This is a genomic window from Acinetobacter sp. 1124_18A, from assembly GCF_052824995.1.
This window is the reverse complement of sequence record NZ_VTDF01000002.1, coordinates 346,027-403,697: the sequence shown is the minus strand read 5'-3', so window position 1 is coordinate 403,697 and position 57,671 is coordinate 346,027. Positions and strand designations below refer to the sequence as shown.

At 38.1% G+C, this 57,671-nt stretch carries 55 protein-coding genes and 2 pseudogenes (1 of these 57 running past the window's edge); 42 read left to right on the top strand and 15 right to left on the bottom strand.

The genetic code is table 11. The features are described 5' to 3' along the window. Window position 1: 1 nt before the first annotated feature. The 5 genes from FY048_RS06370 to FY048_RS06350 all read right to left on the bottom strand — a co-directional run bounded on the left by FY048_RS06370 (window position 2) and on the right by FY048_RS06350 (window position 3,885). Window positions 2-313: an ArsR/SmtB family transcription factor gene (locus tag FY048_RS06370; RefSeq protein ID WP_016138325.1), complete on the bottom strand. Its 312-nt coding sequence runs from the start codon at window positions 311-313 to the stop codon at window positions 2-4. A 466-nt stretch (window positions 314-779) separates the two neighbouring features. Then, entirely contained in the window at window positions 780-1,343 is a 564-nt protein-coding gene (locus FY048_RS06365; RefSeq protein ID WP_016138324.1) for a TetR/AcrR family transcriptional regulator, read from the bottom strand. 370 nt (window positions 1,344-1,713) lie between these two features. Then, window positions 1,714-2,877, bottom strand: a complete 1,164-nt coding sequence (locus tag FY048_RS06360) for a ribosomal protein uL16 3-hydroxylase (protein ID WP_446090558.1) — start codon at window positions 2,875-2,877, stop codon at window positions 1,714-1,716. 31 nt (window positions 2,878-2,908) lie between these two features. Next, a complete protein-coding gene (locus tag FY048_RS06355) occupies window positions 2,909-3,502 on the bottom strand; it encodes a Maf family protein (protein ID WP_446090557.1) in 594 nt (197 codons plus the stop codon). After that, a complete protein-coding gene (locus FY048_RS06350; protein WP_003651438.1) occupies window positions 3,502-3,885 on the bottom strand; it encodes a DUF2237 family protein in 384 nt (127 codons plus the stop codon). Before FY048_RS06350 ends, FY048_RS06355 begins: the two co-directional genes overlap by 1 nt. Before the next feature lie 138 nt (window positions 3,886-4,023). Here FY048_RS06350 and FY048_RS06345 point away from each other — a divergent pair, with 138 nt between their 5' ends. The 3 genes from FY048_RS06345 to fba all read left to right on the top strand — a co-directional run bounded on the left by FY048_RS06345 (window position 4,024) and on the right by fba (window position 6,740). After that, window positions 4,024-5,211, top strand: coding sequence for a phosphoglycerate kinase (locus tag FY048_RS06345; RefSeq protein WP_446090556.1), 1,188 nt, complete (start codon window positions 4,024-4,026; stop codon window positions 5,209-5,211). Between the two features lie 124 nt (window positions 5,212-5,335). Further along, window positions 5,336-5,581, top strand: a complete 246-nt coding sequence (locus FY048_RS06340) for a hypothetical protein (RefSeq protein ID WP_446090555.1) — start codon at window positions 5,336-5,338, stop codon at window positions 5,579-5,581. Window positions 5,582-5,702: 121 nt separating this feature from the next. Further along, the gene (fba, locus tag FY048_RS06335) at window positions 5,703-6,740 is read left to right on the top strand and encodes a class II fructose-bisphosphate aldolase (RefSeq protein WP_016138320.1); all 1,038 of its coding nucleotides are present in this window, start codon (window positions 5,703-5,705) and stop codon (window positions 6,738-6,740) included. A 119-nt stretch (window positions 6,741-6,859) separates the two neighbouring features. On the opposite strand, the gene FY048_RS06330 is transcribed toward fba, so the two are convergent. Together FY048_RS06330 and FY048_RS06325 are read right to left on the bottom strand one after the other, a co-directional pair. Beyond that, complete coding sequence (locus FY048_RS06330) at window positions 6,860-8,170, bottom strand: peptidylprolyl isomerase (protein ID WP_446090554.1); 1,311 nt, start codon at window positions 8,168-8,170, stop codon at window positions 6,860-6,862. After that, window positions 8,170-10,608: an LPS-assembly protein LptD gene (locus FY048_RS06325; protein WP_016138318.1), complete on the bottom strand. Its 2,439-nt coding sequence runs from the start codon at window positions 10,606-10,608 to the stop codon at window positions 8,170-8,172. Before FY048_RS06325 ends, FY048_RS06330 begins: the two co-directional genes overlap by 1 nt. A gap of 120 nt (window positions 10,609-10,728) precedes the next feature. On the opposite strand from FY048_RS06325, the gene FY048_RS06320 reads away from it, so the two are divergent. The 28 genes and pseudogenes from FY048_RS06320 to pyrF all read left to right on the top strand — a co-directional run bounded on the left by FY048_RS06320 (window position 10,729) and on the right by pyrF (window position 32,906). Next, complete coding sequence (locus FY048_RS06320; protein ID WP_446090553.1) at window positions 10,729-11,742, top strand: aminoglycoside phosphotransferase family protein; 1,014 nt, start codon at window positions 10,729-10,731, stop codon at window positions 11,740-11,742. After that, window positions 11,742-12,431, top strand: a complete 690-nt coding sequence (murU, locus tag FY048_RS06315; protein WP_446090552.1) for an N-acetylmuramate alpha-1-phosphate uridylyltransferase MurU — start codon at window positions 11,742-11,744, stop codon at window positions 12,429-12,431. Before FY048_RS06320 ends, murU begins: the two co-directional genes overlap by 1 nt. An 87-nt stretch (window positions 12,432-12,518) precedes the next feature. Further along, window positions 12,519-13,151, top strand: coding sequence for a 16S rRNA (guanine(527)-N(7))-methyltransferase RsmG (gene rsmG, locus FY048_RS06310; RefSeq protein WP_005041118.1), 633 nt, complete (start codon window positions 12,519-12,521; stop codon window positions 13,149-13,151). A 21-nt stretch (window positions 13,152-13,172) separates the two neighbouring features. Next, entirely contained in the window at window positions 13,173-13,955 is a 783-nt protein-coding gene (locus FY048_RS06305; RefSeq protein WP_336166270.1) for a ParA family protein, read from the top strand. After that, a complete protein-coding gene (locus tag FY048_RS06300; protein WP_446090551.1) occupies window positions 13,952-14,839 on the top strand; it encodes a ParB/RepB/Spo0J family partition protein in 888 nt (295 codons plus the stop codon). Before FY048_RS06305 ends, FY048_RS06300 begins: the two co-directional genes overlap by 4 nt. Window positions 14,840-14,889: 50 nt before the next feature. Continuing rightward, window positions 14,890-15,525, top strand: coding sequence for a MotA/TolQ/ExbB proton channel family protein (locus FY048_RS06295; protein ID WP_446090550.1), 636 nt, complete (start codon window positions 14,890-14,892; stop codon window positions 15,523-15,525). A 14-nt stretch (window positions 15,526-15,539) separates the two neighbouring features. After that, entirely contained in the window at window positions 15,540-15,968 is a 429-nt protein-coding gene (locus tag FY048_RS06290; RefSeq protein ID WP_016138311.1) for an ExbD/TolR family protein, read from the top strand. Continuing rightward, window positions 15,965-17,692 carry a lipid A export permease/ATP-binding protein MsbA gene (gene msbA / locus FY048_RS06285; RefSeq protein ID WP_016138310.1) on the top strand — a complete coding sequence of 576 codons (1,728 nt, stop codon included), beginning with the start codon at window positions 15,965-15,967 and terminating at the stop codon, window positions 17,690-17,692. The genes FY048_RS06290 and msbA overlap by 4 nt, the downstream gene beginning before the upstream one ends. Before the next feature lie 2 nt (window positions 17,693-17,694). Next, window positions 17,695-18,705 (top strand): tetraacyldisaccharide 4'-kinase, encoded by a 1,011-nt coding sequence (gene lpxK / locus FY048_RS06280; RefSeq protein WP_446090549.1) that lies wholly within the window; start codon window positions 17,695-17,697, stop codon window positions 18,703-18,705. Window positions 18,706-18,714: 9 nt separating this feature from the next. Beyond that, on the top strand, window positions 18,715-19,476 hold the full coding sequence (gene kdsB, locus FY048_RS06275; RefSeq protein WP_446090548.1) for a 3-deoxy-manno-octulosonate cytidylyltransferase: 762 nt from the start codon (window positions 18,715-18,717) through the stop codon (window positions 19,474-19,476). A gap of 13 nt (window positions 19,477-19,489) precedes the next feature. Then, window positions 19,490-20,470 carry a DNA polymerase III subunit delta' gene (locus FY048_RS06270; protein WP_446090547.1) on the top strand — a complete coding sequence of 327 codons (981 nt, stop codon included), beginning with the start codon at window positions 19,490-19,492 and terminating at the stop codon, window positions 20,468-20,470. A gap of 10 nt (window positions 20,471-20,480) precedes the next feature. Beyond that, on the top strand, window positions 20,481-20,822 hold the full coding sequence (locus FY048_RS06265) for a PilZ domain-containing protein (RefSeq protein WP_003651467.1): 342 nt from the start codon (window positions 20,481-20,483) through the stop codon (window positions 20,820-20,822). A 17-nt stretch (window positions 20,823-20,839) separates the two neighbouring features. Next, a complete protein-coding gene (locus FY048_RS06260) occupies window positions 20,840-21,613 on the top strand; it encodes a TatD family hydrolase (protein ID WP_016138306.1) in 774 nt (257 codons plus the stop codon). A gap of 36 nt (window positions 21,614-21,649) precedes the next feature. Next, window positions 21,650-22,258, top strand: a complete 609-nt coding sequence (locus tag FY048_RS06255; RefSeq protein ID WP_016138305.1) for a TetR/AcrR family transcriptional regulator — start codon at window positions 21,650-21,652, stop codon at window positions 22,256-22,258. 9 nt (window positions 22,259-22,267) lie between these two features. Continuing rightward, window positions 22,268-22,822, top strand: a complete 555-nt coding sequence (locus FY048_RS06250; protein WP_446090546.1) for a type II secretion system protein — start codon at window positions 22,268-22,270, stop codon at window positions 22,820-22,822. After that, complete coding sequence (gene gspI, locus FY048_RS06245) at window positions 22,812-23,192, top strand: type II secretion system minor pseudopilin GspI (protein ID WP_004792732.1); 381 nt, start codon at window positions 22,812-22,814, stop codon at window positions 23,190-23,192. The genes FY048_RS06250 and gspI overlap by 11 nt, the downstream gene beginning before the upstream one ends. Next, on the top strand, window positions 23,192-24,007 hold the full coding sequence (gene gspJ, locus FY048_RS06240) for a type II secretion system minor pseudopilin GspJ (RefSeq protein WP_446090545.1): 816 nt from the start codon (window positions 23,192-23,194) through the stop codon (window positions 24,005-24,007). The genes gspI and gspJ overlap by 1 nt, the downstream gene beginning before the upstream one ends. After that, window positions 24,007-24,966, top strand: coding sequence for a type II secretion system minor pseudopilin GspK (gene gspK, locus FY048_RS06235; protein ID WP_446090544.1), 960 nt, complete (start codon window positions 24,007-24,009; stop codon window positions 24,964-24,966). The genes gspJ and gspK overlap by 1 nt, the downstream gene beginning before the upstream one ends. A gap of 229 nt (window positions 24,967-25,195) precedes the next feature. Beyond that, entirely contained in the window at window positions 25,196-25,792 is a 597-nt protein-coding gene (locus FY048_RS06230; RefSeq protein ID WP_003651480.1) for a 6-pyruvoyl trahydropterin synthase family protein, read from the top strand. A gap of 49 nt (window positions 25,793-25,841) precedes the next feature. Further along, complete coding sequence (ung, locus tag FY048_RS06225; RefSeq protein ID WP_016138300.1) at window positions 25,842-26,555, top strand: uracil-DNA glycosylase; 714 nt, start codon at window positions 25,842-25,844, stop codon at window positions 26,553-26,555. Next, window positions 26,552-27,676: an enoyl-CoA hydratase/isomerase family protein gene (locus FY048_RS06220; protein ID WP_080645555.1), complete on the top strand. Its 1,125-nt coding sequence runs from the start codon at window positions 26,552-26,554 to the stop codon at window positions 27,674-27,676. The genes ung and FY048_RS06220 overlap by 4 nt, the downstream gene beginning before the upstream one ends. Window positions 27,677-27,681: 5 nt before the next feature. Continuing rightward, window positions 27,682-28,185: a tRNA adenosine(34) deaminase TadA gene (tadA, locus tag FY048_RS06215; RefSeq protein WP_446090543.1), complete on the top strand. Its 504-nt coding sequence runs from the start codon at window positions 27,682-27,684 to the stop codon at window positions 28,183-28,185. Window positions 28,186-28,254: 69 nt separating this feature from the next. After that, window positions 28,255-28,696 (top strand): annotated as a pseudogene (locus tag FY048_RS06210) (SRPBCC family protein). A 10-nt stretch (window positions 28,697-28,706) separates the two neighbouring features. Beyond that, window positions 28,707-29,387 (top strand): (d)CMP kinase, encoded by a 681-nt coding sequence (gene cmk, locus FY048_RS06205; protein ID WP_252608350.1) that lies wholly within the window; start codon window positions 28,707-28,709, stop codon window positions 29,385-29,387. A 111-nt stretch (window positions 29,388-29,498) separates the two neighbouring features. Continuing rightward, window positions 29,499-31,172 carry a 30S ribosomal protein S1 gene (gene rpsA / locus FY048_RS06200; protein ID WP_446090542.1) on the top strand — a complete coding sequence of 558 codons (1,674 nt, stop codon included), beginning with the start codon at window positions 29,499-29,501 and terminating at the stop codon, window positions 31,170-31,172. 156 nt (window positions 31,173-31,328) lie between these two features. Further along, entirely contained in the window at window positions 31,329-31,631 is a 303-nt protein-coding gene (locus FY048_RS06195; protein WP_003651488.1) for an integration host factor subunit beta, read from the top strand. 26 nt (window positions 31,632-31,657) lie between these two features. Continuing rightward, the gene (locus FY048_RS06190) at window positions 31,658-32,023 is read left to right on the top strand and encodes a lipopolysaccharide assembly protein LapA domain-containing protein (protein WP_016138294.1); all 366 of its coding nucleotides are present in this window, start codon (window positions 31,658-31,660) and stop codon (window positions 32,021-32,023) included. Window positions 32,024-32,207: 184 nt separating this feature from the next. Beyond that, window positions 32,208-32,906, top strand: a complete 699-nt coding sequence (gene pyrF, locus FY048_RS06185) for an orotidine-5'-phosphate decarboxylase (protein WP_446090541.1) — start codon at window positions 32,208-32,210, stop codon at window positions 32,904-32,906. Here the strand turns inward: pyrF and FY048_RS06180 are convergent. Both FY048_RS06180 and FY048_RS06175 read right to left on the bottom strand, forming a co-directional pair. Further along, a pseudogene (locus FY048_RS06180) lies at window positions 32,903-33,815 on the bottom strand (lysine exporter LysO family protein). The gene pyrF and the pseudogene FY048_RS06180 sit on opposite strands and share 4 nt — an antisense overlap. A 49-nt stretch (window positions 33,816-33,864) precedes the next feature. Next, window positions 33,865-35,412: a flavin-containing monooxygenase gene (locus FY048_RS06175; protein WP_446090540.1), complete on the bottom strand. Its 1,548-nt coding sequence runs from the start codon at window positions 35,410-35,412 to the stop codon at window positions 33,865-33,867. 121 nt (window positions 35,413-35,533) lie between these two features. Here FY048_RS06175 and FY048_RS06170 point away from each other — a divergent pair, with 121 nt between their 5' ends. The 3 genes from FY048_RS06170 to FY048_RS06160 all read left to right on the top strand — a co-directional run bounded on the left by FY048_RS06170 (window position 35,534) and on the right by FY048_RS06160 (window position 40,309). After that, window positions 35,534-36,556, top strand: coding sequence for an AraC family transcriptional regulator ligand-binding domain-containing protein (locus FY048_RS06170; protein WP_446090539.1), 1,023 nt, complete (start codon window positions 35,534-35,536; stop codon window positions 36,554-36,556). Between the two features lie 77 nt (window positions 36,557-36,633). Beyond that, window positions 36,634-37,776 carry a cell division protein ZapE gene (gene zapE / locus FY048_RS06165; protein ID WP_446090538.1) on the top strand — a complete coding sequence of 381 codons (1,143 nt, stop codon included), beginning with the start codon at window positions 36,634-36,636 and terminating at the stop codon, window positions 37,774-37,776. A 367-nt stretch (window positions 37,777-38,143) separates the two neighbouring features. Then, window positions 38,144-40,309, top strand: a complete 2,166-nt coding sequence (locus FY048_RS06160) for a malate synthase G (protein WP_446090537.1) — start codon at window positions 38,144-38,146, stop codon at window positions 40,307-40,309. 70 nt (window positions 40,310-40,379) lie between these two features. Here FY048_RS06160 and FY048_RS06155 read toward each other — a convergent pair whose 3' ends face one another. The 5 genes from FY048_RS06155 to FY048_RS06135 all read right to left on the bottom strand — a co-directional run bounded on the left by FY048_RS06155 (window position 40,380) and on the right by FY048_RS06135 (window position 45,672). Further along, window positions 40,380-40,793, bottom strand: a complete 414-nt coding sequence (locus FY048_RS06155; protein WP_446090536.1) for an ExbD/TolR family protein — start codon at window positions 40,791-40,793, stop codon at window positions 40,380-40,382. A gap of 19 nt (window positions 40,794-40,812) precedes the next feature. Further along, complete coding sequence (locus FY048_RS06150) at window positions 40,813-41,235, bottom strand: ExbD/TolR family protein (RefSeq protein WP_446090535.1); 423 nt, start codon at window positions 41,233-41,235, stop codon at window positions 40,813-40,815. Between the two features lie 15 nt (window positions 41,236-41,250). After that, window positions 41,251-42,132 (bottom strand): MotA/TolQ/ExbB proton channel family protein, encoded by an 882-nt coding sequence (locus tag FY048_RS06145; protein ID WP_446090534.1) that lies wholly within the window; start codon window positions 42,130-42,132, stop codon window positions 41,251-41,253. A 42-nt stretch (window positions 42,133-42,174) separates the two neighbouring features. Beyond that, the gene (locus FY048_RS06140; protein WP_446090533.1) at window positions 42,175-42,891 is read right to left on the bottom strand and encodes an energy transducer TonB; all 717 of its coding nucleotides are present in this window, start codon (window positions 42,889-42,891) and stop codon (window positions 42,175-42,177) included. A 108-nt stretch (window positions 42,892-42,999) separates the two neighbouring features. Continuing rightward, a complete protein-coding gene (locus tag FY048_RS06135) occupies window positions 43,000-45,672 on the bottom strand; it encodes a TonB-dependent receptor (protein ID WP_446090532.1) in 2,673 nt (890 codons plus the stop codon). A 780-nt stretch (window positions 45,673-46,452) separates the two neighbouring features. Here FY048_RS06135 and FY048_RS06130 point away from each other — a divergent pair. The 7 genes from FY048_RS06130 to FY048_RS06100 all read left to right on the top strand — a co-directional run bounded on the left by FY048_RS06130 (window position 46,453) and on the right by FY048_RS06100 (window position 56,717). Next, window positions 46,453-48,231, top strand: coding sequence for an ABC transporter substrate-binding protein (locus tag FY048_RS06130; RefSeq protein WP_446090531.1), 1,779 nt, complete (start codon window positions 46,453-46,455; stop codon window positions 48,229-48,231). 15 nt (window positions 48,232-48,246) lie between these two features. After that, window positions 48,247-50,070: an ABC transporter substrate-binding protein gene (locus FY048_RS06125; RefSeq protein WP_446090730.1), complete on the top strand. Its 1,824-nt coding sequence runs from the start codon at window positions 48,247-48,249 to the stop codon at window positions 50,068-50,070. Between the two features lie 20 nt (window positions 50,071-50,090). Continuing rightward, window positions 50,091-52,103: a M3 family metallopeptidase gene (locus tag FY048_RS06120; protein WP_446090530.1), complete on the top strand. Its 2,013-nt coding sequence runs from the start codon at window positions 50,091-50,093 to the stop codon at window positions 52,101-52,103. A gap of 12 nt (window positions 52,104-52,115) precedes the next feature. Next, window positions 52,116-53,054: an ABC transporter permease gene (locus FY048_RS06115; RefSeq protein WP_016138279.1), complete on the top strand. Its 939-nt coding sequence runs from the start codon at window positions 52,116-52,118 to the stop codon at window positions 53,052-53,054. A gap of 7 nt (window positions 53,055-53,061) precedes the next feature. Continuing rightward, complete coding sequence (locus FY048_RS06110) at window positions 53,062-54,204, top strand: ABC transporter permease (protein WP_446090529.1); 1,143 nt, start codon at window positions 53,062-53,064, stop codon at window positions 54,202-54,204. Between the two features lie 13 nt (window positions 54,205-54,217). Beyond that, on the top strand, window positions 54,218-55,951 hold the full coding sequence (locus tag FY048_RS06105) for an ABC transporter ATP-binding protein (protein ID WP_446090528.1): 1,734 nt from the start codon (window positions 54,218-54,220) through the stop codon (window positions 55,949-55,951). Between the two features lie 106 nt (window positions 55,952-56,057). Next, window positions 56,058-56,717 carry an SOS response-associated peptidase family protein gene (locus FY048_RS06100; protein WP_446090527.1) on the top strand — a complete coding sequence of 220 codons (660 nt, stop codon included), beginning with the start codon at window positions 56,058-56,060 and terminating at the stop codon, window positions 56,715-56,717. Between the two features lie 48 nt (window positions 56,718-56,765). Here the strand turns inward: FY048_RS06100 and FY048_RS06095 are convergent, their stop codons facing one another. Then, entirely contained in the window at window positions 56,766-57,134 is a 369-nt protein-coding gene (locus FY048_RS06095; protein ID WP_016138275.1) for a hypothetical protein, read from the bottom strand. Window positions 57,135-57,430: 296 nt separating this feature from the next. On the opposite strand from FY048_RS06095, the gene FY048_RS06090 reads away from it, so the two are divergent. After that, window positions 57,431-57,671, top strand: the 5' portion of a protein-coding gene (locus FY048_RS06090; protein WP_446090526.1) for a 3'(2'),5'-bisphosphate nucleotidase CysQ family protein. The gene runs 617 nt beyond the window's last position; 241 of the gene's 858 nt are visible here — the first part of the coding sequence; it begins with the start codon at window positions 57,431-57,433; its stop codon lies off the right edge, out of view.

The window sequence follows — 57,671 nt, the reverse complement described above, 5'->3', positions numbered from 1 at the left end:
ATTATTTACTTTCACAGTACAGTTGGTGAAGCGTATTTAAAATTGAATGCATATTGTCATCCTTAATAGAGTAAAAAATTTGCTTACCGTCACGACGAGTTGATACAACATCACTTTTACGTAACATCATAAGCTGTTGTGAAAGAGTGGGCTGTGTAATTTGGGTCTTCTCTTCAATTTGTGAGACATTTAGCTCTTCATAAGCTAAGTGACATAAAATTAATAAACGATCTGTATTCGCCAAAGATTTGAGAATTCCAACGACTGAATCAGCCGCATTTTTCATTTCTTCAATTTGGAGTCCATCTTTCATACTTTATACCTATATCAATATAGCGGGCATAGTATAGATTGATCTTGCGGAAATGAATGTAGCAAAACTAATCAATCCAATTGTTTTTGTTGAAAAGCAATATAAGGGGAACTGATAGATAAGTAGTATTTTTAATTAAAAACAGTTGTTTGTATTTCTTTTGTGTTTGAAGTGTTGCATTGTGTTATAAGTTTAATTGTTAAGTATAAGTGAATTGAAGTTAATGTGAAATATGTCCTATTTCACTCCGATAAATAGTTAAATCTAATTTATCGTTAAATGAAACATAAAAAATGATTGAGTTTTTATTTTTTAAATATATAATCTGTTTTGTACAGACAGGTCTGTATATTTTGGTTCGGTAGGGTCGAAAAAAACATCTAATTTTGAACCAAAATGACTTTCAGACGCAGCGTGATAGAGAAGAAGAATATTAATATAAGAAGAAGAATATCGCGCTTTATTTTTAAGCAGCTCTTTCAAAGTCGATTAACTTTTCAACTCGATTCCAATAATCATAAATTTTTATTGAACCATGTTCGACCTGAGCTTGAATGGTCATACCTTCCAATATATTAACGAGTAATAAAGATAAAGGAACTGGTTCTTTTACATCGTATTGGTTAAGAAGATTTTGCATCAGTTGAGTCAACCAAGCTTTATACAAAGTGGCAGGTTGATGCGTTGACGGATATTGTTTCAACACCTCTTCTAAGGCTTTTTGAAACATACAGCCATTAAAATCTTCACTATTAAACCAGTTGGAATACCATAAAAATACTGCTTTAATTCTCGCAAGAGGGTCTAACTCATCATGTTCTGATAAGGCAGCAGTAAGAGAGTTTTGTAAAAGCGTATTCCGTAGAAGTAGGCATTCTTCAATTAACTTTTCTTTCGATGGGAAATGCTTATAAAAAGTCATTTTTGCAACGCCAGATTCATTAATGATGCGATCTACTCCTATAGAATTATAGCTATACGAGTTAAAAAGTCTTAATGCGGTGTTAATAATGTCATCTTTTTTCGACATATTTTTTAGCCTCTCACAAATGAATTGCTATTCGCTTGAACTGTGATCTGTATTAATGAGAATCTGGATCTTTAATTTTACAAGGTATTGTTTGTTATTGATAGAAAAAAGATATTATTTTTTTAGACGGTATCGTTTAAATTTTAAGGAAAAAGTAAGTAAGAGGTATTTCATTATTTTTAATAATTAGGCTTTTTATTTTTAATTCTCATTTCAAAATTTCTTAAGCTTAATAATCTTGATTACGTGCTATTTAACGATTTGCAGATAAATTTAAAGAGTAATAATGGAATGAATCTATGCGTTTGGTTGTCCCTTTTAAAAGTAGATTTTTCCACTTTCATGAAAAAATCTACTTTTATTAAGGCATTTACTCTGCAGGAGGCAAAAGCATAAGAATAGATTCATTTAATAAGTGAGCAACGTTCTCTAGTATTTCATCATCATTAAATTGGCTATCGAATGGCAGGCTCGCTCCATTGGCAATCGCTTTTAGTTTTTGTCCGAAAGACTCAGCTATAAATAGGGCTTCACCATTTCCCCAAAAGTTTAGGGTTGCGTTTTGCTCTGTATAAAGTAGTCGAGAGGCTGGCTCTAAAAGAACCTCATATCCTTCTTGTAAGATTTCTTTCAAGTCATCAGCTTCGATTTCATCAGCTTCTGGAATATTATCCGGATATTTGGGTTCACTCATATAAGACATGATAGCGGCATCAAGTGCTGCTGAATCTTGTAATTGAGCTAATACTAAGTCTTTTAAGTGCCCTAGTTCGGTTGCGTTAATTTCACCAATTTGGCTCATTTGTTTACGCGCGATGTCTACAACAGGGTTTTGCAATAAAGTATTAGCTGAAAATTGATCGCTAATACGTTCCATCATTCCTGCAACGTTTGGCATGCGAAAGCCAAATGAGAACGTGAGGCAATCGTCTTCGGCAACGCCATAATGTGCCATTCCGGGTGGAACGTATAGTAAATCACCTGGTGCTAAAACTTCATCAAATTGCACATCTATTTCTGGCAGAAGTTTTAATGGTTGATTTGCTACAAATGCCGTATTTGCATCGCACATTTGCCCTAACTGCCAGCGACGGTGTCCGTGACCCTGAACTAGAAATACATCATAAAAATCAAAATGCTTTCCTACTGAACCACCTTTAGGAGCGTAAGAGACCATAATGTCATCGCGGCGCCATTGAGGAATAAATGGAAATTTTTTCCAAAGCTCAGAAAGATCAAAAGAGTAGTGGTCTACAGCTTGTACTAAAAGCGTCCATAGTTTTGGTAACTTTTGAAAGTCACCCTTAGTTAAAGGTGAAGACTTAACATGCCATTCATTTGGATTTTTATCTTTTTGGCGAATGAGTCGAGCACTTGCATGTTCCTCTAAAGCAAGTTCTTGCACATCTTGGGGTTCTAAAAGACCGACAATTTCTGGCAACCCGTTACGTACCAGTAAAGGTTTTTTCTGCCAATATTCTGCTAAAAATTGTTCGGCAGTAATACCACCTAAAACTGTTAAGGGTTCTGTCATGGAAATAACCTATTTATAAAAATATCTAAAATTAAGGAATCTGGAGACCAAGTTGCCTTAAAATATGGCAAAGTTGGATCATTGGTAAACCCATAAGAGTTGTTTGATCTTGGCCTATCATTTTTTCGAACAAACTAATTCCTAAACTTTCACACTTAAAGCTACCAGCACAATGGAGTGGTTGATCTAATGCAATATATCGTTCAATTTCAGCTTGAGTTAGGGTTCGGAATTTAACTTGGTAATGTTCAACAAGTGTTTGCTCAAAATTTCTCTCAAGCCATTGCACACTGAGTGCGGTACTAAAAAAGACAGTTCGACCTGAGTTTTCTGCTAACTGAACTTTGGCATTTTCAATGGTCATCGGTTTACCAATAAAGTCATTCGGGGCGTGTTCTCGCCATGCGACTTGATCGGAACCAATAATAATTGCATGTGGGTTTTGTACAGCAATTACTTGAGCTTTGGTGAAAGCTAATCTTTGCGCAAGTTCATCTGCATGGGTTTCATTGCGAGGGCTCTCATCAATATCTGGACTCACACAGATATAGTTAATCCCTAGGCGATCCATTAAGGCTTTACGCGTTTGACTGCTTGATGCCAAAATAATTTGTGGCTGTACCATTACACTGCAAATTCCATTAAAACATCTAAAGGCACATAGCTTAATACAGCTTGGTGACATGCATGTATTTTGATGGGAGGTGCCTGACCCGCTTGATAAGCTTCTACCCAACGAGTTACGCAGATACACCAGAAATCACCGGGCTTTAGGCCGGGGAAATCTACTTCCGGTAACGGGGTAATAAGATCATTACCTATTTTTTGTGAAAAATTTAAGAAATCAGAGGTCATTTGCGCACATACGGTATGCTGACCAAGGTCTGTTACTGCTGTGTGGCAGAAGCCATTTCTAAAATAGCCAGTAATAGGGTCGAAACAACAACTTGCTAAAGGTTCCCCTAAAACATTTAAACGATTGATTTGTGGATCTGGATGAATAGACATAATGGATGAAATATCAAATGACTATCTCTATCATAATCAAAACTCAGGCTTTCTACAGCTTTTATGCAAAAAAACTAACCTTTTTTGATGTAATCATTTAAAATTGGCGCGTTTTTAAAATCATAAAGAGAGCTTTACATGAATTTTCAGCGTATGACTGACCTTAACTTAACAGGTAAACGCGTCCTTATTCGTGAAGATTTAAACGTTCCTGTCAAAAATGGTGTGATTACTAGCGATGCTCGCTTACGTGCTGCATTACCAACGATCAAAGCTGCTTTAGAAAAAGGCGCAGCTGTGATGGTATTTTCACATTTAGGTCGTCCTGTTGAAGGTGAACCAAAGCCGGAACAATCACTTGCACCAGTCGCTGCTTATTTAACAGAAGTATTGGGTCAAGACGTTAAATTGTTAACTGATTACCTAAATGGCGTAGAAGTTGAAGCTGGTCAAGTTGTATTGCTTGAGAATGTACGCTTTAACCATGGCGAAAAGAAAAATAATCCAGAGCTTGCACAAAAATATGCTGCATTATGCGATGTATTTGTTATGGACGCATTTGGTACTGCTCACCGTGCAGAAGCATCTACTGAAGGTGTAGCTCGTTTTGCTCCTGTAGCTGCAGCAGGTCCTTTATTGGCAGCTGAGTTAGATGCACTAGGCCGTGCAATGCAAACTCCTGAAAAACCAATGGTTGCAATTGTTGCAGGTTCTAAAGTTTCAACTAAACTTGATGTTCTAAACTCACTTTCTAGTATTTGTGATCAACTTATCGTTGGTGGTGGTATTGCAAATACATTCTTGGCAGCTGCTGGTTTTAATGTTGGTAAATCATTATACGAAGCTGACTTGGTTGAAACTGCAAAACAAATTGCTGCGAAAGTAAGTGTTCCACTTCCTACAGATGTTGTGGTTGCCGATGCTTCGCAAATTAATTTTGAAGATTTCTTGGGTTCTTTAGCAGCAGCGCAAGCAGTTGTGAAGAAAGTAGAAGATGTAACATCAAATGACATGATTTTAGATGTTGGTCCTGAAACAGCTAAAGCATTTGCAAATATTTTAACTACATCAAAAACGATTCTTTGGAATGGTCCTGTAGGCGTATTTGAAGTTGATCAATTTGGTGAGGGTACTAAAGCACTTTCTCTTGCTGTTGCTCAATCTGCTGGTTTCTCGATTGCTGGTGGCGGAGATACTTTAGCTGCGATTGATAAATATAACGTTGCTGACCAAATTGGTTATATTTCTACAGGTGGCGGTGCATTCCTTGAGTTTGTTGAAGGAAAGACTTTGCCAGCAGTCGCTGCTTTACTTGAGCGTGCTTAACACTGTTATCTAAAAATAAGAAGGGATTGGGTGACCAGTCCCTTTTTTCATGGATAGGTCATTAAACTGTCATATATCTGCAATAAAATAGTGAGCATTAAATCACCAACTGTGGACAATAGTGATGAATTTAAAGCTTACATTTGCTGCTGTGTTAATTGTACCGATGATGTTGACTGCTTGTGCTAAGAAAGATGAAGCATCTCAGGCTGGACAAGAATCAGTAGCTTCTACGGCTGTTTCAGAAAAAGTAACACCTGAGCAACAAGCAGCCATTGATGCGATTGATAAGCCAGTTTTAGATGAAAAGAATACCGATGTGGTTGAAGGTAGTGCACCAAATGAGGCTGCTGCTTCAGAAACACATTAATTTGTTGTTTTTTGTTAAAAAATCCCTGCATATGCGGGGATTTTTTTTGAAATACTGTGATTTGTTGCTGAATTGAAATAAATGAAAGGGTAGAATAACCCGCACTACCTGGGAGGATATTATGGCACTCATTTCAATGCGCCAGCTCTTGGATCACGCTGCTGAACATAACTACGGCGTACCAGCATTTAACGTAAATAACTTAGAACAAATGCGCGCAATCATGCTTGCCGCAGATGCAACCAATTCACCTGTAATTGTTCAAGCATCAGCTGGAGCTCGCAAATATGCAGGCGCTCCATTCTTACGCCATCTTATTTTGGCTGCAATTGAAGAATGGCCACATATTCCAGTGGTAATGCACCAAGACCATGGTACAAGCCCTGATATCTGTCAGCGTTCAATTCAGCTTGGCTTTAGCTCAGTAATGATGGACGGTTCATTGGGTGTGGATGGTAAAACGCCTACATCTTACGAATACAATGTTGATGTAACTCGTAATGTTGTTGCTTTAGCACATGCATGTGGTGTTTCTGTCGAAGGTGAGATTGGCTGTTTAGGTAGCCTTGAAACTGGTATGGCTGGTGAAGAAGATGGTGTTGGTGCAGAAGGTGTACTTGACCATTCACAACTTTTAACTTCTGTTGAAGAAGCGACTCAGTTCGTTGCTGATACAAATGTTGATGCACTAGCAATTGCAGTTGGTACTTCACACGGTGCGTATAAGTTTACGCGTCCACCTACAGGCGATATCTTGGCAATTGACCGTATTAAAGAAATTCATGCGGCATTACCAAATACTCACCTTGTAATGCATGGTTCGAGTTCTGTTCCACAAGAATGGTTAAAGGTAATCAATGAGTTCGGCGGTAATATCGGCGAAACTTATGGTGTACCTGTTGAGCAGCTTGTAGAAGCAATCAAACATGGTGTACGTAAAATCAACATTGATACTGACTTACGTTTAGCTTCAACTGGTGCGATTCGTCAATTTTTGGCTGAGAATCCATCTGAGTTTGATCCACGTAAATACTTTGCTAAAACCGTTGATACAATGAAGCAAATTTGTGTTGATCGTTATGAAGCATTTGGTACAGCTGGAAATGCTGACAAGATCCGTCCAATTTCTTTAGAGAAAATGGTTGATCGTTATAAATAATTCCCGTTAGGGTGTAATTTAAAAAACCGGTTATTTTATATAGCCGGTTTTTTTATTATGTAAATTTTATTCATAAAAAAACCTGTGATGAACACAGGTTTTAATGAAGAGAAAAAGACTTACTTTTGTAAGTTCTTCTTGTCTAGGCTTGGGTCTTTGATTTCTACATAAGCATTCGCACGTACTTCACGTAGCCAGCTGTCGATTTCAGTGTTAAATTGACGTTCACCTAAAATTTGACGTGCCATACGCTCTTGATATTCATGAGTCATATCTTTTTCACGTTTTTCAGTTACTTGTAAGATATGCCAGCCAAATTGAGTTTGGAATGGTTCGCTGATTTCACCTACAGGAATTTCCTGCATTTTTTTGTCAAATTCAGGCACCATCATGCCCGGCGTTACCCAACCTAAGCTGCCGCCATCACGTGCTGAACCTGTATCATTTGAATAGGTCGCTGCAAGAGTTGCAAAATCATCACCACCTTTTAAGCGTTTATAGATGCTATCAATAATTTGCTTGGCATTATCAAGGCTAACCACTTCAGACGGTTGAATAAGAATATGGCGAGTTTGATATTGAGGTACTAGTGCTTTTTGCTCATTTTGTTTACGTTCAATAAGCTTTAAAACATGTACACCATCACGTACTGAGATTAAGTCAGTTGTTTGACCTTCTTGTAATGGGGTAATACGTGCTGCAAGTTCAGCGGGAATGTCTGAAAGTGGGCGGAATCCCATGTCAGCGCCATCAACTTTTGCATTTGCAGTTGAAAGTTTTTTCAATGCGTTTATATCATTACTTTGCGCAAGCTTTGAGCGTACTTCTTGAGCTACAGATTGAACTTCCTGCGGATTATCACCAGTAATACGCATATGAATTACATGTGCTTGGTTTCCTAGAGCAGCCTGTCCCTGAGGTGATTTCAAAAAGTTTTCTACATCTTGATCACTAATTTTAATACGAGACATAACTTGTTGTTGGCGTAAACGACTAATCGCTAAATCCTCAGCGATTCGACCACGTAAACTTTCATAAGTTCCTGGTGCCATAGCATCTAACTTTTGCTGGAAAGCTTCTAAACTTTTAGTTCCAGATTGACTTGCTACTTTTAATACAGCTTCATTTAAGCTTTTTTCATCAGGTTTAATGCCATATTTTTTAACTTGTTCAAGTTGCGCCTGACGCAAGATTAACTGATCTAACACCTGAAATTGTAGATATTGCTGAGGTGGGACCTCTTTTTTTTGTGCTTGTAGTTCGTGAGCGGCTTCCGCCATCCCTTGTTGAAGATCGCTTTTTAAAATTACGCTATTGTCCACAATTGCCACAACTTCATCAGCGGGTTGGGCAAAACTATGCATTGATGAAGAGATTAGGGCAGCAAGGGTAGTTGCTTTAAAAAACTGTTTAAGATGCTTTGTCTTCATTAACGTTGTGTCCAAGATTGATTAATTTTGTTAAAACCTAAAACGCGATTTTCAAGTAAAGACGCGAGTTTATTGTTTAAACCACCTAAACCTTTTAGTGTAATTTCGGCCATAATGGCACGTTTTTCACTAACATCTGGAGATTTTGGATCATCTAGATCGTTATAGTATGAGCGACCATAGACAGAAATGCCCCAGCAACATGACTCATAGTTAACCCCTAATAAGATCTCGCGGGCAACATCATTGTCCATGTCATATTGTACGTGGCCCATAATACGCCAATTGTCTTTAACTGGTTGTATAAACGATGCAACAACCTGATCGTAAGTATCTTGGCGACCTGCAATATCTTTACGATAGAAATAGCCTAAGTTATAAAGATTTCCTTTATCTCCAGTATAATAAACTTGGAAATCACGCTGAGCGTTATCACCATTAGACATCCATGCTGAATTGGCTGCGATTGTGAAGTTTTGGTTTAACTGGCTTGTTAAACTTACAACTGGACCCGTATTGCGTTCGGTATCAATCTCGTCTTGTTGCCTTAATGTCACACGGCGATCTTCAAAATAATAACTTTGACCAACACTCGCACGTAAACGCTCTAAGCCTACTGTGTCAAAAAGACTATAACTTACGCCAAGTGATAGAAAGTTGTTGTCTTCAAGACGGTCATGTCCATAGAAACGGTAAGGGTTAAATAATTGATCGTAGCTTACTGATGCTGAAGTTGAGTCAAAGTTTGGATAGCTGCTTTGGTCTTTGTATGGGGCATAGGCATAAAATGCGCGAGGGGTAAGCGTTTGTAAATACTTGCCTTCACGTTCAAAATTCAGTCCAGTGTCCAATGTAAATTGAGGTACAACGACTGATTTATTTTCAGAACCACCATCAAGATTTTGAGATGCGATACTGTCCTTATCATAGAATGTTTGAATAGAACGTACGGAAACCTCAGGAATTACAAATGCTGCTGGTGTGCGGTAGTTGTAACGCGTTGCAAACTGGTTGTAGATACGTGTACCACTACTTTCCTGAGCAGAATCATCAGTAATTGATTTCTTGAAGTATGCAGTATCGTTATTGAATTCGTATTGTAAGCCTAACGGATTACCCGTCACATAATTCAATAAGAATTGTGGCAAGCGTGCATAAGGCTTATCAACATCGGCAATGTCAGGGTCAAGTGTCTGGAAGTCTTCAACTTTAAGCTGAGCTTTTAAACCCGGAATACCGTGTTGGTAGTTGAGTTCCCATGCTCTACGTAAGTTTAGGTCTGTTTTAGAGTTGGGGCTACTATCTAAATCTGAGAAATAGTCTTTATCTGAAGCATAGTTGTACTCTAGATTAGTCGACCATTGATCGTTGATATCCCAGTTATGTAAAAAATGGAAATCTTTACGATCTTTATCATCATATTCTTTGTCAGATGGCAACATGCCACCCCACATTTCACCAGCACCAAAACCATCGGTTAAATATCTAAAGTCACCTTTTAACATTGCACCGCGGTCTGCTAAATAACGCGGAGTAAGTGTCAGATCATAGTTAGGTGCAAGGTTTAAATAAACTGGAACAGAAAGCTCAACACCACCATCGTTTGAGAAACCAAACTGTGGATTGAGAATACCTGTAGTTCGGCGATCATCAATAGGGAAGTTAAAGTAAGGAATTGCTAGAACTGGAACATCTTTAACATATAGTTTTGTTCCGTGGGTTGTACCACGTCCAGTTTCCTGGTTTAACTCAATTTTATTTGCCTGAATTTTCCAACCTGGTTTTTGACCTGGTGGGCAAGTCGTATAGGTGGCATCGTTAAGAACCATCACATTTGGCGATGTTCTTTCGATTTTTCCTGCATGACCATGGGCATGTTGTTGTTCTGAAATATAAAAACTATTTTCTAAATTACCAGTCTGGTTTTTTAGGTTGTAATTAATTTCATCACTCTGTGAAAGTAACCCACCTTGAGCGAGTTGTACTCGGCCTTGGGCGTGTGCAAAGGTTTGGGTCTTATCAATCGTAACCTTATCAGCGCGAACTGTGCGTCCTTCCTGATCAATAACGACGTCGCCTTCTAAAACAGAGTCACCGGCGGGATTATAATGTCCATAATTAGCTGTAACGACAGAAGTCGTCTTATCTGCATCTAGGGCTTTGGTCTGTGGGTTAATCGGTGTAACCCATGTACCCTGGCAAAATGCCGAGCTTAAATATTTATTGTCACGAAGCTGTGCCTCAGGTGCAGATTTATCAACATAATACTGTTGAAAGAACTCTTGACCTGGGTAGGCTTCTTTGATGCTCGCTTTAAGTTGATTATTGTCTATATTGGAGACAACATCAGCTGACTCAGCATAACTTGATTGTATGGAGCCACATAAGAGCGTAAAAATAGCTGTCGCTAAAGGATTAAATTTAAACTGATGCTTCATTGTCTCATTAACCAAGTATGCTAATTCACAATTAATTATTGTCGCATGATAGAGAAAAAGTTTATAAGTGGCTACACTTAACCCTTCAAAAATCTCAGCTTGTTTTAGATTTTATTGCAAATGAATACACAACGTGAACAATTGATATATACATGGCTTACATCTGTTCTTGAAAATGATCAATTTAAGATCGCTTTTTTAGCAGGTGATGCAAGCTTCCGCCGTTATGCGCGTATCCAGTTACAAAATAAAACGTATATGCTCATGGATGCCCCTCCAGAAAAAGAAGACTGTGTTCCGTTTGTGACCATTGACGAATTTTTTGCAGGCCATGGCGTACGCGTACCGCAGATCGTCGCGAAAGATTTAGCTCAGGGTTTTCTGTTATTGGAAGACTTTGGTGATGTGCTGTTGTCGACATTATTAAATGATGAAACAGTCGATAAATATTATGAGCAAAGCTTTAAACAGCTGATTCATTTGCAGTCTGTGAATGGTCAGGAGCAGTTTCCTGCATACTCATATGAGAAACTGTTAACTGAAATGAAGCTGTTGACTGACTGGATGCTGCCATCTTTGCAGATTATTCCGGATGCGAAGCAACAACAGGTGATTGATGATGCTTTCGATTTGTTAGCAAAAACCGCACTGGCTCAGCCGCAAGTGATTGTACATCGTGATTTTCACAGTCGTAATCTGATGAAGATTGAAAATGAACAAGAGTTAGGGGTAATTGATTTTCAGGATGCTGTCATTGGTGCAGATACTTATGACCTAATTTCGATTACTCGCGATGCTTATGTTCAATGGAATGCAGAGCATGTTTACCAATGGTTTAGAGTCTTTTATGACTTATTGCCCGAGTCTGCCAAACAAAACCGTAGTTTTGAACAGTTCAAGCGTGATGCAGATTTAATGGCTATTCAGCGCCATATTAAAATTCTGGGCATTTTTGTGCGTCTGTTTGAGCGCGATGGTAAATCAGGTTATTTAAAAGATTTACCACGTGTCATGTGGTATTTACTTGAAGAAAGTCGTGGTTATGCTGAACTTGATGAGTTTATGTTATTCATAAATGACATAGTTATGCCGAAGTTCATCGAGAAATATGGTAACTACGAGGTAGTAGCATAATGAAGGCAATGATTCTTGCTGCTGGCTTGGGCAATCGGATGCGTCCACTCACGCTATATACACCCAAGCCTTTGCTCGAGGTAGGCGGTAAGCCGCTTATTGTATGGCATATTGAAAAACTTAAGAAAATTGGTGTGACCAAAATCATCATCAATTCTGCATGGTTGGCCGATAAACTCATCAGTAGCTTAGGCGACGGTTCTCAATTTGGTGTGGATATCCGTTGGACACGAGAGGATGAAGGGCTGGAAACAGCTGGTGGAATTATTAACGCTTTGCCACTACTTGGAACAGATCCATTTATTCTAGTGAATGGGGATGTGTGGACGACAATGGATTTTGAAGGTCTACGCCATATTCAGCTAAATGATGATTTAGCACATCTTGTGTTGGTTGATAATCCTAAACAGCACCCTGAAGGTGACTTTACATTATTGGATGGAAGCGTTTTTACATTTGATCAAGATGTGACGGGTGAGAACCTTACTTTTAGTGGTGTGTCTGTTATCCATCCTAAGCTTTTTGATGGATTGGAAGCTGGTAAACGTCCTTTAGCTCCACTGTTGAAACAAGCAATGCACAATCAAAAAATATCTGGTGAAAAGCTTAAAGGTGCATGGGTAGATGTGGGAACGCCTGAGCGTTTAATGGAGCTAGATTTGCAAATTCGTGAAGGCTTCTACGATTAAGTGTGTAATCCCTAATCGTTAACTAGTGTTCCACGATGCATAAATGGGTATACTTTGTTTTAAATTTTACTTAGATGTTATCTGTTTATGCATCCGTTTTTTCAAGAGTTACAACAGGGTAGTCAAAAATTAGGTTTATCGCTTAGCGATGAAGCTTTGGCATTATTGTTAAAGTATCAAGATGCTTTGGTACTTTGGAATAAAGCATATAATCTGACAGCAATTCGTGATCCGAAAGAAATGTTAGTGAAGCATTTGTTGGATAGTCTAAGTATTTTAAATGACTTACCTGAAGGTAGACTGCTTGATGTGGGTACAGGTGGTGGTATGCCTGGCATGATAATTGCTCTTTGTCAGCCTCAACGCCAATGTGTTCTTTTAGATTCTAATGGTAAAAAAATTCGTTTTTTGAAGCAATTTATTGCTGATCTTAAATTGAGTAACGTTGTGGCAGTACAAACACGTGTTGAGAATCAAGATACAATTGATGAGCTTGGCCAGTTTGACGTCATAACAAGTCGAGCTTTTGCTTCTTTAACGGACTTTGTAGATGCGGCTCAGCCATACCTTCATCAGAGCAGTATAATTGCAGCGATGAAAGGTGTAGTGCCAGTTGACGAAATTGAGCAGCTCAAGCAGGACTTTTCATGTAAAGTGATTGAACTGCGCGTACCAAGACTTGATGAACAACGTCATTTACTTTTACTTCAACGTATCTAAATAAAAAGTATTAAGGTTACCATGGCTCAAATTATTGCGATTGCAAACCAAAAGGGTGGTGTTGGTAAAACAACGACTGCAGTAAATCTTGCAGCGTCTCTAGCTGTATTAAAGAAACGTGTATTACTTGTAGATATGGACTCACAAGGTAATGCTACGATGGGGTCTGGTATTCAAAAGAATGAGCTTTTGTATTCAATTACAGATGTTCTTCTTGGTGAAGTTCCAATTGAAACAGCCATTCAAAAAGCAGAAGTTGGATATAAAGTTCTAGGCTCTAATCGTGAGCTTTCAGGTGTAGAGCTCGCTATTGCAGAGCAGGAAGGTCGTGAATTCATTCTAAAGAATGCTTTGAATGAAATCAGAAACTCATTTGACTATATCATTGTGGATTGTGCTCCAAGCTTGAGCTTAATTACTGTCAATGCTTTGGCTGCTGTAGATAGTGTAATTATTCCAATGCAATGCGAATATTATGCGCTAGAGGGTTTAGCTGATTTAACTCAGACTATTGATCGTATTCAAAAAGCACTCAATCCCGATTTAGAAATTATTGGTGTATTGCGTACGATGTATGATGCACGAAATGCTTTAACGCGTGATGTATCTGCAGAGTTAGAGCAATATTTCGGCAAAAAACTTTATGATACTGTGGTTCCACGAAATGTTCGTTTAGCAGAAGCACCAGCACACGGGTTGCCTGTTATCTATTTCGAAAAAAGTTCTAAAGGTGCAGTTGCATACTTAAATCTTGCAGCTGAGATGTTAAAGAGAAGTAAAGTGAAGAAAGGAAGTAAAGTATGAGCATCAAAAAACGCGGGTTGGCTAAAGGACGTGGTTTAGATGCATTACTTGGTTCAATTCAAAAAGAAAAATTACAACTTGAAGCGCAGGCGTTAGACCACGGACAGTTAAAGCAAGTTGATGTGAATTTGCTGAAACGTGGTGAATATCAACCACGTCGTTTTATTCATGAGCATGATTTACAAGAGTTGGCATCTTCTATTGAAAAACATGGGGTGATGCAGCCTATTGTTATCCGTCCAGTTGATGATGAAGCTCATCCATTTGAAATCATTGCGGGTGAACGTCGTTGGCGCGCAGCGCAAATTGCGGGTTTAACTGAAATTCCAGCAATTGTTCGTGATTTAAATGATCAGGTTGCAATTGCATTAGCGTTAATTGAAAACATTCAGCGTCAAGATTTAAATCCGATTGATCAAGCAATAGCTTTACAGCGCTTTCATGATGAATTTGGTCTAAGTCATCAGGAAATTGCCGACACGGTTGGTAAAGCACGTACTACTGTCAGTAATCTATTACGGTTATTGAGTTTAGCTGATGACATTAAAGATTTCATGCAGCAAGGCCAGCTTGATATGGGGCATGCTCGAGCAATTTTGACTTTGAAAGGTAAAGATCAATTAGAAGTTGCTAAAATTGTAATCGAGAAAGGATTGTCCGTTCGTCAAACAGAGCAATTGGTGCGTGATAGAAGTGAGCCTAAACAGGAAAAGGAAAAAGCACCTGTAGCGCCAGATATTGAGCAATTGACACAAAAACTATCAGAGCATTTTGGCGCTAATGTAAAAATTGATCATAACCAAAAAGGTAAGGGTAAGCTTGTTATTCATTATCATACCTTGGATGAGTTAGATGGCATTTTAAATATTTGTTTGCCAGAATAATTTGCAGTTGGGTCATGTATTTCTAATTTTATATTCTTGGGGAAGAAAATATGTGGGAACTTGTGAGAGCGGGTGGCTGGTTGATGCTGCCTTTAATTCTATGCTCGATTTTAACTGTTGCGATCAGTACTGAACGTTTTGTTCGGTTAAGACGTTCACAAGTTCTACCCGAAGCATTAAGTGGTAAGAGCTCTTTAAGAGCTGAAGATATCGTGGAAAGTTTAGAACAAAATGTAGAAGTGCAAAGTAGTGCATTGGGACATATTTTAAAAGCAGGTTTTGAGCATCGCGAGCATGGTGAGCAATTTGCTCGTGCGCAAATGGAAGTGGCAGCTTCTCAAGAAATTTCTTATTTAGAAAAAAATATTAATTTTTTGGGCACTTTAAGTGCTGTAGCGCCGTTACTCGGATTGCTTGGCACTGTAGTGGGAATTATTGAATCATTTCTTGTGATTGATTTTGGATCGGCTGGTAGTCCAAGTTTAATGATTCCTGGTATCTCAAAGGCATTAATTACCACAGCTGTGGGAATGTTAATTGCAATTCCTGCTTTAATTGCTTATCGCTATTTTCAAAGAGTGGTGCAAGATTATATTGCTGAATTGGAACAGCAATCGACTTTGTTTCATGCTTCATTGTTCTATAAGCGTTCTTCGTCGGTAGCTGAACACCGCCGTGTTGGTTAAGAGGTGGACGCCAAATGAAGTTTAAACGTTCTCAAGTTGAAGACATTCATATCAATTTAACGCCTATGATTGATTGTTTGTTGTTCATTATGGTTTTTTTATTACTGTCTACCACTTTTAATCAGCCAAGTCGCATCAATTTAACATTACCAGATGCACAAGGTGTTCCACCAAAACAGTACGATCATAAAATTGAAGTCGTGGTAGACTCTGCTGGTCATTATGCTGTGAATGGTCAAGCACTTTCGTCTAAAGAGGTTGCTGATCTGAGTACTGCAATTAAGCAAGTTGCTCAAGAGCACCGTGATTTTATGTTCATCATTGCTGCGGATGCCAAAGCATCTCATCAGGATGTCATTCGCGTTATGGATGTAGCAGGACAGCTCGGTTTTGTTAACATCAATATTAGTACCAAAGTTCCTTCTAGAGGTTTTTCTGAGTGAATCAAGATTTTAAGGTTTATAAGCGTCTCATAGCCTATTTAAAACCTTATTGGGGCGCGGCCTTATTAGTACTTATCGGGTTCGGTATTAACTCAGCAACAGAAGTTTCCGTTGCTAAATTGATTAAATTTATTATTGATGCAATCCAAAACAGCAGCAGAGCCGATTTGGATTGGTTCCCGTTATTAATTATTTTATTAGTATTCTTCCGTGGCTTAGGTCTATTTATGGGCGGCTACTATACAGCGGTGATTTCACGTAGTTTAGTTTTTAGTATTCGTCAGGAAGTTTATGCGAAACTTTTAAAGCTCCCAGCACAATATTACTTAGATAATTCATCTGGTCATATTACTGCCAAAATTATGTATAACGTTGAACAGCTAACAGCTGCATCTTCGGAATCATTAAGAACCATTGTTAGGGATGGGATGATTACTCTTGGACTATTAGGCTATCTGTTCTATACCAATTGGCGTCTTACCTTATGCGTTTTTGTGTTTTTACCAGTGATTGGTGTATTGGTGCGTAAAGCTTCGAAACGTATGCGAAAGCTTTCGTTACAAGTTCAAGATACGATGGGCGATGTGAACCATGTTGTCCAAGAAAGTATTAATGGTAATGCTGTAGTAAAGACTTTTGCTGGTGAAGAATCTGAACAAAAACGTTTCTATAAGTCATCGGAAGAGAACTTAAAACGTGGTTTAAAAATGGTGATTGTACAAAACCTGAATAGTCCAGTTGTTCAGGTGGTAATGGCTTGTGCTATGGCTCTTATCGTATGGTTAGCTTTACGACCTCAGATTTTAGGCACTACAAGTGCTGGTGAATTTGTAGCCTACCTTACAGCAGCTGGTCTGTTAGCAAAACCAGTTAAAAGCTTGACTGATGTCAATGAAAAGTTACAACGTGGTTTAGCAGCAGCTCATTCTGTTTTTGAATTACTAGATTTACCTGAAGAGCAAAACAATGGCCAATTGAAGCCTAAATTAAATGGCGCAATCCGTTTTGATCATGTGACATTAAATTATGCTGATGGCATATCAGCTATTAAAGATTTTTCTTTGGATATTCGTCCAGGTCAAACTGTGGCATTGGTTGGTCGTTCAGGGGCGGGTAAAAGTTCATTAGTTAATATGTTGGTACGTTTTCAAGAAGTATCAAGTGGACAAATTTATTTAGATGATTTGCCAATTAATGATATTGAGCTTTCTAGTCTGCGCACGCAAATTGCAATGGTAAATCAACAAGTTATATTGTTTAACCGCACTATTCGTGAAAACATCGCATATGGTCAGTTGGAAGGTGCATCAGATGAAAAAATCTATGCAGCGGCAAAAGCAGCATATGCACATGATTTCATTATGAATTTACCAAACGGTTATGACACTGTTTTGGGTGCGCAAGGTCTAAACCTATCAGGTGGTCAGCGTCAGCGAATTGCAATTGCTCGAGCAATTTTAAAGAATGCTCCAATTCTAATTTTAGATGAAGCAACAAGTGCTCTCGATAATGAATCTGAACATTTTATTCAGCAAGCATTTGATGAAGCGATGCAAGACCGTACAACGATCGTTATTGCACACCGTTTATCAACAATTGAAAATGCTGATTGTATTGTAGTGATGGATCAAGGGAAAATTGTTGAGCAAGGTACTCATAAAGAGCTTCTTGAAAAACATGGTGCTTATTATCAATTACATCAGCGTAATTTTGAGGATAACTAAGCATGTCATTGGCCCAGCTGATCCAGAATGCATGGAATAAGCAATCGAGTTGGTTGATTGCTTTACGTCCATTATCTTGTTTGTATCGTGCTGGGTTTCTATTAAATCGTAATTTTTATACTGCGGGTTTAAAAAAAGTCTATAAAGCTCCTGTACCTGTTATGGTAATTGGAAATATTACCGTGGGTGGAAGTGGAAAAACTCCATTATTAATACAACTGGTGAATTATTTACAACAGCATAATGTCAAAGTTGGTGTAATTAGCCGTGGATATGGTGGCACAGGTCCTTTTCCAATGTTGGTTACTTCGGGCGTTCAAGCAACTTGGGTTGGAGATGAGCCTGCATTAATTGTTCAATCGACAAGCGTACCAATGGCAGTGGGCCCTAATAGGCAGGCTGCAATAGAACTTTTACTAGCATCAACACAACTAGATTTAATTATTAGTGATGATGGTTTGCAGCATTGGGCATTAGGACGACAAATCGAGTGGATTGTACTCGACCAAAATCGTGGCTTAGGAAATCAAAAACTATTACCTGAAGGCTATCTAAGGGAGCCAGTTGAGCGTTTAGAAACTGGAACAGTCATTGAACATGCGTATAAACCTGCTACAGAGTTAAATATGCATCTTGAGACTGGACAGCCATATTTACTCAATCCTTCATCAATGGCCGAACACGATTTTAATCCTCAAAGTAATTATCATGCTGTAGTGGGTATTGGTTTTCCACAGCGTTTTTATCAAACACTTAAAGATTTAGGCCTAAAACAATTTCAAGAACATGCATTTCGTGATCATCATGATTACTCAATCAATGATTTAATTTTTAATGATGAACTGCCACTTATTACAACTGAAAAAGATGCAGTTAAATTATTACCATTGCTTGAAAAAAATCCGGAATTTAAACAGCCTATTTGGGTTGTTCCTGTTAAAGCTATCCTGTCTGTAGAGTGTTATCAGGTTTTAAAGCAGCAACTGCAACAACTTGATATCCAATTATCTTAGGAAGAAAAAATGAAACACATCGTCATTCCAGCACGCTTCTCAAGTTCGCGTTTGCCAGGTAAACCATTGTTGCTTATTCATGACCGTCCTATGATTTTACGTGTAGTCGATCAAGCCAAAAAAGTTGAAGGTTTTGATGATCTATGTGTGGCAACAGATGATGAGCGTATTGCTGAGATTTGCCGTGCAGATGGTGTGGATGTTGTGCTCACGAGTCCTGATCATCCATCAGGAACAGACCGATTAAGCGAAGTTGCGCGTATTAAAGGTTGGGATGCTAATGACATTATTGTAAATGTTCAGGGAGATGAACCTTTATTACCAGCCCAACTTGTTAAGCAAGTTGCAAAACTTTTGGTTGATAAACCAAATTGTTCAATGTCAACGTTGTGCGAGCCTATTCATACCTTGGATGAATTTCAGCGCGATAGCATTGTAAAAGTAGTCATGTCTAAACAAAATGAAGCTTTATATTTTAGCCGGGCAACCATTCCTTATGATCGGGATGGGGCTAAGCATGATGAGCCGACTTTACATACACAAGCATTTCGCCATTTAGGTTTATATGCGTATCGAGTGAGCTTATTGCAAGAATATGTGACCTGGGATATGGGTAAGCTTGAAAAATTAGAAAGTCTTGAACAATTACGTGTTTTGGAAAATGGACATCGTATTGCGATTGCTGTCGCCGAAGCAAATTTACCACCCGGTGTGGACACTCAAGCTGATCTTGATCGCTTAAATAATATGCCTGTCGAATCTTTTGAATAAGCGTTAATTTTTAATGAATCCGAATGTAACTTCAAAGGTTTATCCTTGGCAGAAAACAACATGGGATACCTTAACAACAAGGTTTCCCAATATTGGACATGGGCTATTATTTTATGGCAAGCAAGGTTGTGGGAAACATGCTTTTGCTAAGCATTTTTTAGCGTGGGTGCTTTGTCTCAATAAGCAGCCTCATGGTGCTTGTGGTGAGTGTAGTAGTTGCCAATGGTTAAAATCAGACACTCATCCAAATTATGTTCATATCACAACAGATGAAGAAAATAAAAAGCAAAATGCAAAAATAAAAATCGAAAAGATTCGAGATTTACTGCCTTTCGTGCAGCAAACTGGAGAGGGCTGGCGAGTTATTCTTATTGAGCCTGCGGAAGCTCTTAACTTGGCATCCTCAAATGCATTATTAAAAACCTTAGAAGAGCCCGGTGAGCGTGTTGTTTTAATTTTATTGGCTGATCACTACCTTAAATTACCAGCCACTATTCGTAGCCGATTGCAGCATTTTGCTTTAGATCGCATTTCATATGAGCAGGCTACTTCATATTTGAATGAGCATTTATCTGAAATTGCAGAAGTACAACCTGATTTATTACTTGGCCTATCTAATGATATGCCTTTACAAGCAATAGAAATTGCAAAAAGTGATTGGTTTGCTAAACGACAGACTTTCTTAAATGATTGGCTAAAAATTGTAGCTCAAAAAAATATGCCTTTATTTTTCTCAGGAAAATGGCAAAAAGAATTAAGTTTTAGCGATTTTATCGTACTTTTTGAGTACTTGTTGGGGGATTTGATTTGTGTCAAGCTAAATCAACCACAGAAAAATACAGATTTAGATTTTGATCAATTAAGTCCATATTACGACTTAGAAAGCTTATTTAATATTTATAGTGAAATACAACAAGCAAAAAAGCTTGTTGAGCAAAATGTACAAAGTCAACTTATTATAGATCAATTGTTTATAACGTTAATGAATATTTAAGGGGAAGATTATGCAGCCACAAATGGGGGGTATTATTCAGGTAAATATTCCTGATAGAGCTACTTTGCAAGCAAGTTATATGGGATATGTACAAGGTGGAGGTCTATTTGTACCCTCAAAACAAAAAGTAAAAATGGGACAGGAAATTTTCATTTTAGCTACTTTGCCTGAACAATCTCAAAAAATTCCTCTCACTGGTAAAGTGATTTGGATATCACATAAGCAAAGTGGATTTAAACCTCAAGGTTTTGCTATTCAATTAAGTGGAGATAAAGGAATTTACTATAAAGCTGAGGCAGAAAGAGTTTTGGCTGGTAGTATGTCTCTAGATCGTCCAAGTTATACCATGTAATCAAATAGGATAGAAAAGTGTTTGTTGATACGCATTGCCATTTAACGATGTTAGATTTAACGCCCTACAACGGTGATCTGGACCTTGCACTCGCAGCAGCGCGAGCAGAAGGCGTGTCTAAATTTATGGCAATATCCGTTGATCTTGATGACCACATTGCATTAGCAGAAATTGCAAAGAGGCATGAAGATGTTGGATATACGGTAGGGGTGCATCCTTGTGAGGATGTGGATACGATGGCACGTGCAACGACCGAACATTTGATCGAGTTAGCTCGATCAGAAAAAGTATGGGCTCTGGGTGAAACTGGATTGGACTACTATCACAGTGCAGATTTTATTGAAGAGCAAAAGGCATGTTTTGCCAGACATATCCAAGCTTCGAAAATTGTAAAAAAACCAGTCGTCGTCCATACGCGTTCAGCAAAGCATGATACGGTAGATATTATTCGTGCTGAAAACTCCACGCATGGAATTTTGCATTGTTTTACCGAAGATTGGGAAACAGCAAAGGCTGTGCTGGATTGTGGTTATTACATTTCTTTTTCAGGTATTGTGTCATTTAAAAATGCACAAGACTTGCGTGATGTAGCTAAACAAGTTCCATTAGATCGACTTTTAATTGAAACAGATAGCCCTTATTTAGCACCTGTACCATATCGCGGTAAAACAAATGAACCAAAATATGTGCCTTATGTAGCCAAAGCGCTCAGTGATGTATATGATAAATCGGTTGAGGAAATTGCAATGATCACCTCACAAAATTTTGAGAACTTGCTAAAAGCGATTTAAGTTATAGAAACTATATAAGAGAGTAATTGCGTGAAGATGGATCGTCAGGCTCAGTTCCGAGCAAGAGAAGTATTAATATTTCAGGTTGCGGAGCAATTATTGCTAGAAAATGGCGAAGCTGGAATGACACTTGATGTCTTGGCTGCTGAGCTTGATTTAGCAAAAGGAACTTTGTACAAACACTTTCAAAGTAAAGATGAATTGTACATGCTATTGATTATTCGTAATGAACGTATGCTACTCGAAATGGTTCAAGATACTGAAAAGGCCTTTCCAGAACATTTAGCCTTTTTTATGCTGCATCATTTACATCATCCTGAACGGACAGTTTTATTTCATCAAATTGAGGAAAAACTTTCGATTACAGCTCAAGGGGTGCACCACCTTTTTAATGAGCTTTATCAAGTGCGTAAACAGCGATTACGAATTATCATTCGAATGACAGATCACTATTTAGAATCAATTCAAAGCAATATGACAACTCGAGATTATCTGGCATCTATTTGGTCGTTAACTCATGGTGCAGCAGCTATTCTCAACTCAAGTTTTTATCAACGCTATTTAGGTTCAAGGGACACTTTAAGAGTGGCTTATATTGATCAGGCATTAGCCTTACCTAAACAAAGTGTTGAACAATATGCTTAATAGGTTGATATGAAAGCTCAATCACCGCCTAAATCACAAAAAGGTTTTACCCTCATTGAAGTGATGGTGGTGATTGTTATTATGACGATTATGACCTCTCTTGTTGTGCTCAATATAGGTGGGGTTGACCAAAAGAAAGCGATGCAAGCAAGAGAGTTATTTTTGCTTGATGCACATAAAATTGGTAAAGAGTCACTTGATCAATCTCGTGTTTTAGCTTTATCTACCTTAAGTGAAACTGACGTTTCTCCATTTTCCTATGAGCTGTATGAATACCACGATCAGAGTAAATTACAGGTCCAAGATTTAAAAAACCGTTGGCAAAAATATCCAGAATTTACTACGCGCCAATTGCCTAAACATGTATCGTTTACAGTCCAACCTTTAGATGGTCAAACCTATTCAAAAGCTACGAATACAGATTTAGTGGGTGGGCAGGCTCCGCAGTTAATCTGGTTTGGAAATGGTGAAGCTAAAACGGTTAAAATACAGTTTTACTTTGAACAAAAACCAATTGGTTCAGAAATACAAATTGATCATTTGGGTAAAATAAATGAAATCTAAAGGCTTTACTCTATTAGAAGTAATGGTAGCTTTAGCAATTTTTGCGGTAGCTGCCGTCGCCTTAACTAAAGTGGCCATGCAATATACCCAATCTACCTCAAATGCAATTCTTAGAACAAAAGCTCAGTTTGTGGCAATGAATGAAGTTGCCTTAATGGAGATAAATCAAGAATGGCTTCAAGGTACTCAAAGTAAGCAAGTTACTTCTCAAGGTGAGACTTGGCAGATTGATAAATCTGCTGAATCTACAGTCAGCCCGAATGTTCAGAAAGTAGATTTGCAAATTAGCTTATATGATTCTGATAAAGGGAAAGTTCAAAATGGTATTACCCATTTGGTATTTTTTAATTATCCAATGAAAGCAAAATAATGATAAGAAATAAATATCTTCGCCCGAGAAGTCCAGTTTCACGTCTTGTGACACGATCGGAGCAGATGATGAGGGGTTACTCCGAGCAAAGCTCTTCGTCTTGCGCTCAGACAAAGCGTTGCTTTAAAGACTCTCACACTCGAAACACAGTTTCTCGTCTTACGGCACGATCTAGCAGTGCTCGATTAACTCGTGCCTCAGGATTTACTTTAGTTGAGCTATTAGTCGCAATTGCAATTTTTGCTGTTCTTTCTTTGTTAGGTTGGAAGATTTTTGATTATTTATTAAAAGTTCGTGATCGTAATGCTCAACATGAAGTGCAGCTATTTGAATTACAAGATGCGTATCAACAAGTTTTGCGAGATACACTGCAAATTATACCTTTATCGGCAAATCAAGGGGGACAGCTTCATCCAGCATTAGAGCTTGATAACCAAGTTCTCCATTTTAGTAAGGCTGGTGTTACTGATCCATTAAAACAAGGTTTATCACCTTTTGAGCGTATTGAATATCGATATGATCCTGAACAAAAAAAGCTTTATCGTCTTAAATATAGCAATTTAAATACTTCAAATAGAGAGCAACCCTTATCTAGTACGCTGTTGAGCCAAGTCGAACAATTTCAAATTATGGTGCTCACGCCACAAGAAGTGACAAAGTGGCCAGAAATTAATATTGATCCCACAAAACCTGAAGAATTTAGAAAGCTGCCGAAAGGAATAAAAATACAACTCACAGTTGCCGGTGTAAGTTATGAGTGGATCTATAGTTTAAATCAAGGTGATTTATCGCTCTCTAAGCAAGGAGTGGGATAATGTTGCATTATAAAAAAAGCCAGAAAGGTGTAGCTTTGCTAACCATTCTAATTATGGTTGCTTTGGCTACAATTTTAGCTGCCTCTATTGCAAAGCATCAAACCAACACAATGGAAAATACTGGCTATTTAATGCGTCAAAATCAGTCATTACTCTATGCAAAAAGTGCAGAGGCCTTTTTTTCTGAATTATTAATTCAAGATGCAAATAATGCTGGTGGCGTTGATCATTTAAAAGAAACATGGGCACAGCCGATGCCACCTTTTCCGATAGAAGATGGATTGGTGTCAGGACGTTTACTAGATGAGTCAGGCAAATTTAACCTAAACAATTTGACGACGAATGAAGGTAATGTAAACAAAGTTGCTAAAAATTGGTTTGAGCGGTTACTTGTACGTGTAGGCTTGCCAGCAGAATTAAGTCAAGCAGTTATTGATTGGCAAGATCCAGATGACGAACCATCTGGGCCTATGGGGGCGGAAAGTAGTTATTACGAAGGCCTTGATCCTAGTTATTTAGCTTCAAATGCTAAATTTCATCGTATTGAAGAGTTAAAATTAGTAAGAGGTTTTGATGGTAAGAAATATGACTTAATTGCTCCTTATATTTCTGCGTTGCCCGAAAATACAAAAGTGAATATTAATACGGCCCCAGCATTAGTTTTAGCAAGTATGGATCAAAAATTAGATTTAGGGACGATAGAAAAAGAACTTCAGATGCGCCAACAAAATTTAAAATTCTTTCAAAATGTTGATGAATTATGGCAACTGAATGCTTTTTCAACAGTTGATACTCAAAATAGAACTGAGGTGAATAGCCTATTAGATGTAAAGTCGAGTTTTTTTCAAGCACAAATTGAGGTTGTGCTAAATAATCGGAAAAGACAATTCACAAGCGCACTAATGCGTAATGATAAGCAGGTTTATGTTTATTCTAGAAATATGTCGCCATTTAACTAGTTGAAAAATTGTGATTTATTTGTTTTAGTCATATTGTTAAAAAAGTCATGGTTAGAAACTTCTCTCATGGCTATATAGAATAAAGATAAATTTTCTATATGTTTATCTTCAATATTTCTTCACAAGTCTTATCATACTTTTCGCTAATTGTTTCTAATTGAAAAGTGGTGCGAAGTTTTCGTCTTTTGCTTTATAATAATGTTCCTAGAAGGAATGATCGATTTGGCACATGTTAATTCGTAAGTTATTTAAGTTTGAAAATGCACATGTTGTACGTAACTGTACATCGGATCGTTGTAAGCGATCAATTCATGGACATAGCTATAAAGTCGAATTATTGCTTAAAGCTTCGAAATTAGATCATGGACAAATGGTTTATGATTTTGGGCTTTTAAAAGGGGTAATAAAAGACCTTATTGATAGCTTTGATCATGCAATCTGTTTTTGGGAAAAAGATGATTCTCAATATATTGATGCTTGTCAGACTTTTAGTGCTCGCTGGATTTCTTTACCTGTTTCGCCATCGGCTGAACAGTTCTCTCGTATTTTCTTTTATCTAGCTCAGCAAGTTTTGCAATCAACAATCACTCAAAATGGGGAAGGTGATGTTGAGGTTTATTCAGTTATTGTTCATGAGACTGATACTGGATATGCTCAAAGCTTTATTGAAGATATTCAAAACGAACAAATGGGGATTTTAAGTCTTGATGGAATTGTTTTTTCAGAACAAATTCAGATAGAGTGGGCAAATCCGCAAATGTATGAAGACTTGAAAAAAGGGATGAAATTTAATAATCCTCAAGTTGATTTGCAAGTCGAAGTGTAAATCGAATTACTGTATTTGTAGAATTGAAAATTGATCTAGGATGACATTAATGCAATTAACTGAGCAACAGCAAGATAAACTCAGTAAAGTTCAATTAGAAGAAAGCTGGAAAATATCTTTAGCGCCTTTTTTGTTAAGCCCTCAAATGGATAATTTGCGCGATTTCTTATTTCAAGAGAAACAAGCACAAAAAATAATATATCCGCCGAGTAAACAAATCTTTAGTGCTCTAAATACGACACCCTTGGCTGAGGTGAAAGTCGTTATTTTGGGACAAGATCCATATCATGGACCAAATCAAGCAAATGGATTAAGTTTCTCTGTTCAAAAAGGTATTGCATTACCACCATCTTTACGTAATATTTTTCATGAATTGCATACAGATTTGGGTATTCCAGCCCCTCGCCATGGTGACTTAACGAAATGGGCTAACCAAGGGGTGCTTTTACTGAACAGCGTGCTTACCGTTGAGGCTGGACAGCCAACTTCACATCAAAAGCAAGGTTGGGAAGCATTTACTGATGAAGTCATTGATGTCCTGAATGAGCAAAGAGAACATGTAGTATTTATTTTGTGGGGTGCTTATGCACAGCGCAAAGGACAACGTATAAATAGAGATAAACACTTGGTTTTAACCGCTGCACATCCATCGCCCCTTGCTGCAAACAGAGGTGGTTTTTTTGGATGCAAAGTGTTTTCAAAAACAAATCAATATTTGAAACAACATGGCATTGAGCCCATAGACTGGCAATTGGACGCATGATGAACTCTCCCAATCTAAATAACTATCACCCGGACTTGGTGGTCGAAGAAGCAAAAAACGGCTGGCGTATAGTACGTTTGAATCGTCCTAAATCATTGCATGCTTTAGATGAGTCAATCGTAACGGCATTATTACGTGTATTTGAAGATTTTCGTGATGATGAGAGCGTTAAAGCAATTTGGTTAGATTCAACTACGCCGAAAGCTTTTTGTGCAGGTGGTGACGTTAGAAAATTACGTCAACTTGTTATCAATCAAGAAGTAGATACTGCGAATAAGTTTTTCCAGCAAGAATATGCTTTAGATTTACTCTTACATAATTATGCTAAACCTGTTGTTGTTTGGGGCGAAGGCTATGTTATGGGGGGGGGGTTGGGTCTGTTTATGGCAGCACCATTCCGTCTAGTAACCCCATATTCTCGTTTAGCAATGCCTGAGATTAATATTGGTTTATATCCAGATGTCGGGGCGAGTCGTTTCCTAGCAGATCGTGGTCCGGTAGGTTTGTTTACTGGTTTAACAGGTTCTATCATGACAGCTGCTGGAGCATATAGCATCGGCTGGGCAACACATATTTGTGAAGCACAGCGTGATAATGTTTTGCAGAAAGTTTTAAATATTAATTGGGCTCATTATCCTGCTGGGGATTTCCGCGCAATTGATGATACTTTAAATAGTCTGCATCGTCCGGTTGCGGCAGGTCCATTACAAAACTCGCTAGACGTGATTCATAGCGTTTGTCGTGGCTTTAATTTTGAACAAGATTATCAAGCTATTGTGAGTTTGCGTGATGCGAGCAGTGATTGGTTGCGTCAAGCGAGTGAGAACTTACAGAAAGGATCTCCTAGTACTGCTGCTATTACTTGGTTGTTGTGGCAATGGGGTAAACAAATACATTCTTGGGACGAAGTCTTTGATCTAGAAGCTCAGATTTCTGAGTGGAAAATTCGTCATCCTGACTTTGTAGAAGGTGTTCGTGCGCGCTTGGTTGATAAAGACTTATCACCAGAATGGAAACCATGTGAAGACCTAAGCTTAAGAGGCATATTAGCTGATTGTCCGCCAGTGACTTCAATAGATAGCTGGAATGCTTTGCTTAGACAACATGGTGTGATCACCTGAAATACATGACTGAATATAGTGATGAATATTGGATGCAGCTTGCTTACGAGCAAGCTGAATTAGCCGCTCAACAGGGGGAAATCCCAGTTGGTGCGGTTGTAGTGAGCCAAAATCAAGTGATTGGATCGGGTTATAATGCTCCCATTAGTTTGTTAGACCCAACAGCACATGCAGAAATTCAAGCTATTCGTGCAGCATGCTTATCATTAGATAATTATCGGTTACCTGAAGATGCAACTTTATATGTCACTCTTGAACCATGCACAATGTGTGTAGGCGCATTAGTACATGCAAGAATCAAACATATAGTTTTTGGTACAACAGAACCTAAAGCAGGTTCATTAGTAAGTGCTCGTCAGTTACTGCAACATGGTTATTACAATCACAGATTTACCTTTGAACAAGGTTGTTTACAAGAAAAATGTGCCCAACAACTCAGTCATTTTTTTAAACAAAGACGCGAGCAAAAGAAACAAGAAAAACAACAGAAAACGTCCTTAAATGATTAAAAAGTAACACGAGCTTATGGCAAACTAACGCGATTTTACTGCCATGATTTTTTTAATAAGGAATATTCAATGCGTAATGTAATTACCGTAAAAAAAGAATTTAATGCTCCTCTTAGTGATGTATTTAACTTGCTATCTAAACATGCAACTTATAATACTGCTTTTGCACCTTTACAAGTTGTACGGGTGAAAGATTCGGCAGATTCTAAAAGACCTGATGGTTTGGGTTCAGTTCTTCTTTAAGGGGTTTGGCCCAATCAAGCCCCTTAAAGAAGAAATTACATTGCTTGAAGAAAATAAAAGTATTGAATATAAATTAATAGACAATCCTTTGATTAAACATCATTTAGGTCGAATCGAGTTTTCTGAAATTACCCCATATATAACTTTAGTTACATACCGCATCGAGCTAACGGCAAAAGCTCCTGTGGTAAGTAAATTAATCCTTGCACAGCTAAAACTAGCCATTACACTAGGCTTTTCGAGATTAGCTAAAGCAATTGCTTCTTAGTGAGAGTTCAATGACAGTTCAAATTATTACTATTGATGGTCCGAGTGGTTCGGGTAAAGGAACATTGGCTGCAAAACTTGCAGCACATTATCAATATCATTTACTCGATTCTGGTGCCTTATATCGTTTATTAGGGTTGTCATTACATAAACACGATTTATTAGAGAAATTAGACAGTCAGCTCGATGAATGCATTCAATATGCACGTCAACTAGATATTAAATTTGAAACTTCCGCAGCAGGCATTCTAGTTTTTCTAGATGGTGAAGATGTATCTCAAACAATTCGTACAGAACGCGTTGGTGAATATGCATCGAAAGTTGCAGCAATTCCAGAGCTTAGGCAAGCATTATTTGAGCGACAAAGAGCTTTCGCACAAAATCCTGGCTTAGTTGCAGATGGCCGTGATATGGCAACAGCTATTTTCCCAGAAGCAAATGCGAAAATTTATCTAACGGCTTCAGCTGAGTCGCGTGCCGAGCGAAGAGTAAAACAGTTGCAGGGCATGGGCCTAGATGCTAAAATAAACGACATTTTAGCTAATATACAGGCGCGCGACAAAAGAGATATGGAGCGGGAAGTTGCTCCACTCAAGCCAGCCAAAGACGCTTATATCATTGATAGTTCGGAATTAACGATCGATCAAGTATTTAAGTTAATGGTTGAGTATGTCAATAGCCGTACCATTTAGCAAATAGAATTATCAGTTGACGCATAGCTTGATCAGTCTATAAAGACTATGTTGATACTTAACTAAACCGGCCTTGTCTGATCCAAGACCGCGGAATTTATCAGGTATATCATGACCGAATCTTTTGCAGCCCTCTTTGAAGAAAGTGAATTAAACCTCAACGTTGAAAAGGGTGCAGTCATCCAAGGTGTTGTTGTAAACATCGATAGCGACTGGGTAACTGTTGACACTGGCCTAAAGTCTGAAGGCATTGTTGACCGTGCTGAATTTTTAAATGAACAACGTGAACTTGAAGTTCAGGTTGGTGATACTGTTGACGTAGTTGTTGAAGCTCTTGACAACGGTATGGGTCAAACAGTTTTATCACGTGAAAAAGCTAAGCGTGCTGAAACTTGGACTAAACTTGAAAAAATCTTTGAAGATGGCGAAATCGTTACTGGTGTTATCTCTGGTAAAGTTAAAGGCGGTTTCACTGTTGACATCGGTCCTGTTCGTGCATTCTTACCAGGTTCATTAGTTGACACTCGTCCTATCCGTGACACTACTCACCTTGAAGGTAAAGAGTTAGAGTTTAAAGTAATCAAACTTGATGCTAAACGTAATAATGTTGTTGTATCTCGTCGTGCTGTTATGGAAGCAGAATCTTCTGCTGACCGTGAAGCATTACTTGCTCAACTTGAAGAAGGTCAAACAGTTACAGGTACAATCAAGAACCTTACTGATTACGGCGCATTCGTTGATCTTGGCGGTATTGATGGTCTTCTCCATATCACGGATATGGCTTGGAAACGTATCAAGCACCCTTCAGAAGTTGTTGAAGTTGGTCAAGAAGTTACTGTTAAAGTACTTAAATTTGACCGTGAGCGTAACCGCGTATCTTTAGGCCTTAAGCAATTAGGCGAAGATCCATGGTTAGCGATCATGAACCGTTACCCTAAAGGTTCTATCGTTAAAGCTCGTGTAACTAACTTAACTGACTACGGTTGTTTCGCTGAAATCGCTGAAGGCGTTGAAGGTTTAGTTCACGTTTCTGAAATGGACCACACTAACAAAAACATCCACCCATCTAAAGTTGTTCAGATTGGTGATGAAGTTGATGTTATGGTTCTTGAAGTTGACGAAGAACGTCGTCGTATCAGCCTTGGTATCAAACAAACTCGTGCTAACCCATGGGAAGAGTTTGCTAAAGCTCATGAGAAAGGCGAAAAAGTATCTGGTACTATCAAGTCTATCACTGACTTTGGTATCTTCATTGGCTTGAATGGCGGTATTGACGGTTTAGTACACTTGTCTGATATTTCTTGGAACGAGCAAGGCGAAGAAGCTATTCGTCGTTACAAGAAAGGTGACACTGTTGAAGCTGTTATCTTGTCTGTAGACGCTGAAGGTAACCGTATCAGCCTTGGTATCAAGCAATTGAACAGCGATCCGTTCAATGATTTCTTAGCTGCTAACGAACGTGGTACTTTAGTTAAAGGTACTGTAACTGCAGTTGATGCTCGTGGCGCAACTGTTAAGTTAGCTGACGAAGTAGAAGCTACTCTTAAAGCTTCTGAAATCAACCGTGACCGCGTTGAAGATGCAACTAAATTCTTAGAAGTTGGTCAAGAAGTTGAAGCGAAAATCATCAACGTTGATCGTAAATCTCGCTCTATCAACTTGTCTGTTAAAGCAAAAGACGAAGCTGAAGAGAAAGAAGCAGTTGCTACTTTACGTACAACAACAACAAGTCAAGAAAATGGTCCTAAGACTATTGGTGACTTGATCAAAGCACAAATGAAGTAATAGGTTAACAAAGTACAGTTTCATGTAACGGAATTGTACTTTTTATACAAATTACTGTAAACGGTAGCCTAGTATTCAACATACTGCGCTACCGTTTTGTATTTAAACAGGTTATTATCAGACGACATAGAGTAGCAATAAATAACGAGGTCGTAGATGACTACTGAAGCTCTTAATAAGTCTGATTTAATTGAACGCATTGCGCTAAAAAACCCACACTTAGCTGAACCTTTGGTGGAAGAAGCGGTTAAAATTATGATTGATCAAATGATAGAAGCACTATCAACTGATAATCGAATTGAAATCCGTGGTTTTGGTAGCTTTGCTTTACACCACCGTGATCCAAGAGTTGGTCGCAATCCTAAAACAGGAAGATCAGTAGAAGTGGCAGCTAAAGCTGTTCCACATTTCAAACCCGGTAAAGCACTGCGTGATGCAGTCAATGAATCCGGGAAATAAATAAAAAATTTATAAGCGGGGTGTCTATGCGTTATATTTTAATTGCATTGCTCATTGTTGTATTTGGTTATTCTTTAGCACTAGTATTGCAAAATCCAACAGAGCTTTCTGTTGATTTGCTATTTACCCAAGTTCCAGCTATGCGATTAGGCTTATTATTGCTACTCACATTAGTACTTGGAACGGTAGTTGGTCTTTTATTAGGTGTGCAAGTTTTCAGAGTGTTTCAAAAAAGCTGGGAAATTAAACGTCTTCGTAAAGATATCGACTATTTGAGAAAAGAACAGATTCAAACTGCTCAATTGGCAGCAGCAGAAGCCGCTGCAAATGTAAGACATGAAAAAACCGTTTTAGATGCTTATCCCCAAGATAAAAATTCTACTCCGTTATAATTCGAACACTACTCTTTATTCACGAGTAAAGAGTAGTATATTTCTTAATTTATTTGCATTTTCTTCTTTTATTTTTCTAAAAATCAGTCCCCATGGCATTATTGTCTCTAAATTTAAAAGCCTTCCTTATACATTCCTTTATTACTTGATGACTTGTCTATTATAATGATGCTGATTTTATGTGATGGAAGAAAGTCTCTTGAGTATCATTGTTGCGTTAGATGCAAAAAGCCAATATGACGCTTTAAAAATTGTTGAACAACTTGATCCTACTTTATGCCGTGTAAAAGTGGGTAAAGAGCTTTTTACTCATGAAGGTCCATCTGTTGTAAAAAAACTTCAAGAACAAAATTTTGAAGTTTTTCTTGATCTTAAATTTCATGATATTCCAAATACTACCGCTCAGGCTGTTTGTGCAGCAGCTGATTTAGGAGTGTGGATGGTCAACGTCCATGCTTCAGGTGGCCGTAAAATGATGGAAACTTGTGTAGAGCGTTTAAAAGCAGGCAACTATCAAACTCAGTTGATTGCGGTCACTGTGTTGACGTCAATGGGACGTGAAGATTTAAAAGATATTGGTTTAGATGTTGAACCAGTGGAGCATGTAAAGCGCTTAGCTAAACTCACTAAAGAAAGTGGCTTGGATGGTGTGGTTTGTTCCGCACAAGAAGCTAAAATTCTTCGTGAATTGATTGGACAAGACTTCTCTTTAGTAACACCAGGTATTCGCCCAGAAGGGTCAAATGCGGATGACCAAAAACGTATTGTGACTCCTAAGCAAGCTATGCTTGATGGCTCTACACATTTGGTCATTGGTCGACCGATTACTAAAGCTGAAAATCCAACAGAAATGTTGAAGTCTATTCTTGGTTCAATTGCTTAAAAATTTAGGAATAAGCTAATTAATAGTGGGGGCGAGTAGGCTTAATAATAAGCCGCTCATCATGGCATGTGGTACATAATGTGTGCCACATGACTGTTTTACCATAGCTAATGTAACATCCATTGATGTTGCGCCAGCACTTGAGATAGCAGGACGTGGAAAGCGCCATCCCATTGTATACATTAAAAATATAGCAACAATTTCTCTAAATAAATCAGTTAATAAGGCGATACCACCTAGTTCTGCCGAGCGCAATTGCGTAAATAAGATACCTGACATTGAGTACCAGCCATAACCTTGTGCTAATGCTAACGTCTCATTAGGTGCAAAATGTTTTTTAAGCAAAAAGTAGTTGATGAAGCCTGCGATACATGACCCGATAAATGCAGCTAAAGGTACAATTAAAATTTTCCAGCTTAACCACGTACGGTTAAAATGGGTGAATGCTAGTTCAATACCAATTAAGAAAATAAATAGTAATAATAAATACCAACTATTAAAGGCCATATGTGAATTGAATTGAGTGGCAATAGCTCCTAATAGAACACCGACGCCTAAGGCGAGAAAGGCTTTTGCAATATTCTTTAGAGCATTTACAAAGAGTTGAAGTGAGATTTTTCCTTTTACACTTTGTTTATCAAAAATTGTATAAGCCAATAAACATGTAAAAAAAGAACCAAAAGAGGTGGTAAGTGCAATGATTATAGCTGGTGGAACTATGGCAGAAGGATTCTCAATTTGATCAAGTGCCAGTGTTAACTCTAAAGCGACACTTGCTAAGAGAATATAAGAAAAATAGGGCAGTATTTTAAATATAAACTTTTGGATATTTAAAGATAGTTTAGGTGCTAGAAAATAGCCGGAAGCAAGTGCTAAAAAAATTTGAATGATGAGATAAAAAGATTGCATATAATAATAGGTGGATTGTTTTTAACCCACCTATTATGTCTTGAACATTTTAAGCTGCATAGCTCTGTGCACTTTTATTTAATAGTATGTAATCTTTAGGATTAACTTTGCGCGTTTCTAACCAGTACTTCCACGTATATGTTGGCCATAGCGAAAAGTTTTTTCCTTCGGCAGATTGATACCAGCTACTACAACCTCCAGCTTGCCACACAGTCCCTTGAAGTTGAGTTTGAACCCGCTCGTTAAAAGCATTTTGAACTTCTGGTTTGATCTCAATTGCTTTTTGCCCAGACTTTTCTACGAGTTGAATGAGTTGTAAAATGTAATTTACTTGAGATTCAATCATAAAAATAACCGAATTATGACCTAATACTGTATTAGGCCCGACTAATTGGAAGAGATTGGGAAAGTTTTTAGTCATAATGCCATAATAACTTTCTGCACCATCTTTCCACGCCTGTTTTAACTCGACTTGATTACGTCCAATACAAGTGAAATGTTTCAAGTAAATACGTGGGTCAGTAATAAAACCTGTGCCGTAAATTAAACAATCAATAGGTCGTTCTTTGCCATCTTTCGGAACAATACTATTTTCTTTAATTTCTTGAATACCATTCGTCACGAGCTCAACATTTTTACGGTTAAATGTAGGGAAGTATTTATTTGAAATAAGAATACGTTTACATCCCATCACAAAGTCTGGTGTGAGTTTTTTTGCTACTTCTTTATCTTTCACTTGGAAGCGAATGAAAGCTTCTGCCAATTTTTGACCATATTTCATAATTTGGGGTTGAACAATGGGTACAACGCGCGACTCATTACTCCAGTAAAGACGACTACGATGAATTTGGCGATAAAGATTAGAAGATTTGAATAATGCTTTACTCAACCCCGAGTATTTGCGTTCATCTCGTGGTATTACCCATGCTGCTGTTCTTTGAAATACATAGAGTTGCTTAACATCTCCGGCTATTTCTGGAATATATTGAATTGCACTACCACCCGTACCAATAGAAGCGACTGATTTACCAGTTAGGTTATAGTCATGCTCCCACTGTGAAGAGTGAAAAACTTTTCCTTTGAATTTTTCGATACCCTGAATATGAGGGATTTGTGGGATGTGTAGGGGGCCTGATGCAAAAACTACAAATTGAGCTTCAATCGAAGGCTGGTTTTTAAAATCAAGAGTCCACACGTGACGCATTTCATCATATTGGACATGAGTTACATCATGGTTAAACTTACAGTAATTTTTAATCTTATGTTTTTCTGTAATATCTTGAATATATTGAAAAATCTCTGGTGCTTCAGCATAGCGTTTTGACCAGTCAGTTTTGGGTGCAAAAGAGAGGGAGTACATATGAGATTGAACATCACATGCTGCGCCTGGATAGCGATTTTCTCGCCAAGTTCCACCAACATCATTCGATTTTTCTAAAATAACAAAGTCTTGCTGTTGATTTTGCAGTAAACGGATAGCCATTGCTAGGCCACCAAATCCAGCACCAATAATAGCGATTTTAGTTTTTTGAATAATATCTTGCTTTGCGTTTAGCATTGGAAACCCTGCATAAGCTGAAAAGAGGATTGCATGCAAGACTAACGTTTTTTGATCAGTTTAAACATGATTGGATCGACGTGAAAATTGATAGATTCGGCAATTAATTTTCTTTCTTCTTTATAGTAAAACATTTGAGTCTAGGAAAATTGATAGAAGAATGAAACGGTCGATACTTGGTTTAATGTATTTAATTCAAGGAATGCGCAATGCAGGCATCGATGTCGACTCACGTTTGGCTGGTATAGGAATTAAGATTGATGCTTTAGATCCAAGTTCGACAATTCATGATCGCCTAGAATGGGATATTCAACAAATTATTAGTGAAAATGTTGAGCCTGAAAAGGGTTTATTTATTGGACAGCATTATGCTTTAGCTGGTTACGGACCATTACTTATGTTACTTGTAACGAGTAGTGATGTCCAAACTGCATTAAGTAAAGGAATAAAATATCAAAGACTTACTCATTTATTTGGTGCTTTAGGGCTTTGTGAAACGGATGAGCGCACCATCTTAAATTATTTGCCTGTTGATTTGAAAACCCAAGTGGGTCAGTTACGGGCACAATGTGAAGTTTCAGGAACTTATAAATTTATTCAAGATATTTATACGATGATGGGATTGCAAATGCCAGCTATGCGTATAGAACTTCCATTTGAGAAACCAACTGACTCGGATACTTTATCTCGCTATTTTGCATACTATGGCGATGATGTACATTTTAATGGTAAATATGCGGCATTTAGCCTAAGTAAGGATGTGCTTGAAATCAAAATCCCTTCTGCGGATATCATTACACATCGTATTTATGAATCAAAATGTATTACAGAAATAACAAGATTAAATCAACAAGATCACCAAACTCCACATATCATACAATGTGTGCAAGATTATCTTGAGTTGCAACAAGGAATTATCCCGAGCATGGCGGAAACAGCTTTTGCATTGAAAATGCCTGAAAGGACATTAAGGCATCAACTGCAACAGTTAAATACGAGTTATAAGCAAATTCGTGAACAAATTATCAAGAATAAGGCATTAAAGCTTATGGAATATAGAGAATACTCAATAGAGGTTATTGCCGAATTGCTCGGTTATTCTGAACCAGCGGCATTTAATCATGCATTTAAACGATGGTTTGGACAGAGTCCTCGACAATATGGCAAAGAGTCATCGTCGTAATTCTTGATGCTAAAAGCTAATGTGGTTGAACAAAATGTTCGCTATACTCCTATCAGTTAAAATTGAAATAAAACGATATGTTAAATTTAAAATCTTCTCATAGTACTGCATTCTCACCTTCTTCCCCAGCAGAACGCTATGCTGAGGCTTTAGCTTCAGGCCAGTTTATGGCAGATGAAGCGCAAGCACAGGCAGTGCAAGAATTAGATCGCGTATGGAAAGAACTTTTAAACCGTTATAAAGCCTCTAAAAAAGCTTTCCGTCGTTTTCGCCGCCAAACTTCACCTAACGGTGTTTATATGTGGGGTGGAGTAGGTCGTGGAAAAACTTGGCTTATGGATCAATTTTATGAGTCAGTGCCGTTTCGCCGTAAAACACGTATGCATTTTCATCATTTCATGCAACATGTTCATAAAGAGCTAAATAAGCTTTCAGGCCAACGTAATCCACTTGAAATTGTGGCTGACCAAATTTATAAAGATGCAGTCGTTATTTGTTTTGATGAGTTCTTTGTGTCAAACGTAACAGATGCAATGATTCTAAGTGATTTATTTCAAAAATTGTTTGTTCGTGGCGTGACATTAATTGCAACATCAAACATTGCACCAGACGGCTTATATAAAAATGGTATTCATCGTGACCGTTTCTTGCCAACAATTGAAATGGTTAAAAAGAACTGCTCTATTTTAAATGTAGATGCAGGTGTGGATTATCGTTTACGCGTATTAAAACAAGCTCAATTATTTAAATCACCATTAAGTAATGAAGTCCAAAACTGGATGTCTGAACGTTTCAGTGCATTAACTCATACACAAGCTCATTCTCAAGAGCCTATTGTTATCAATAATCGTATTGTTGAGACTCTAGGGCATACAGAAGATGTGTTGTGGTGTGAGTTTTCTGAACTCTGCTTTAAACCACGTAGCCCAGCAGATTTTATTGAAATTGCAAATATCTATAATACGGTTCTGGTGAGTAATGTTCCTCATTTAACAGATTTCTTGTCTGAAGGCACACGTCGTTTTATTTATCTAGTCGATGAGTTTTATGACCGTGGAGTAAAATTACTTTTAACTTCTCAAGATAGTATTATTGATATTTATCAAGGTGAAAAGTTAGCATTTGAAATTGAGCGTACTCGTTCGCGTTTATTAGAAATGCAATCTGATGAATATTTGCATTCAGAACATCGCCATATTGATGAAGCTAAAAACGCATAAAAAATAGATATGAAAAGCGCTCTATATAGGGCGCTTTTTTTTACAACAAAAATAGATAAATTTCGTTAAATAGTGCTTTTTCAAGCTGCAAAGTTTGATATAACTAAATACGCTTTAGAAAAATAAGATAGTGAAATTTTTTGTCTGTTAACAAAAAGTCTAGTTTCAGTATCTTTAAATATTGAATAAATTGTTGGGAATCCTAGTTAGAATTTTAATATTTCCTATGCAGATAAATTTATCTTTGTCAATAGTTTTACAAGGGAAAATGCTTACTATTTAGGAATGTGATATTAGTATTCAGCTTAATTTAAATCGGTATACTAGGATTCTCTTGGTATAAAAAGTAGCAACTTCAGGAAAGACAATGACTGCACGTATTCAAAAAGGCAAGTTAGCGATTGCTAAAGAACTTTACGATTTTATCGAAAATGAAGCTTTACCAGGTTCTGGTTTAGATAGTGAAACTTACTGGAAGAACTTTGAGCAAGTTGTTGTCGATCTTAGCCCAAAAAATAAAGCATTATTGGCTAAGCGTGATGAATTACAAGCAAAAATTGATGAATGGCACCGTAACAACAAATTTGAACTAGGTGCTTATAAGGCGTTCTTAACTGAAATTGGTTATTTATTGCCAGAAGTTGAAGATTTTCAAATTACAACTGAAAATGTTGATGAAGAAATCGCATTATTGGCAGGACCGCAGTTAGTTGTGCCTGTACGTAATGCACGTTATAGCTTAAATGCAGCAAATGCTCGTTGGGGTTCTTTATATGATGCACTTTACGGCTTCGATGTAATTTCTGAAGAAGGCGGGGCTGAAAAAGGTAAAGGATATAATCCTGTACGTGGTGCAAAAGTTATCGAGTTCGCTAAAAATTTCTTAAATGAAGTTTTCCCACTTGCGCAAGGTTCGCATGCAGATGCAACAAAATATGCGATTGAGCAAAATAAACTTGTTGTAACTCTGAAAGATGGTTCAAAAACAGGTTTAGCTCATGAAGCTCAGTTCGTTGGTTTCAACGGTGAAGAAGCGAATCCTACAGAAGTTGTACTTCTAAGTAATGGCCTTCATGTCATTATCGAAATTGATGCGACTAGCCCAATTGGTCAAACTGATTTAGCTGGTGTTAAAGACTTAACATTTGAAGCAGCTGTAACCACCATTCAGGATTTAGAAGATTCTGTTGCTGCGGTAGATGCTGAAGAAAAAGTTGAAGGCTACCGTAACTGGTTAGGTTTAATGAAGGGTACGCTTCAAGAATCTATCGAGAAAAATGGTAAAACGATTGTTCGTGATTTAAATAAAGACCGCGAAATTAAAAACTTAATTGGTGGTACAACAAAACTTCATGGTCGTTCACTTATGTTACTTCGTAACGTAGGTCATTTAATGACTAACCCAGCTATTTTGGTAGATGGTGAAGAAATTTTCGAAGGAATTATGGATGCATTGGTAACACCATTGTTGTCAGTTGCGGACATTCGTAGTGAAAACGAAAACAAGAACTCTCGCAAAGGCTCTATGTATATTGTTAAACCAAAAATGCATGGTCCAGAAGAAGTTGCGTTTGCTGTAGAGTTATTTGAACGTGCTGAACAGGCGATTGGATTACCAGCGAAGTCATTAAAAATCGGTATTATGGATGAAGAACGTCGTACATCTGTAAACTTGAAAAACTGTATCGCTGCTGCAAAAGACCGTACTATCTTTATTAATACTGGTTTCATGGACCGTACTGGCGATGAAATTCATACGTCAATGGAAGCTGCACCAGTTGTTCGTAAAGAAGCTGTAAAAACACAAAAATGGATTGCTGCTTACGAAAACCGTAACGTTGCAATTGGTTTGAAGACTGGTTTACAAGGTAAAGCACAAATTGGTAAAGGCATGTGGCCAAAACCAGATAGCATGAAAGATATGTTGGCAACTAAAGCTGCACATCCAAATGCGGGTGCTTCATGTGCTTGGGTTCCATCTCCAGCGGGTGCAGTACTTCATGCGATGCATTACCATCAAGTGAATGTTAAAGCACGTCAAGATCAGTTGAAAACTGAAGAAATGTTGTCATTAGATGACTTGTTGACTCCTCCGTTTGCACCAGAAACAAACTGGTCAGCAGAAGAAATCAACAATGAGCTTGAAAATAACTGCCAAGGTATTTTAGGTTACGTTGTTCGTTGGGTTGACTTAGGTGTAGGTTGTTCGAAAGTTCCTGATATTAATAACGTAGGTTTAATGGAAGACCGTGCAACATTACGTATTTCTTCTCAACACGTAGCAAACTGGTTACGTCACGGTATTGTGACTCGTGAACAAGTTGAAGAAGTGCTTAAACGCATGGCAAAAATTGTTGATGAGCAAAATGCGAATGACCCATTGTATAAACCAATGGCTGCTAACTTTGAAACCAACATTGCTTTCCAAGCAGCTTCTGACCTTATCTTCAAAGGGTGTGAACAGCCTTCAGGTTATACTGAGCCATTACTTCATGCTGCTCGTTTAAAGTTAAAAGGTTATACAGGTGACTAATTTCAGCCTGTCATAAAAAAAGCCTCTTCGGAGGCTTTTTTTATTTGAAAGAATAAATTAAATGTATGACTTAATTATTACTCACAATTCCAATTTTGGTAACACCTAAGCGCTGCGCTGTAGCCATGACCATAGCTACATTTTTATATTCAGCCATTTGATCTGGTTTAAGTTTGATCTGATCTTGATCTTTTTTGGCAACCACACCTTGAAATAAAGTCTCTAGTGCTGTGCGGTCAGAAACCTGCTGGTTATTCCAAAACACTTTACCTGCTGCGTCAATTTTCACATCAATTACTTCAGGTGGCTTTTCATTGGTTGGTGGCGGTGTGCCGTTTGGCAAATTAATATTAATCGCGTTGTTTGGTGCAGGAATGGTAATAATGAACATAATAATAAGTACCAACATGACATCAATAAGAGGTGTCATGTTGACCTCTAACATTACATCGTCATCATTATTTGAACCGACATTCATACCCATAAAATTCTCCTTAAAATAATTACTGGGAGGCTGGAGGGGTAGTAACAAATGCAATTTTGCCAATACCAGCTTGTTTGGTCGTACTAATGACCTGATCTATTGCGTCAAAATGAGTAAGCTGATCTCCACGAATATGAACTTCTGGCTGAGGCCTTTTTTGCGCAACTGCTTGAAGCTTCGATAGCAATATTTCTTTATTAGGCACATAGCTTTCATTCCAGAAAATATCTCCTTTCTTGTTCACAGAAAGTTGAATATTTTCAGGTGTAGTGGCATATGGAGTATTTTTTTCTTCTGGTAGTTTCACTGGAACCGTATGTGTAACTACCGGAATTGTAATTAGAAAAATAATAAGTAAAACCAACATGACATCAACCAGAGGCGTCGTATTAATTGCACCAATCATTTCATCGTCATCTTCAGAACCAACACTCATACCCATAACGTTTGCTCCTCGTTATTTAATGCTGCGGTTAACCGAATTATTGGTATTAATTTCTCCGCTTAATAAAACTGCGTGTAAATCTGAACCAAACGAACGAACATTTTCCATAACAGCTTTATTACGGCGAGTCAGCCAGTTGTAACCAAGTACAGCAGGTACTGCGACTGCCAGACCAATAGCTGTCATAATTAAAGCTTCACCGACAGGACCAGCAACTTTATCAATAGATGCCTGACCTGAAATTCCGATCGCTGTTAATGCATGATAAATTCCCCAAACCGTACCAAAAAGACCAACAAATGGTGCCGTAGATCCAACTGTTGCCAAAAAGGCTAAGCCGCCACCTAAGTGATTTTGTATTTTTTCAATTGCACGTTGGATTGAAATACTCACCCATGTATTAAAATCGATTCGTTCAAGTAAAGAACCGCCGTGCGATTTGGTTGAGTTAATGCCTTTTTCTGCAATAAATCGATATGCGCTACTTTGCTCTAAATTATCAGCTGCATTATCTAGTGAAGTTGCTTCCCAAAAACTTTTCTCTGCCTCTTTGCCTTGGCGTTTTACTTTAGCTTGTTGTAAGAATTTAGAGACAATGATGTACCACGTACCAATAGACATGAGTACTAATATAAATAAGGTAGATTTAGCGACTAAATCTCCCTCACGCCAAAGCGCTTCTAGACCATAAGGATTTTTAACAGTTTCGCTTGTTGCTGGTTTTGGTGGTGGAGTTGGAGTATTTGTATTTGAAGTTGCTTCAGTGGTTGCTGTTGCAACAGGAGCATTATTCGTTTCTTCGGCAAAAACTGTACTTAATGGAAGCAATGAACATGCTGCGATTAAACTTGCAGAAGCGAAACGTACGATTGGTTGAGTTGATTTTTTCATCATATTATCTCCAAAATTTTGACTGAATTTGTTTAATCTAATTGATTACTCAATGGTGAATGGGTATTCGATTTCATACCAATCTTGCTGAGGTACACCATCTTTCATTGCAGGTTTAAATGTGCATAGGCTGTATGCTTTGATTGCTGCTTTATCTAAGATTCTGCTGCCACTCGATTTCTTTACTTTTGCTTCGATAACGCTGCCATTGGTATCAACCAAAACGCGGATGCGGACAGTGCCTTGTTCACCACTCATTTCTGCTTCTCGTGGATAGCCAGGGTCTTTACAGCCAGCAGAACCCTCAGAAACACCACGGCTTACACCCACTGGTTTTGGTGCCGGTGCAGCAGCCACTGGAGCAGGTGCAGCAACGGGGCTTGGTGATGGGGTACTAGGTGCAGCAGGAGCTGGGGTAGCTACTTTAGTTGCTTGAGTTACTGGAGTTGTTTTTTGTACAGGCGTCACTTTTTCGACCTGTTTCACTGGCTCAGGAACCTTGGCAACTTTTTCTACCATTTTTGGTGGTTCTGGCGGTTTTTCCTTGGGTTTTGGCTCCTCTGGTTTTGGAGGAGGAGGAGGCGGCGGCTTAATATCCTGAATAATTTGTAATTCCACAGGTTTTTCTGCTGGTTTTTGAATATTGTTTGCTAAACCTGACATCAGAATATAGGCAACAAGAAGATGCAGAAAAAGTACTGCGGCAATACCAATAAGGCGCTTTGCAGATTTATTTTCTATGTCTGTAAAAGTCATGCCCATAGTTACTCCTGAAACTTGAGACAAACAATTCTTAAATTAATGTTTGACTAAGGGTGAGTATTCGGTCTGCAAACACGATGTTTAAAGTCATGTTTGCAGAACAACCATTTAGAACTTATATGTACCTCGGACAAAGTAGGTACGGCCTAAAGGATCTGCGTAACGTGGGTCATATCCCATTTGAAAGTTATCAATTACATTAGAAGCAGGAGGGTCTTCATCAAAAATATTTTTAATACCAGCAGTCACTTCTAGATTTTTAAAGCCTTTATAAGTGCCTGAAATATTGTATGTTGTATAGTCGCTGACTCTATGGTTTTGGTCATTAGAGTTTTGATCTTGGTACCCACGAGAGAAGTTTTGTTGCAGATTTAAAGCCCAGTTTTCATAATTCCAATTTAGGTTTGCGGTATGTTTCCATCGCAGAATAATAGATTGATAGTCTAAGCCGCTATATGACCCAGCAACACCTATCCATTCTCCATTTGGCTCGGCTTGGTATTTGTAGTCTGTTATATATGTACCATCAATGTTGAAACCGAAACGACCTGTAGCAGTCATTGGAGAAACCCAACTTAAGCCAACGTCGAAACCTGAAGTTTTAATTCCACCTAAATTTTGTTGTGTTGTAATAATATAATCTAATGAGCCATCAGGATTACGTACAAATTTGTCTGCATATTTTACGGGGTCATTAAAAATAGCAGTTTCCGAAAGTGTAGCAATTTGCTTGTCGACTTCAATATTGAAGTAATCAAGAGTAAAGGCTAAGTTTTTAATTGGTTCAAATACTAAGCCTGCAGTAAAAGACTTTGATTCTTCTGGATCTAAAGTTTTATTACCTCCATTTTGTCTGTCGAATTGCATATTACAATCGCGTTCTTTTTGCCCTCCTGGTTGTACTTTTCCACCAGGGCAAAGTACTGGATCGTCATATGCCGCACCTGTGTTGGTTACTGAATTTGGTCCATTCACTTCCCAAAGTGTTGGAGCTCTGAAACCTGTACTATAAGTTGTACGGAACATTAACTGTTTAATAGGTTCCCAACGAAGTGCAAATTTGGGATTAAAAGTATCACCAAAATCGTTGTAGTCATCGTAACGAGCGGCAATTTGAGCTTCTAAAGTTTTAAGAAGTGGGATATGAAATTCGGTAAATACCGATTTAATATTACGATCACCAGTATTTACTGGTTCATCAGGATCGACACCTGTACTAGGTGCGACTCGGGCAACATCAGTAACGACTTTTGAAGTCCAATCTTCATAACGATAGCTTGCTCCAACCGCAAAACCAACGTCACCAGCTGGTAATTTAAATATAGGTCGACTTGCAGTGAAATCAACGGTAGTTGTATCTAGGTTGGCTTTTAAGTATTTACCTTCAACTCCTAACTCATTCCATGCATTAGCATCTTCAGGGTTTTGTGGCCCGAATGGGTTTAAAATACCATTGTTTAAAGCTTCTTGTGTTTTATCAAAGTTTAAATAGCCACTTACGATAGCATCCGATGCACTACTATGTGCATAGGTAACGCCGGAGTTAATGTCCCAACCATGAGTTTCACCCTCAATACCAGCAAACAATCTATGAGATTGGTTAATACTGTTACTTATACGATTACCCGATTGTGAACGCAGATATAGAGGGATAGTTCCAGTAGCGCCTGCTAATGCTGGAGTTATGCCGTTTCCTGGATAATATTTACTACTAGGGTCAAGCGTCAGATCAAAAAATACATCTGGTGCAACTGAAGTGGTAACTTCACTTCTTGCATATAAATATTCTGCAATCGCATTAAAGTTATCGTTCAGTTTAAAAGTAGCTCGGCCCATAGCTGAGATGTCTTCTGTTTTTGGAACAATTCCAATCACTGCTTGGCTATTGTATCTACAAGTTTCACCATCGGTGCTCGCTACTAGAGGGTCATTACCACACCCTGTAGCTGCATATGGATTACCTAAACCAGGGACATTGGCTGGAAAGGAACCGCTACTGGTTCTATTGACACCTAATTCGGGTAATATCCCTCCACGCCGACTAACTTTACGGTCTTTGGCCATGACATCATCGCCTTTGCGATAGTCCACAACACCAAAAACGTTATAGCCATTTTCATCTAGGTCACCGAAGCCACCAAAGATACTATAGTCTTGTTGCTCACCGCCTTTTTCTTCTGGTTTTTGATAGCCAGCGGTTAGGTTAAGTCCTGTAAACTGCTTTTTGGTAATGAAGTTAATTACCCCGCCAATTGCATCTGTTCCATAAATAGAAGAGGCACCATCTCTTAAAACCTCGATTCGGTCTAACATGGCGAGTGGAATAATATTTAAGTTTGTGACGCCGCTATCATAAGCATTTGCAGCTAATCGACGACCATTAAGTAAAACAAGTGTTTTATTGGCACCTAAGGCTCTCAGGTTTGCCGCCGAACCAGCTGTTTTACTTGCACCCACGTTGCTGGCGGTAACAAAGTTCGATTGGTTTGCACTAATTTTTGCTAAAGCTTCTTCAGTTGTAGTCACCCCTTGTTTTAAAATTTCATCGACTTTTACAATGGTAATGGGTGAAGCGCTTTGAGCTGCAACTCCCTTGATTGAAGAGCCTGTCACAGCAACTTTTACAACTTTGACGGGTTTATCATCATTGCTTGATTGTTCTGTTTCTGCTGCTTGCGCCATGGTAAGACACATCATGCTTAAACTAAGGGTACTTAATTTAAGAATTGTTTTGCCGATCTTGGGGGTTACCTGAGATCGAACATTGTATTTTTTTTTCATCGTGGATTTGATCCCTTTTTGTTGTAGTTAGCGATATTGCTGAAAAGTCTTTAAGCAAAGCAAGTGCCAACTATATATTTTTCTTTTTTTAGTTTATGCAAAATATTGATATATATTGATTTTATTATGTTTGTGATGGGGGTTTAGGGTCTTATATCCATTAAAAAAATTTTCCATTTGGTAATTTTTTTTATGTTGGCTAAAAGTTCCAAAATTATTTGTATAAAAAATAATCATTATTGGATTGTTCATGTATTGGCTTTTTACTTTTGTATCTTTTTAGAACTTTTTGAAATGTAATTGTATAATGTAACATTTCTTTTAAATTATATTTTTTTGATATAAATTATTGGTTTGAGAGAGTGTTGGTTGTTTAAATGATAAAAAATTTATGAACTAGAATGAAACATTTATGACTTTTAATTGTGCAATATAGGCTAACGATGCATAAGTTATATAAATATAATATTTGGCAAAAACTTACTTTTATTTATATAGTCCCAGAAGTTTTAAGTACCTAATTAAAATGTAAATTTTAAATATTTTTATAGGGATTACTCTTGATCATAAAATATGGCATGAAATTCGCTTTATATTAGATAGTTACAGCTTTCTAATTTTATTGTGATGTTTTCCATTCGATCAAATAAAAGATTGAATAGAAAGGTTAATAATTTACAAAGAAGAAAGTAGTCCGTTGAGAAAGAACTTTTCTTATGCGGATTTAGATGTTACTCAAAAGGATAATATCTTTAAAATATTAATTAAGTAGGTAGGAACTTGAAATTAAAAATTTTTAAGCTCGCCATTTTAAGTCTGGCTATTACATCAGTTTCTTGTGCTTTCGCCCAAACGCTTGCACAACCAAACAAAATATTACATGTTGCTTATGAAGCGCCTGATGATGGTTTTGACATGGTTAAAACCACCAATTTTTATAGTGGCAGTATTGCAGAAGCTATTTTCGAGCCTTTACTCAAATATGATTATTTAGCTCGTCCTGTGCAGTTAGTTCCTTATACGGCTGAAAGTCTGCCTAAGGTGGAACAAGACGGTAAAGTTTATACATTTAAAATTAAACCAGGTATTTACTTCACCAATGACCCTGCTTTTAAAGGTAAACGTCGTGAACTTGTGGCAGAAGATTATGTTTATGCAATTAAACGCATTTTAGATCCTGAAAATAGGGCACCTTCTGTTTCATTCATTGATGGGAAATTGTTAGGTGCCGATGCGGTTGTAGCTAAAGCAAAGAAAACTGGAAAATTTGATTACGCTGCACCCATTGCAGGAATGAAAGCGCTTGATCGATATACTCTACAATTCACTTTGACACGTCAAGATTATAATTTTCCTTATATTCTTGCCTATATATCTTTTGGTGGTGTTGCTAAAGAGGTTGTTGATTATTACGGCGACCGTATTGGCATGCATCCAGTAGGTACTGGGCCTTACATGTTAAGTAAGTATGTTCCAAGAAGTAAGGTCGAGCTGGTTGCCAATCCTGATTATCGGGGTTTCGTGTGGGACTTTAAGTCGACAGGCACGCCGTGGGATAACCAGCTTGTTAAAGAAATGAGCGGTAAGAAAATGCCGCAAATTGGTAAAGTTGTAGTCAGTATTATTGAAGAGCAACAGTCACGGTGGTTAGCTTTTCAGTCTGGTCAATTAGATTTTGATAGACTTACAGCAGATGCTGTTCCGCAAGCTTTAGATAAGGGACAACTTAAAGCGTCTTTTCAAAAAAAAGGAATTAAGCATTTCCCTAATAAAGAACCTGAAATTACCTATACGATGATGAACATGCGTGATCCGGTGATTGGCGGTTTTAGCCCAGACAAGATAGCTCTTCGTCGAGCAATTACTTTGGCATATGATCAAAAAGAAAGTATAAGACAGGCTTACAAAGGGCAAGCTGTTAGAGCAGAAATGTTTATACCTGAAGGTGTAAATGGATATAACCCGAAGTACACAAGTAGCGTAGGATACAATCCGCTATTAGCCAATAAACTACTTGATCATTATGGTTATAAAAAAGGGGCTGATGGTTACCGAAATTTACCAAACGGGAAACCTTTGGTTTTAAAAATTAATAATGAAAATAGCTCAGCATCGGTTATTCATTCTGAACTCTGGAAAAAAAATCTGGATGCCATTGGCATTCGCGCTGACTTCAAGGTGAGTAACTTTGCAGATAACTTAAAAGCTGCAACTCAATGTAAATATATGATTTGGAGTGGAGCATGGATTGCTGACTATCCTGAAGGAGAAAATTTTGCACAATTACTTTATGGTCCAAACGCTGGGCAAGGAAACCATGCTTGTTACCAGTCTAAAACATATGATGCTCTTTATAATCAAGCCACTCATTTACCCCCCCAACAACGTCTTCCATATTATGAAAAGCTTAACCGCCAGATTGAGGCTGATAATCCGTGGATCGTTCATGTAACTCGAATTCGTAACTGGTTGGTACAGCCGCAAGTTCAGGGGTTTAAACCTCACCCGATGATGAATACGAACTGGCAATATCTTGATATTACCCCTGTTAAAAAATAATTTTAGATAAAGATAATTATGACTGAAAATTTAATAAAACAGCTCAAGCATTGTAGTGTGGGTTTGTTACTTGCCAGCATGGCATTAACTGGATCTACAAGTATTTTTGCGAAAAGCCCAGCCGATCCAAATAAAGTTTTACGTTATGTATTCCCGACAGCTGAAACAGGTTTCGACCCAGCTTATATCCATGATTTATATTCGGCGCATGTAACCACTTCAATATTTGAAACTTTATATACGTATGACTATTTAGCAAGGCCCGCAAAATTAGTTCCTCATATTGCTACGACTATGCCCGAAGTGAGTGCAGACGGTCTGACCTATACCATTCACATTCAAAAAGGTATTTATTTTACACCGGACCCTGTTTTTAAAGGTAAACCACGAGAATTAACAGCCAATGATTATGCTTATTCTTTTAAGCGCTTATTGGATCCGAATTTACGTTCTCCCAATAGCTGGTTGTTAGAGAACAAAATCGAAGGTATGGATGCATTAATAAACGCAGCCAATAAAACTGGAAAATTTAACTATGACCAAAAGGTAAGTGGTTTACAAACACCTGATAAGTACACTTTGGTGATTCGTTTAGTTAAGCCCGACTATAACTTTCCTTTATTACTGGCACATGACCCGACAGGTGCTGTGGCGCGTGAAGTCATCGAAAAGTATAAAGACAAAGCTGGTTTTGTCATGGGACATCCTGTAGGCACTGGACCTTATGTACTCAGTAAATGGGTGCCTGCTTCGCGTATTGTTTTAAAATATAATCCAGATTTTCGTGGTTTTACTTGGAACTTTGCAGCCAGTAGCCCTGAGGATGAGGCAATTGTGAAGCGCCTGAAAGGCAAACAAATGCCGCAAATAGGCACAATTGATATTCAGGTTATGGAAGAAAACCAATCACGGTGGCTGGCATTTCAGCGTGGTGAGATTGATATATTTCAGCTTGAAGGGCAATTGGTCGCGAAGGCGATTAAAGACGGTAAATTAAGACCTGAGCTGGCTAAAGAAGGTGTGCATTTATCTCGTATTGTTGATCCTGAAATTAGCTATATCTATTGGAACCTTAAAAATCCAGTCGTAGGCGGAATGAGTAAAGAAAAAATTGCTTTACGCCGTGCAATTGCAATGTCTCGCTCACTAGATCAAGAAATTAAATTAGTAAGAAATGATGATGCCGAGCGTCTACATTTTCCAGTTCCACCCGGTGTAGTGGGATATGACCCTCAGTATAGAACCAGTACGCCATATTCGGTGAAAGCAGCAAATTTACTATTAGATAGATATCACTATAAAAAAGATGCATCAGGTTGGCGCACTCAACCAAATGGGAAGCCCCTTGTCATTGAATATATGGCTCGTAGTGACAGTATTGGTCAACAAAGTGCTGAACTTTGGAAAAAAAACTTTGATAGTTTGAATATTCGAATGGTGTTTAAACCAATGCTTTTTGCAGACCTCATTCGAGCGCAAAAACAGTGTGAAGGTATGTTTGGTGCGTCTGCATGGATAGCCGATTATCCTGATGGCGATAATTTTATGCAGAATTTTTATGGTCCCAATACGCATATGACGAACTGGTCTTGTGGCTCGATTCCAGAGTTTGACCAGTTATATCGCCAGACCCAACAAATGAAAGCTGGCTCTGAACGGGATGCACTTTATCGAAAAATGACACGTTTGTTAGAAGTCTATATGCCTGTGCAGATGTCCTATGCCCGCTACCGAAATATGTTGGCCCAGCCGCGTGTCATTGGCTATAAAAAGCATCCAATTTTACATGCTGAGTGGATGTACTTTGATATTGATACAAATACTAAATCTAATCATTAAATGAAAAATCTGGAGATATGATGAAGAATAAAACACTAAAAATGACAACGTTATGTATGTTGGCTATAGGTATAAACCAATACGCTTCAGCTGAAACAACTCGTAGTACATTACCACTACTTAAAGCAAAGCAGCTTCCAACATGGTGTGATTCTAATTTAAAAAAAATTCAGCAACAGATTACAGACTTTGAGAAAACACCTGTTAATGCTAACGCAGCAGCGGCACCTATTTTAGCAAAATGGGATAAAATTTTTGCTCATTTTGAAGATTTTTCAGGTCCGATAAGCTTATATAGTAACGTAGACCCAGATGCAAAGTTGCGTAAGGCAGCCGAAGATTGTGAAATCAAAATTAATCAATTTCACACTGATATGCTTCAAAATCCCAAGCTATATAACTTAATTAAAAATACACAAGCAACGGACCCAGTTGATAAAAAATATCGTCAAGATATTTTGAGCCAATTTGAAGATACAGGTGTTCAACTTGAACCTACAAAACGCGCAAGAATGAAAGCTATTCTGGATGAATTGACTAAACTCGAACAAGAATATGCCCGTAACGTTCGTGATAACCCTGAAAAACTTGAGTTTACTCCTGAAGAGATGAAGGGTTTACCAGAAAGTTATATTTCAGGTTTGAAAAAGAATGCGAAAGGAAATTATTTGGTTGGTTTTGAATATCCAGAATATCGGCCATTTATGGAGTTGGCAGACAATGATGATGCCCGAAAAAGATACCAGATTGCTTTTACAAGACGTGGTACTGAGCAAAATTTAAAACTACTCAAGCAGGCAGTAGATTTGCGTTATGAGTTGGCACAATTGTTTGGAAAAGCAAGTTATGCGGATTGGGTTTTAAAAGATCGTATGGCTAAAACCCCTGATGCTGTAAACCAGTTTTTAGCAGACGTACAAAAAACAGTAGCACCCCTTGAACGTAAAGAAGTCGAAGAACTCAGAGCATTTAAAGCGCAAACCTTAAAAACGCCATTAGATAAAACCGAGATAACACGTTGGAGTGAAGCTTACTGGAGCGAAAAACTTCGTAAGAGTAAATATCAGATTGATCAGGAAAAACTTCGTGATTATTTCCCAACTTTAGCTGCTCAAAAGTGGTTGTTTGCTATTTCATCTGACCTTTACGGTATTGACTTTAAACCTGTCAAAGTAAAAGCATGGCAGGATGAAGTTGAATATTACGATGTGGTTGATAAAAAGACAGGAAAACTTTTGGGCGGCCTATATATGGATAAATTCCCTCGTGAAGGGAAATATGGTCATGCCGCGGTTTGGGGAGTATACGGTGGTAGCACTTTAACCAATAGATTACCCGTTTCAGCCTTGGTCACCAATTTTAACCGCAAAGGTTTAAATAGTGATGAGTTAGAAACTTTTGTTCATGAGTTTGGTCATGCCTTGCATGGCATTTTGTCAAATACACGTTATGCAAGTCAGTCAGGAACATCCGTAGAACATGATTTTGTAGAAGCACCTTCGCAAATGTATGAAGAGTGGGCGCGCCGTAAAGAAACCTTATCTAAAGTTGCCGATTATTGTGATCCAGCATGTCCACGTGTTGATGATGAGTTAATTGCCCGTTTAAAAGCGGTACATAACTATGGACGTGGTTTGCGTTATGCACGTCAGACACTCTATGCCCAGTACGATATGGCCCTTCATAGCGCTGATGCTTTAAAAGTAAAACCTTTGGAAACTTGGCAAAAAATGGAAGCCGCTACAGCCTTAGGTTATGTACCAACAACTGAATTTCCAGGTCAGTTTGGGCATTTGATGGGCGGTTACCAAGCAGGTTATTACGGCTATATGTGGTCCGAAGTTTTGGCTTTAGACATGCTTTCTGCTTATGGCGATAACCTCAATAATCCGCAAGTAGGGCAACGTTACCGTCAAACGATTTTATCGCAAGGTAGCCAAAAACCAGCAGCTGAACTAGTGAAAGATTTTCTTGGTCGTGAACCTGACAATAAAGCATTCTTTAATGAAATTACCGGACAACGGGTTAAATAAGGAATTATCACTATGCTGGCATATGTTATTCGGCGTTTATGGCAGATGATTCCAACCATGTTGGGGGTAGTCTTACTTATTTTTATTCTTTTTAACTGGGTCGGTGGCGATCCTGCCTATATCTTAGCAGGCAAGATGTCCAATCCTGAGCAGATCGAAAACATTCGTAAGCAACTGGGTGTCGATCAGCCGTATTACGTTCAACTTTGGATTTTCATTAAACAAATACTGACTTTTGACTATGGCGCAAGTTGGAGTACAGGCGAGCCAGTTTCCCAAATTATTTTAACTCGATTAGGGCCATCGCTCACGCTTTTAATTCCGCTCACTATTTTACAGACGGTTATTTCAATTATTTTGGCATTGGCTGTTGCAGCGGTACGTGGCTCTCTAACAGACCGTATGGTCATGATGCTATGTACTATTGCGATGTCGATCAGTATTTTAGTTTACATCATTGTTTTTCAATATGTTCTGGCTTATCAGCTGAGCTGGTTTCCTGTGCAAGGCTGGAGTGACACTTTTTCCGAGAATTTATTTAAATTTGCCTTACTTCCAATTTTAATCATGTTGGTTGTGAGTATTGCACCGACCTTACGTTTGTATCGTAGTTTTGTACTTGATGAAATTAATCAGGATTATGTTCGAACAGCACGTGCCAAAGGTGTAGGTGAAAGCCGAATTTTAGGTGTACATGTACTGCGTAATGCTTCAATTCCGATTATTACCGATGTGATGTCAACTTTACCTGCTTTACTCATAGGCGCATTTTTAATTGAACGTTTTTTTGGTATTCCCGGGATTGGTCGAGAGGTGATTATTGCAGTTGAGCGAAGTGATTTTCCTGTAATTAAAGCAATTACAGTTTATATCGCAGCTGCAACCATGATTTTTAACCTGATTGCCGATTTGGTCTACAAAGTGGTTGATCCACGTGTACAGTTGAAGTAGGTGGGCTATGCTGAGCGTTTTATCAAAAAGAAAACAACAAACAAAAACCGAAGCTCATTCATCTGGCCTGTGGAAACTTGCCATGCGACGTCTTCGGGCCGACAAAATCGCAATGTCATCGCTAGTGATTGTATTGCTTTATTTTATTATCTTAGTTCTATCGATGACGGGTGTGATTGCATCTGACTGGAATAAAGAAGTTGCAGTGAGCTATGCGCCTCCTACATTTGTAGGGGCAGATAAGACAATAGATGCAGGGCAAAATGCTGCGGTAGTTGACGAGGAATTACCCGAAAACCCAGTAGACCCTCTAAAAGATGTAATCCACCAACTTAAGGCTGAAATTAAACAAGAAAAGAGTGCTGGAAGTGCAATTGATTATTATGGTGTAGTTGACCCTTTAGTCGATGATATGAAAGCCATTGATCAGCAACTTGGCGGGCATCTTTTAGATCAGCAAACCCAACTGAAAAGCACTCTTGTATTTGGAGCTGATAAGTGGGGGCAAGACGTTTTAAAGAAAACAATTAAAGGTGCTGAAACTTCAATTATTGTTGGGGTGATATCTGCTTTACTTGCGGTAGGTATTGGTACGCTTTTAGGCGCAATTTCAGGATATTTTGGTGGTTGGGTTGATGATATTCTCAACTGGTTCTATAACATTTTTACCTCGATTCCCTATTTGTTATTAGTACTTGCCATTGCTGCTGTACTTCAACAAAAAGGCATTTTATCCATTGTTCTGATTTTAGGTTTAACGGGTTGGACGGGTGTTTATCGTTTAATTCGTGCCGAATATATGAAACATACCGCACGTGAGTATGTTCTTGCAGCTAAAGCAATTGGTGTGGGGCATTTCCGCCGTATGTTTATTCATATTTTTCCAAACGTCAGTCATATTGCTTTAGTCCAAATGTCAATTCTGGTGGTGTCTTTTATTAAATCTGAAGTCATTTTGAGTTTCTTAGGTTTTGGCGTGCCAGTAGGCGTAGTGTCTTGGGGGAGCATGTTAAATGAAGCACAAAGTGAACTTCTTTTAGGTAAGTGGTGGCAGCTTGTCGCAGCCTCTGTCGCAATGGCTGTTTTGGTTACGGCATTTTCAATGTTTACTGATGCACTCCGTGATGCGTTAGACCCAAAGCTAAAATAAGAGGAAGGTCCAAATGATCGAACAAGAAAATAAGAATGCGCCATTGTTGCACGTTAAAAATTTACGAGTAAGTTTTAAAGGTGAAGATAAACAATATATTGAAACCGTAAAAGGAATTAGCTTTGATATTCCAGAAAATACAACGGTTGCTTTAGTAGGTGAGTCGGGTAGCGGCAAATCGGTTACTTCTTTAGCAACTATGGGATTACTGCCTGTAGGTCAGAGTAAAATTGATGAGCAAAGTAAAATTATATTTGAAGGCAAAGATTTACTGAGCTTATCTCGTACAGAGATGCGTAAAATTTGTGGCAAAGATATCGCCATGATTTTTCAGGAACCCATGTCATCATTAAATCCTGTTTTTACGGTTGGCAACCAAATTGCAGAAGTATTGTGTTTGCATATGGGAGTGAGCCGTAAACAAGCTCGACAACGCGTTTTAGAGTTGCTTAAAGAAGTCGGTATTCCTTCACCCGAAACTAAAATTGATGCCTATCCAAATCAGCTTTCGGGCGGTCAACAGCAACGTGTCATGATTGCTATGGCAATTGCGTGTGAACCTAAATTACTCATTGCCGATGAGCCAACCACTGCGCTTGATGTCACGATCCAAAAACAAATTATTGATTTACTTGAGTCATTGCGTAAGCGCCGTCAAATGTCGATGCTTTTTATTACTCACGATTTAGCGTTGGTCGGTGAAATTGCAGATCAAGTGATTGTAATGCGTCATGGAGAGATTAGAGAGCAAGGTGCTGCTGAACAGGTTCTTGAACAGCCTAAAGATGTATATACGAGAGCGTTACTCTATTGCCGCCCGCAAATGTCACAACGACCTTATCGTTTACCTGTGACTAGTGATTTTATGCGTCAAGAAGACAACATATTGGTCGAACAAAGTTTTGATGCTTCAGAAATTCCCGAGCGTAAACGTGGCTTAAATGGTGATGAGCAAATTATTTTAGAAGTGAAAGATCTGAAAAAAAGCTTTTATAGCCGTAAAGGTTTATTTGGCAAAGAAGAGTTTCAGGCAGTTAAAGGAGTTTCTTTTAAACTCGCTAAAGGAAAAACCTTAGGTTTAGTGGGTGAGTCAGGTTCAGGTAAAACGACTGTTGGATTATTACTCATGCGCTTACATCAAGCATCTGGCGGACAGGCTTTCATCGAAGGAAAAGATATTCTTTCCTTAACTGAAAAAGAGTTTGCTAAATATCAACGGAAAATCCAGATTATCTTTCAAAACCCGTATGCTTCTCTGAATCCGCGCTTTACGGTTGGGCAGATTTTATTAGAGCCTATGCAAATTCATGGTATCGGTAAAGATGATGCTGAGCGTAAACAAATTGCGCTTAGTTTGCTTGAGCGAGTGAATTTACCTGAGCAAGCTTACTATAGATATCCGCATGAGTTTTCGGGTGGACAGCGTCAACGTATTGCGATTGCACGTTGTTTAACGCTAAAGCCTGAAATTTTGATTTGTGATGAATCTGTTTCGGCGCTGGATGTTTCGGTCCAAGCGCAGGTACTTAACTTATTACAAGATTTACAAGATGAGTTTGGGCTGAGTTATATCTTTATTTCACATGACTTATCTGTTGTGAAGTATATCTCTGATCAGGTGATGGTCATGAATCATGGTGAAGTTGTGGAAATTGCTAATTCGGATGAGCTTTATGCGCATCCTCAACATGATTACACCAAACGGTTATTACAAGCCATTCCCCAAGGGATTCAACACGTTTCATAAGCGTAAAGTTATGTCGTTAAAGGCACTTTTAAGTGCCTTTTTATTTGGTTTATAGGCTAAATGCTTATAAAATAAGAGAGTAAAAATACGGTAGTCCATTCTTGCTATGTGCGCTAACTTTAAACCTTTAACTCTTGCCCAGGTACAGCAACTTCAGTTGCCTGTGGTCGGCTTTAGCTATGCCGAAGAGGTTTATCCCGCGGGAACAATGCCACTATTATTCAAATCACCACAAGGTCTTGAATGGCGTGAAGTCATGTTTGGTTTGGTTCCCAAATGGGCCGAAGATACGAACATAGCAAAACATACCTACAATGCCCGTCATGAAACGATTTTTCAAAAACCGAGTTTTCAAGAAGCTGCTATCAAATGCAAATTCGGTGTAATACCTGTGACAGAGTTTTATGAAAGTAAATATATAAATGATAAGCCCGAGCGGTGGGGTGTACGCCGTAAAGATGGGCAGGCTTTTTTTATTACAGCAATCTATGAAATTTGCAAAATCAATGAGACGGTTATTCGTTCTGCAAGTATGCTGACCATGGATGCTATAGACCATCCTATGATGAAAGACTTTCACGAACCAGGCGATGTCAAAAGATCGGTTATTGTTATTCCACATGACCGATTAGAAGAATGGTTAAGTTTAAAATCGCCCGATATTTCAAGCTTTATCGAAGGTTTTCCAGTTGAAGAGTTTGAATGTTCTCATGTGCCGAAAGAAAAAATTATAAAACCCACGCCACAGTTAAGCATGTTTGATTGAAATTAGAATGAGGTTATTGATCAAATCTGAATCAATAACCTCTATTATTTATTCAATATTTTTACTTAATTTCTGCACTTCAGAATCTTGATCCAGATAGCTCAACTCAATGGGTGAAATAACAAAAGTTGTATTGTCTGATGTCTGTTTAAATACAAAGCCATACTCAAAAGACTGGCTACTTTTGCTTGGTAACCAGAATAAATACGGACATCCTGTATAACTACCATCCCAGCCCATTTCTCTTGCTAAAGCTAAAGCTGTATCTGATTTTGCAATGATTTCTTTGAGAGACTCTTTATCTCTTGTTGAAACATCACCATCATCATCTGCAAATGTCTGTAGGAACTCATTTAAGGGAGTCAGTTCTTCCCAGTTGCGTTCTATTGTCGAGAAATGATATCCATATAGCATCATGTGCGCTTTCCTCCATCTTGTTATTGTGTGATTGAACATAACAAGAAATACATGAAAATGAAATGGATGAATCTGATTTAAGTTGTTTATTTTTCATAACTTATAGAGTGTTTTTTGTACATAATGCAGGCTTTTTTGACATCATCATTATTCATATTAACTACATAACATGCATGGAAAACAGCGATTATCTAATCATTAAGATAAATTACTATTTTAGTAAATCAAACTGTTGGCGAATACTGAATTGTTCATAATTCACCTATAATAGAAATGAAACTATGTAGAGCATATTTATGTTTATAACAACTACGCGCCCACAAGATACTTTGATTAATCAGCTTCTTCCAGTTTTGGAACAAGCGAGCCAGATTTTATTACAAGAATATCAAAATTATTCTGCGGGTTATGAGTTCACTATTCATGAAAAACAAGATGATTCACCTGTAACTCAAGCAGATTTAAAAGTGAACCTTTTCTTATTAAAGCACTTGGCAGAGATTACTCCAGACTTGCCCGTTTTGTCTGAAGAAAGTG

Coding starts and splice junctions, on each gene's coding strand:
- FY048_RS06140 (WP_446090533.1), bottom strand. CDS start 42,891: ATGGGCATGACTTTTACAGACATAGAAAATAAATCTGCAAAGCGCCTT.
- FY048_RS06255 (WP_016138305.1), top strand. CDS start 21,650: ATGGATCGTCAGGCTCAGTTCCGAGCAAGAGAAGTATTAATATTTCAG.
- FY048_RS06105 (WP_446090528.1), top strand. CDS start 54,218: ATGATCGAACAAGAAAATAAGAATGCGCCATTGTTGCACGTTAAAAAT.
- rsmG (WP_005041118.1), top strand. CDS start 12,519: ATGCATCCGTTTTTTCAAGAGTTACAACAGGGTAGTCAAAAATTAGGT.
- FY048_RS06220 (WP_080645555.1), top strand. CDS start 26,552: ATGATGAACTCTCCCAATCTAAATAACTATCACCCGGACTTGGTGGTC.
- FY048_RS06195 (WP_003651488.1), top strand. CDS start 31,329: ATGACTACTGAAGCTCTTAATAAGTCTGATTTAATTGAACGCATTGCG.
- zapE (WP_446090538.1), top strand. CDS start 36,634: ATGTTAAATTTAAAATCTTCTCATAGTACTGCATTCTCACCTTCTTCC.
- FY048_RS06100 (WP_446090527.1), top strand. CDS start 56,058: ATGTGCGCTAACTTTAAACCTTTAACTCTTGCCCAGGTACAGCAACTT.
- FY048_RS06095 (WP_016138275.1), bottom strand. CDS start 57,134: ATGATGCTATATGGATATCATTTCTCGACAATAGAACGCAACTGGGAA.
- FY048_RS06250 (WP_446090546.1), top strand. CDS start 22,268: ATGAAAGCTCAATCACCGCCTAAATCACAAAAAGGTTTTACCCTCATT.
- FY048_RS06110 (WP_446090529.1), top strand. CDS start 53,062: ATGCTGAGCGTTTTATCAAAAAGAAAACAACAAACAAAAACCGAAGCT.
- FY048_RS06265 (WP_003651467.1), top strand. CDS start 20,481: ATGCAGCCACAAATGGGGGGTATTATTCAGGTAAATATTCCTGATAGA.
- FY048_RS06320 (WP_446090553.1), top strand. CDS start 10,729: ATGAATACACAACGTGAACAATTGATATATACATGGCTTACATCTGTT.
- FY048_RS06365 (WP_016138324.1), bottom strand. CDS start 1,343: ATGTCGAAAAAAGATGACATTATTAACACCGCATTAAGACTTTTTAAC.
- FY048_RS06170 (WP_446090539.1), top strand. CDS start 35,534: ATGAAACGGTCGATACTTGGTTTAATGTATTTAATTCAAGGAATGCGC.
- FY048_RS06155 (WP_446090536.1), bottom strand. CDS start 40,793: ATGGGTATGAATGTCGGTTCAAATAATGATGACGATGTAATGTTAGAG.
- kdsB (WP_446090548.1), top strand. CDS start 18,715: ATGAAACACATCGTCATTCCAGCACGCTTCTCAAGTTCGCGTTTGCCA.
- FY048_RS06135 (WP_446090532.1), bottom strand. CDS start 45,672: ATGAAAAAAAAATACAATGTTCGATCTCAGGTAACCCCCAAGATCGGC.
- ung (WP_016138300.1), top strand. CDS start 25,842: ATGCAATTAACTGAGCAACAGCAAGATAAACTCAGTAAAGTTCAATTA.
- fba (WP_016138320.1), top strand. CDS start 5,703: ATGGCACTCATTTCAATGCGCCAGCTCTTGGATCACGCTGCTGAACAT.
- murU (WP_446090552.1), top strand. CDS start 11,742: ATGAAGGCAATGATTCTTGCTGCTGGCTTGGGCAATCGGATGCGTCCA.
- FY048_RS06150 (WP_446090535.1), bottom strand. CDS start 41,235: ATGGGTATGAGTGTTGGTTCTGAAGATGACGATGAAATGATTGGTGCA.
- FY048_RS06360 (WP_446090558.1), bottom strand. CDS start 2,877: ATGACAGAACCCTTAACAGTTTTAGGTGGTATTACTGCCGAACAATTT.
- FY048_RS06120 (WP_446090530.1), top strand. CDS start 50,091: ATGAAGAATAAAACACTAAAAATGACAACGTTATGTATGTTGGCTATA.
- FY048_RS06145 (WP_446090534.1), bottom strand. CDS start 42,132: ATGATGAAAAAATCAACTCAACCAATCGTACGTTTCGCTTCTGCAAGT.
- tadA (WP_446090543.1), top strand. CDS start 27,682: ATGACTGAATATAGTGATGAATATTGGATGCAGCTTGCTTACGAGCAA.
- FY048_RS06160 (WP_446090537.1), top strand. CDS start 38,144: ATGACTGCACGTATTCAAAAAGGCAAGTTAGCGATTGCTAAAGAACTT.
- lpxK (WP_446090549.1), top strand. CDS start 17,695: ATGTCATTGGCCCAGCTGATCCAGAATGCATGGAATAAGCAATCGAGT.
- FY048_RS06340 (WP_446090555.1), top strand. CDS start 5,336: ATGAATTTAAAGCTTACATTTGCTGCTGTGTTAATTGTACCGATGATG.
- FY048_RS06350 (WP_003651438.1), bottom strand. CDS start 3,885: ATGTCTATTCATCCAGATCCACAAATCAATCGTTTAAATGTTTTAGGG.
- FY048_RS06355 (WP_446090557.1), bottom strand. CDS start 3,502: ATGGTACAGCCACAAATTATTTTGGCATCAAGCAGTCAAACGCGTAAA.
- cmk (WP_252608350.1), top strand. CDS start 28,707: ATGACAGTTCAAATTATTACTATTGATGGTCCGAGTGGTTCGGGTAAA.
- pyrF (WP_446090541.1), top strand. CDS start 32,208: ATGGAAGAAAGTCTCTTGAGTATCATTGTTGCGTTAGATGCAAAAAGC.
- FY048_RS06325 (WP_016138318.1), bottom strand. CDS start 10,608: ATGAAGCATCAGTTTAAATTTAATCCTTTAGCGACAGCTATTTTTACG.
- gspI (WP_004792732.1), top strand. CDS start 22,812: ATGAAATCTAAAGGCTTTACTCTATTAGAAGTAATGGTAGCTTTAGCA.
- FY048_RS06115 (WP_016138279.1), top strand. CDS start 52,116: ATGCTGGCATATGTTATTCGGCGTTTATGGCAGATGATTCCAACCATG.
- FY048_RS06295 (WP_446090550.1), top strand. CDS start 14,890: ATGTGGGAACTTGTGAGAGCGGGTGGCTGGTTGATGCTGCCTTTAATT.
- FY048_RS06305 (WP_336166270.1), top strand. CDS start 13,173: ATGGCTCAAATTATTGCGATTGCAAACCAAAAGGGTGGTGTTGGTAAA.
- FY048_RS06345 (WP_446090556.1), top strand. CDS start 4,024: ATGAATTTTCAGCGTATGACTGACCTTAACTTAACAGGTAAACGCGTC.
- FY048_RS06190 (WP_016138294.1), top strand. CDS start 31,658: ATGCGTTATATTTTAATTGCATTGCTCATTGTTGTATTTGGTTATTCT.
- FY048_RS06270 (WP_446090547.1), top strand. CDS start 19,490: ATGAATCCGAATGTAACTTCAAAGGTTTATCCTTGGCAGAAAACAACA.
- gspK (WP_446090544.1), top strand. CDS start 24,007: ATGTTGCATTATAAAAAAAGCCAGAAAGGTGTAGCTTTGCTAACCATT.
- FY048_RS06330 (WP_446090554.1), bottom strand. CDS start 8,170: ATGAAGACAAAGCATCTTAAACAGTTTTTTAAAGCAACTACCCTTGCT.
- FY048_RS06370 (WP_016138325.1), bottom strand. CDS start 313: ATGAAAGATGGACTCCAAATTGAAGAAATGAAAAATGCGGCTGATTCA.
- gspJ (WP_446090545.1), top strand. CDS start 23,192: ATGATAAGAAATAAATATCTTCGCCCGAGAAGTCCAGTTTCACGTCTT.
- rpsA (WP_446090542.1), top strand. CDS start 29,499: ATGACCGAATCTTTTGCAGCCCTCTTTGAAGAAAGTGAATTAAACCTC.
- FY048_RS06290 (WP_016138311.1), top strand. CDS start 15,540: ATGAAGTTTAAACGTTCTCAAGTTGAAGACATTCATATCAATTTAACG.
- FY048_RS06230 (WP_003651480.1), top strand. CDS start 25,196: ATGTTAATTCGTAAGTTATTTAAGTTTGAAAATGCACATGTTGTACGT.
- FY048_RS06300 (WP_446090551.1), top strand. CDS start 13,952: ATGAGCATCAAAAAACGCGGGTTGGCTAAAGGACGTGGTTTAGATGCA.